We start from the raw sequence: 55345 nt of genomic DNA, 5'->3' as shown, positions 1-55345 counted from the left end.
GAGCCGACGCCGAGGACGGCCGAGCCGGAGCCGTACGCCGGGTCCCACATGTCGTACAGCGTCTTGCCGAAGACCGCGGTGAGCATGAGCCCGCCGAGCAGCGGCATGAGGCCCTTGTAGGCGAGGTTCCGGCCGGAGCGGAAGAGCTCGCCGCGGAAGTACCAGACGCAGGCGAAGGCCGTGAGCGCGTAGTAGAAGCAGATCATCAGGCCGAGCGCGTAGATGGTGTCGACCAGGACGTTCTCGCTGACCAGGGTCATCACGGTGTAGAAGAGGCCGGTGGCGACGCCCGCGACGATCGTGGCCTTGCCGGGGGTCTTGAAGACCGGGTGCACCTTGGTGAAGGACTTCGGCAGCGCCTCGTACGTGGACATCGCGAGCACCGTGCGGGCGACCGGGATGAACGTGGTCTGGAGGCTGGCGGCGGCCGAGGCGAGCACCGCGACGAAGAGCAGGATGCCGAGCGTGGGGCCCATGACGGGGCCGGCGAGCGCGGCGAAGACGTTGTCGGAGGTCTCCGGGTTGGCGAGGCCGAGGCCCTCCTCGCCGGAGCCGACGGCCATCTGGGCGGCGATGCCGGTGGCGAGGTACGAGGCGACGAGCACGACCATCGCGATGAGCGCGGCACGTCCGGGGGTCTTGGCGCTGCCGGTGGTCTCCTCGTTGGTCGCCATGCAGGCGTCCCAGCCCCAGTACATGAAGATCGAGAGCGAGAGACCGGCGGTGAAGGCGGCGAAGGACTGGACCGCGAAGGGGTTCATCCAGGACCAGGAGAAGTCGACCGAGGTCGCGAACGAGTCGGCCTTCGACAGCGCCATCGCCACGAAGACGACGAGGACGACGAGCTGGAGGCCGACGAGGGCGTACTGGATGCCCTTGGTGGCGGTCATGCCGCGGTAGCTGATCGCGGTGGCGACGGCGATCAGCGTGAGGCAGGTGAGGATGTGGACGGCCTTGTTGTCGTCCAGGGCGGCGATGGACTCACTGCCGCTGATCTCACCCGCGAGGAGCCAGAAGTAGGAGGTCGCGACGCCGGCCAGGTTGGACAGCACGATGATCGTCGCGATGACGAGGCCCCAGCCGCACATCCAGCCGATCTTGGGGCCGAAGGCCTTCACGGTCCAGGTGAAGGAGGTGCCGCAGTCGGGCATGACCTTGTTGAGTTCCCGGTACGCGAAGGCGACGAGGAGCATCGGAAGGAAACCCGCGAGGAAGATCGCCGGCATCTGCAGACCGACCTCGCCGGCCGTGGAGCCGAGCGTCGAGGTCAGACAGTAGACGGGGGCGACCGTCGAGATGCCGATGACGGCACTGCCCATCAGCCCTACGGAGTTTCCGCCGAGGCCCTTCTTGCGCACGCCTTGGGCGTCGCCCGGGGCGTCGGCGCCCCTTACCGTGTCTCCGGCCTGGGGCCGAGCTTCCACCTGAGTCATGAACAGGACGTTAAATGCTGCGGTTTCCACATCCGGAGCTCTTGACTCCGCAAGACTCGCCGATCTTCCGCCTTGCTTTGAGAGGTGGAATCGGGGCACTCGCCAATGATTGAAAGATCGACGACCGCGAGGGGCCGACCAACTGGTAGGTCGGTCGGCGGGTGTCCGGTATGCGGGAACCGCAGCCGAGCCCGAAATGTCCGTTTCTAAATTTTCCCGAGGAATTTTCCCGGGAGCCCCCCGGCGGCGGCGCGGCCGGGCTCGGCCCAGGCGCGGCAAGGGCTCAGCCCGGCCACACCACCGCCTGCAGCTCGCTGTACGCGTGCAGCGCGTACGAGCCCACGTCCCGTCCGACCCCGCTCTTCTTGAATCCGCCGAACGGCGCCTCCATGTTCCGTCCGATCGTGTTCACCCCCACCCCGCCGGCCCGCAGCCGGGCAGCGATCCGGAAGGCCCGGGCCACGTCGCCCGACCACACGTAGTCGATCAGCCCGTAGTCGCTGTCGTTGGCGAGCGCGATCCCCTCCTCCTCGTCGTCGAAGGGGACGACCACGACGACCGGACCGAAGATCTCCTCCCGCACCACCCGCATCTCGTTGGTGCAGTCGGCGAGCAGCGTCGGCGCCACGTAGAAGCCCCTGGCGAAGTCCGGGCGCTCGCCACCCGCCACGACCCGTGCCCCCTCCTTCCGGCCCAGCTCCACGTACGACTCCACCCGGTCGCGGTGGGCCGCCGAGATCACCGGGCCGACCACCGTGCCCTTCTCCGCCGGGTCCCCCACCTTCATGAAGGCCAGATAGCCGGTCAGCTTCCCGACCAGCCGCTCGTAGATCCCGCGCTGCGCGAGCACCCGGGTCGGTGCCGTGCAGATCTGCCCGCTGTAGAAGGCGAACGTCGTCCCGATCCCCATGACCGCCGAGTCCAGGTCCGCGTCGTCGAGGACGAGCGCGGCGCCCTTGCCGCCCAGCTCCATCAGCTGCCGCTTGAGCTGCCGGCCGCAGACCTCGCCGATCGCCTGCCCGACCGCCGTGGAGCCGGTGAAGGACACCATGTCGACGTCCGGGGAGTCCACGGCCGCCTCGCCGACCGCCCGCTCGGAGCCGGTGACCACGTTGACGACGCCCGCCGGAACCCCGGCCTCCTCGAGGGCCCGGGTCATCGCGTACACGGAGAGCGGGTCCTGCGGGGCCGGCTTCACCAGGACCGTGTTGCCCATCGCGAGGGCCGGGGCGACCTTGCCCGCCGGATTGGCCCAGGGGTTGTTGTACGAGGTGATGCAGGTGACCACCCCGACCGGGCGCCGCACCGCCACCGCGCCGAACACCCCGGCCTTCCCCATCGGACCCGCCTCGTTGATCTGCGGAGGCAGCGCCCGCTCGACCGGTTCCATCGCCCCGCGCGCGTACCGCCGGAAACGGGCGGCGCCCACCGCGACCTGCATCCCGCGCGCGGTGGCGGTCGTCGCGCCCGTCTCGGCGCGGGCGAGGAGCGTGTTCGCCCCGGCGTCCCTGGCCATGATGTCGGCGGCCCGGTCGAGGATCGCCGCCCGCTCCTCCGGTCTCGTACGGGACCAGGAGCCGAAGGCCTCCCGGGCCGCGGCGGCGGCCTCGTACACCTGGCGCCCGCTCGCCTCGGGCGCCAGGCCGACGACCTCCTCCGAGGCCGGGTCGATCACCTCGTAGTGGCCGCCGTCGGGCTCGACCCACTCGCCGCCGATGAACAGCTTCTCCGTCTTCACCTGGTGCTCACCCCTCGCCTCCCGCCCCTGACCCCGCGCTCGGTCCTGACCCCCGGCTCACCGCTCGCCCCCTGCTCACCCCTCACCTCGTGCTCATCCCTCACCTCGTGCTCACCGTCCTCGTGTCACGGCCTGAGCGCAGCACCTTCCCCGGGACCGCGCCGGTCACCTCGTCGTCCCGTACCGTCTCCACGCCGTTGACCCGCACCGACACGATCCCGACCGCCCGCGAGTCGAGCCGCGGACTGGCCCCCGGCAGGTCGTGCACGAGGGTCGCCGGGCCCGCCTCGATCCGCTCCGGATCGAAGAGGACCAGGTCGGCGTGGAAACCCTCGGCGATCCGGCCGCGCTCCCTGAGCCCGAAGAGCCGGGCCGGGTCGTCGGTCAGCATCTTCACGGCCCGCTCCAGCGGGACCAGCTTCCGGCCGCGCAGACAGTCGCCGAGGAAGCGGGTCGTGTACGGCGCTCCGCACATCCGGTCCAGATGGGCGCCCGCGTCCGAACCGCCGAGCAGGACGTCCTCGTGGTCCCAGGTCTCGCGGCGCAGCGCCCAGGAGGCCGGGTCGTTGTCGCTGGGCATCGGCCACAGGACCGTCCTGAGGTCGTCGTTGGCGCAGATCTCGACGAGGCACTGGAAGGGGTCCTGACCGCGCTCGGCGGCGATGTCGTTCACGACGCGCCCGGTGAGCCCCTCGTTCTCCTTGGAGTACGTGTCACCGATGACGTACCGCCCGAAGTGGGCGAGGCGCCGGAAGACACCGGCCTCCCGGGAGTCCGCGCGCCGCAGCATCTCCGCCCGTACGGCCGGGTCGCGGAGCCTCGCGATCCGCTCGGGGACGGGGAGAGCGAGGATCTCGCCCCAGCCCGGGATCAGGTTGAGCGCGCAGAACGTGCCGAGCGACATGTTCATCGGGGTGAGGATCGGCATGGTGAGGGCGACGATCCGGCCGCCGGACCCGCGGGCCCGCGCGGAGGCGGTGAGCTGGCGCGGGACGCGTTCGGGGACGGCGGCGTCGATGGTGAGGACGTTCCAGTTGAGCGGCCGCCCGGCGGCGGCGCTCATCGCCACGAACAGATCGATCTCGGCGTCCGAGAACTGGTCGAGGCAGCCGGCCAGGATCGCCTCGATCTGGGTGCCCTCGTGCTCGCCGACGGCCCGGGACAGGGCGATCAGCTCGTCGGGGCCGGCGTGCCGGGAGGCGACCGGGGCGCCGTCGCCGTCGGAGTGGGTGGACGACTGGGTGGTGGAGAGCCCCCAGGCCCCCGCCGCCATGGCCTCCTTGAGGAGCCCGACCATCTGCGCGAGCTGCTCGGCGGTGGGCCGGCCTCCTACCGCGTCCGCGCCCATCACGTACCGGCGCAGGGCACAGTGCCCGACCATGAAGCCGGCGTTGACGGCGATCCGCCCTTCGAGGGCGTCGAGGTACTCGGCGAACGACGACCAGCTCCAGTCGACGCCCTCCTCGAGGGCCTTCAGCGCCATGCCCTCGACCTTGGACATCATGCGGCGGGTGTAGTCGGCGTCCTCGGGCCGGTCCGGATGGAGCGGCGCGAGGGTGAAGCCGCAGTTGCCGCCGGCGACGGTGGTGACGCCGTGGTTCATGGAGGGGGTGGCGTACGGGTCCCAGAACAGCTGGGCGTCGTAGTGGGTGTGCGGGTCGACGAAGCCGGGGGCGAGGACGAGACCGGTGGCGTCCTCGGTCGTCCGGGCGACCGCACCGGCCTCGGCGAAGACGATCCGCCCCTCGCGAATCCCCACGTCGGCGACGAAGGCGGGGGCGCCTGTGCCGTCCACGACGGTGGCGCCCTTGATGAGGTGGTCGAGCATGACGGGTCCCTTTCTGCGCGGGTTCTCACGGGCGGAGGTGGGGGCCTTGCGCGGCGGCGCTCTTGGCGGGCGCGGGCCTTTGTGCGAGTACGGCGCCCATGTGCGGACGCAGGCCCCTGCGCACGGGGTGCACCCCGTGCGGGCGCGGGTGTGCCCCGGACCGGGGGCCGCCGCGGAACGGCCTCCGGCCGGGGCCGGTACGGGGCGGCGGTCCGGGAAGACGACGCCCCGCGCTTCTCGTGGCGGGCGGGGACGTGTCCCCCACCCCGCCCCTTCCCGAAACCCTGCCGGGGGCTGGTGGGACGTGCCCGGGGCCGGCGCCCCCGGGCAGGGAACCGACAGCTTCGCGCCGCCGGGCCACCCCCGTTGTGGGCGGCCCCGTCGCTCAGGGCGGAGCCTGCCGCCGGGCCACCCCGTTGTGGGCGATCGTCCCGCGGGGCGGGACGGGTGGGCACAAGGGACGGCGCCCCTTGCCGGGCCCAGGCTTCCGGGCCTGAACGTGCACCACGGGTGCGGCGCCGTCGTTGGGTTGTGCCCACCCTCCCCCAAGCTCTCGGCTTCGCTCGAGCAGGGGACCCCATCGCCCTTGCGGAACAGATGCCCACAACCGCGTAGCGGGTGCGGGGCGCAGGTCCGGGTGTCGAGCGGCCCGCCGTCCGGGTGGCGGGTGCGGGGCGCAGGTCCGTTCCCGTGCGGGCCGGTCCCGTACGGGGCCTGCCACGGCCCCGTCAGGAAGGTGCGCCCTGGCGGAAGCGCGTCGTCCGGTGGACCGGATCCGTGTCGATCTTCGGGATCACGTGCTCACCGATCAGCCTGATCGAGTTCATCGTGTCCTCGTACGAGATCCCGATCGGCAGCCCGAAGGACAGCTGGTCCGCCCCCGCCCTCTCCCACCGCTTGCACTGCGCGAGCACCTCCGACGGATCGCCGCAGATCATCAGCTCCTCCTGGATGAGGAGTTCGATGATCTCCGCCGAGTACTCGGGCAGCAGCTCCGGCCACTCGGGGACGCCCTCGGGCCGCGGGAACGTGTCGTGGTAGCGGAAGAGCAGCGACTGCAGGTAGTTGAGGCCGCCGCCGACGGCGATCTCGACCGCCTTCTCGTGGGTCTCGGCGCAGATCGCCGTCGACGTCACCATGACGTTGTCGTTGACGAAGTCACCGATCGCCTTGGCCTCCTTGATCGCGGTCTTGTAGGACTCGACGACCCACTCCATGTCGGAGACCTTCTGCACGCTGAAGCCGAGGACGCCGAGGCCCTTCCGGCCGGCCATGGCGTACGAGGAGGGGGACCCGGCCGCGTACCACATGGCGGGGTGGGACTTCCCGTACGGCTTGGGGAGGACCTTGCGGGGCGGCAGCGACCAGTGCTTGCCCTGGAAGCCGACGTACTCGTCCTGGAGCCACATCTTGGGGAACTCGGCGATCGTCTCCTCCCACAGCTCCTTGGTGTGGTTCATGTCGGTGATGCCCGGCATGAACCCGAGGATCTCGTGGGAGCCCGCGCCCCGGCCGGAGCCGAACTCGAAGCGTCCGCCGGAGAGGTGGTCGAGCATGGCGACCTTCTCGGCGACCTTCACGGGGTGGTTGACGGGGGCGAGGGGGTTGAAGATGCCGGAGCCGAGGTGGATCCGGTCGGTGGCGTGGGCGAGGTAGCCGAGGTAGACGTCGTTGGCGGAGAGGTGTGAGTACTCCTCCAGGAAGTGGTGCTCCGAGGCCCAGGCGTACTTGAAGCCGGACCGGTCCGCCTGGATGACGTACTCGGTCTCCTCCATGAGTGCCTTGTGCTCGGCTTCGGGATCGGTCTCGGCACGCTTGCCGACGTATCCCTGTACGAAGATCCCGAATTCCAAGGGAGTTCACCTTCCTTGACGCATCCAGCAGTTCTGACGATCCGTCAGATTGTCGATGTGCCCGACTGTCGCACCGCGGGGTGGGCGCGTCAATACCTGATGGTCCGTCAGAAAAGACTCACGCCCGCCAGCCAGCCGCCGTCGATCACGAACGGCTGGCCCGTGATGTACGCCGAGTCGCCCCCGGTCAGGAAGAGCGCGAGGGCCGCCACCTCGTCCGGGCGCCCGATCCGCCCGAGCGGCACGAGCTTCCGGTACAGCTCGGCCGTCGCCACCGGATCCGCCCCCTCCGGGTTGCTCATGGGGGTGTCGATCGCCCCCGGGCAGACCGCGTTCACCCGGACCCCCTTCGCGGCCAGCTCCAGGGCGGCGACCCGGGTGAGCCCGAGGACGGCGTGCTTGGAGGCCGCGTAGGCGCCGACACCGGCCATCCCGGTGAGCCCCGTGTACGAGGCGGTGTTGACGATCGTCCCGCCGCCGGCCGCCGCGATCTCGGGCGCGACCGTACGGATGCCCAGGAAGCAGCCGGTCTGGTTGACGGAGACGACCGCCTGGAACTCCTCCAGCGGGGTGCGGAGCAGCTCGTTGAAGCGGAGGATGCCGGCGTTGTTGACGAGCCCGTCGACCTTCCCGAACCGCTCCTTGGCGACGTCCACGGCCGCCGCCCAGTCGGCCTCGCGGGTCACGTCCAGGGGGACGTACGCGGCCCGCTCCTCCCCCAGCTCCTCGGCCAGCGCCCTCCCGGCGTCGTCGAGGACGTCCCCGAGGACCACCTTCGCCCCCTCGGCGGCGAACAACCGCGCCTCCTGCTCGCCCTGCCCGCGCGCCGCGCCGGTGACGAGGACGACCCTCCCGTCCAGTGTGCCCATGCCTGCCACGCTCCTCAGTTCAGGTGGGGGGCGACCTCCGTGCCGAAGGCCGCCATCTGGTCGACGAGTTCGGTACGGCTCCGGGAACGGAACCGGACCTGGATCTGGTGCACGCCCATCTCCCCGTACGCGCGCAGGGAGGCGGCGATCTCCTCCGGGCGGCCGCTCAGGGTGCGCCGGCCGACCCGCCAGACGGGCGTGCCGACGTACAGCGGCTCCGCGATCGCGCCCACGGTGACCGGCTCCGCGATCCCGGCCTCCGCCCGGAGCCGCAGCAGCCGCCGGATCTGCTCGGCGAGCTTGTCGCGCGGATCGCCCTGCGGCAGCCAGCCGTCCCCCTTGAGCGCGGCCCGGCGCACGGCGGCCGGGGAGGAGCCGCCCACCCAGAGCGGGACCCGCTCCTGCGCGGGCCGGGGCAGCTGGCCGAGGTCCTTGAACGCGAACCGCTCCCCCGCGTGCTCCGGATACTCCTCGGGCCCGAGCGCGGCCCGCAGCGCGTCGACGGTCTCGTCGAGCACGGCGCCCCGGCGTGCGAAGTCCACGCCGAGCGCCTCGAACTCCTCCTGGACGTGCCCGGCCCCCACCCCGAGGACCAGCCGGCCGCCGGAGAGGTGGTCGAGCGTCGCGTACGCCTTGGCGGTGGCCAGCGGATGACGCAGCCCGACGACGGCGACGTGCGAGAGGAGCCGGACCCGCTCGGTGGCGGCGGCGAGGAAGGAGAGCGTGGCGACCGGGTCGTACCAGACGGTGCTCATGGCCCCGGCGAGCCGGCGCGGGATGGCGACGTGGTCGCAGCTCGCGAGGTAGTCGAAGCCGTGCGCCTCGGCGGCCCGGGCGACGGCGAGCAGATCGGCCGGGCCCGCGTCCGCCTCCCAGGCCTCGGCGTAGAGGGCGGACTGCGACTGGACCGGCAGCTGCATCCCGTAGACCACCATGAGGAACCCCCCTTGCGCCCGGGCCGGTGGCCCGGATCTGACAGGACGTCATTTCCGCGAGCGGGCCCATGCTCGTACCTGACGATCCATCAGACAAGGGGTAGGGGGTGGCGGGGCCGAACCGGCCCGACACGCGACCGCTCGGGCAGCGTGGACGCTGCCCGAGCGGGGAACCGGCTTACGCACTCCGGTCGCTTCGGTTACTTCGGTTGCCTCGGCTGCTCAGGCACCTCAGGTACCTCAGGTGCTGTCCGCCGCACCGGTCGCCCTCGCGTGGCGCACCACGGCCGATCCGGCCAGGCAGACGATGACCACGGCGCTCAGCAGCGCCAGCGCCTTCGCCCAGGCGAAAGTGGTGCCGAGGCTGCTGCCCAACACGTCGACGGCACGGGCGCTCGCGACTCCGTGGAGCACGATGACGACGACGGCGAGCCCCGCGGCGGCGGCCCAGACGACCAGGGTGTCCCGGGCCGCGAGCCATACGGCGCACACCAGGCAGAGCACCGTGACGACCACGGACAGCGTCTGCGCGTCGCCACCCGAGCGCAGGCCCGCGAGGTCCGTCGGCAGATGGATGAGGCCGCAGGCGAACAGCGCGAGCGCCGCGGGCCAGCGCAGTGCCGACCGCAGCGCCGGAGAGGCGCTGTGACTGCCGGGGCCCGTGGCCAGCGCGCCGTCCAGGGCCGACTCCTGCCGCTTGACGGCGTCCCGGGAACGCTTCGGGGCGGTGATGACCGGGACGCCACCCCCGTCGACCCGCGCGTGATCCTCCGGGCCGGGTTCCGCCTTCCGTGCAGTGTCGCCCCCGCCCGCGGTGGGCTGCCAGTCGCTGCTGTCGGCGCCGAGGATGCCGACGAGCTGGACCACGTCCTCGATCGGCCGGCCCACCGCCGCGGCGCGCAGGGTGGTCTCGGCCTGGTGGAGGTCGTACCCCGACGCGTTCAGCAGCGCGAGCAGCTGACGCACTTCGCCCAGGGGGCGGGTGACGGCGGCCGCGCGGAGCGCCACGTCCGCGGGGCTGGACAGTTCGCCGGTCTCCTGGAGCCGGGCCACCAGCGCGGCGACCTCCTCCACCGGGCGCTCGGTCGCCGCCGTACGCAGGAGCGTGTGGACCGCCTCGTCACCGGAACCGTCCTGGTCCGGGGCCTCGTCACCGGAACCGTCCTGGTCCGGGGCCTCAGGATCGACCTTCGGCTCCGGGCCGACCGGTGGCTCCAGGGCGGCCGGCACCTCTGGAGCCGTCCGCGATTCCGGGGCGGCCGACGCCTCCGGGACGACCGACGCCTCCGGGACGACCGACGCCTCCGGGACGACCGGCGACTCGGGGACGGTGGCCTGCGACTCCGGAACGGTCGATGCCTCCGGGGTGGCTGGTGCCTCCGGGGCGAGCGGCCCCTCCCTCACCTCCCGCTCCTCCTGCCCCTCCCGCTCCTCCCACGAGGCGGTGTCGCGGGTGTGTGTCGCGGGGCCGACCGGGAGCACTGTCGCGATCGGGAAGGTGGGTACGGCGGGGGGCGAGGCCGGCCGGTCGGGAAAGGGTGGCGCGCCGGGCGTCGTGGACGGGGAGACAACCGACGGGCGGGCCGGACCCTGGGTGGGCTCTGTGGTCGGTTCTATGTCGTCGTCCGCCGGATGGACGTGGGGGGTGTCGGTGGTCATGTCACAGGCTCCATTCGTGAACACCCCGGGAGGAGACGTTCACCGTGGCTGTCTCGTGATGTGCAGGAAACGCACACTTGACTACTATTAGTGCGCATTTCATGGCGCCCTGCCATCAGGGGAAAGCCTCGTTGAGCCGACCGAGTGAGACAGGTCTGGACCAGTGGGTCCGGCCTGCCCGGTCCGGCCCGGTCCGGTCCGCACGGCGCGCGGCCGGGCCCCCGGGACCCGGCCGCTCCCATGTCGTCGGGATCGCCGTACTAGGGCCGCCAGAGCCCGCCCGGTGTCAGGCCGAGCAGCTCGATGGCGTTCCCCCGGACGATCCGTTCGACGACGTCCGGGGTGAGGTGGCCCATCTGCGCCTCGCCGACCTCCCGCGACTTGGGCCAGGTGGAGTCCGAGTGCGGGTAGTCGGTCTCGTACAGGACGTTCCCCACCCCGATGGCGTCGAGGTTGCGCAGCCCGAAGGCGTCGTCGAAGAAGCAGCCGAAGACGTGCCCGGCGAAGAGCTCCGACGGCGGGCGCAGGACCTTGTCGGCGACCCCGCCCCAGCCCCGGTTCTCCTCCCAGACGACGTCGGCGCGTTCCAGGATGTACGGGATCCAGCCGATCTGCCCCTCCGCGTACATGATCCTCAGGTTGGGGAAGCGCTCGAACTTGCCGCTCATCAGCCAGTCCACCATCGAGAAGCAGCAGTTCGCGAAGGTGATGGTCGAGCCCACGGCCGGCGGGGCGTCGGCGGAGGTGGACGGCATCCGGCTGGAGGAGCCGATGTGCATGGCGATGACCGTGCCGGTCTCGTCGCAGGCGCGGAAGAAGGGGTCCCAGTGGTCCGTGTGGACCGAGGGGAGCCCGAGGTGCGGCGGGATCTCGGAGAACGCGACGGCCCGGACCCCGCGCGCGGCGTTGCGGCGCACCTCGGCGGCGGCGAGCTCGGGGTCCCAGAGCGGGATGAGCGTGAGCGGGATCAGCCGGCCGCGGGCCTCGGGCCCGCACCACTCCTCCACCATCCAGTCGTTGTACGCGCGGACGCAGAGCAGCCCGAGCTCGCGGTCGCCCGCCTCGGTGAAGGTCTGCCCGCAGAAGCGGGGGAAGGTGGGGAAGCAGAGGGCGGACTGGACGTGGTTGACGTCCATGTCGGCGAGGCGGTCGGGGACCGAGTGGGAGCCGGGCCGCATCTGCTCGTAGGTGATGACTTCGAGCCGTATCTCGTCCCTGTCGTAGCCGACGGCGGTGTCGAGCCGGGTGAGGGGCCGGTGCAGGTCCTCGTAGACCCACCAGTCGCCGACGGGCCCGTCGTCGCCCTTGGCACCCATGACCGGGGCGAACCTGCCGCCGAGGAAGGTCATTTCCTTGAGGGGGGCGCGGACGATCCGGGGTCCGGTGTCGCGGAAGCGGGACGGGAGCCGGTCCCGCCAGACGTGCGGGGGCTCCACGGTGTGGTCGTCCACCGAGATGATCTTCGGGAAGGTCTCCATGGCTTTCACGGTAGCGTCGATCTGACGGTCCGTCAGCTACCGTGCCGTACTACGGTCGCGCAACGGCCCTACTACGGCCGTACAACGGCCGCCCCGATGCTGACGCGCTCCCTCCGGACAAGGCAGACTGTCCTGGGCGAAACCAGCGGTACGGGCAGGGGGAGCTATGAACCGTGAGGACGGAGCGCGAGTTCCGGTGCAGCGGGCTCCGAGGACGGGCGTGGGTGCCGGCGCGGGCGAGGGCGCGGGCAGAGGTACGGGGTCCGACGCGAACGCGGACACCGCCATGAACACCGGCACCACCATGAACACCGGCACCGGCGCGGACACCACCACGAACCCCGGCGCCGGCGCGGACCCCGACACCACCCCCGGGCTGCGTTTCGCCGTCCTCGGGCCCGTCCGCGCCTGGCGTGACGGGGAGCCGGTGCCCACCGGGTCGCCCCAGCAGCGGGCCCTGCTCGCCGCCCTGCTCCTGCGGGGCGGGCGTACCGCCACCGCGCACGAGCTGATCGACGCGCTCTGGGGCGAGGAATCGCCCTCGCAGGCCCTCGCGGCCGTACGGACCTACGCCTCCCGGCTCCGCAAGGCCCTGGACCCGAACGTCCTGGTCAGCGAGTCCGGCGGCTACGCCCTGCGCACCAGGGCCCTGGACCTCCTCACCGCGCAGGAACTCGCCACCGAGGCAGAGAAGCTGCGGGCCTCCGGAGACCGGGCGGGCGCCCGCGCACGGCTCGCCGAGGCCCTCGACCTGTGGGAGGGCGAGGTGCTGGCCTCCGTACCCGGGCCGTACGCCGAGACCCAGCGGGCCCGCCTGGAGGAATGGCGGCTCACCCTCCTCGAAGCCCGCCTGGACATCGACCTGGAGGTCGGCGCGCACGCCGAGGCCGTCTCCGAGCTGACCGCGCTGACCGCCGCGCACCCGCTGCGCGAGCGGCTCCGCGAGCTGCTGATGCTGGCGCTGTACCGCAGCGGACGGCAGGCGGAGGCGCTCGCCGTGTACGCCGACACCCGCAGGCTCCTCGCCGACGAACTCGGCGTCGATCCCACGCCCGAGCTCTCCCGGCTCCAGCAGCGCATCCTCCAGGCCGACGCCGAACTCGCCCGCCCGGTCGAGGAGCCGGCCCCGGTCGCCGCGCCCGCCGCACGGCCCGCCCAGCTCCCGGCGACGGTCCCGGACTTCACGGGCCGGGCCTCCTTCGTACGCGAGCTGGGCGACCGGCTCGCGACGGCCGAGGGCCACGTCATGGCCGTATCGGCGCTCGCGGGCATCGGCGGCGTGGGCAAGACGACGCTCGCGGTGCACGTGGCCCACGCGGCGCGGCCGCACTTCCCGGACGGCCAGCTGTACGTGGACCTCCAGGGCGCCGGGAACCGCGCCGCCGCACCGGAGACCGTCCTCGGCTCCTTCCTCCGGGCCCTCGGCACCCCGGACTCGGCGATCCCGGACTCGCTCGACGACCGGGCGGCGCTCTACCGCTCGACCCTCGACGGCCGCCGGGTCCTGGTCCTCCTGGACAACGCGCGGGACGCGGCCCAGATCCGCCCCCTCCTGCCCGGCACGGCGGGCTGCGCGGCCCTGGTGACGAGCCGCATCCGGATGGTGGACCTGGCGGGCGCGCATCTGGTGGACCTGGACGTGATGTCCCCGGAGGAAGCGCTGCAGCTCTTCACGAGGATCGTCGGAGAGGAACGGGTCCGGGCGGAACGCGAATCGGCCCTGGACGTGGTCGCGGCCTGCGGCTTCCTCCCCCTCGCCATCCGCATCGCCGCGTCCCGCCTGGCGGCGCGCCGGACGTGGACGGTGTCGGTCCTGGCGGCGAAGCTGGCGGACGAGCGGCGGCGCCTCGACGAACTCCAGGCGGGCGACCTCGCGGTCAAGGCCACCTTCGAACTCGGCTACGGCCAGCTGGAACCGGCCCAGGCCCGCGCGTTCCGCCTGCTCGGCCTCGCCGACGGCCCGGACATCTCGCTCGCGGCGGCGTCGGCCGTCCTGGACCTCCCCCTCTGGGACACGGAGGACCTCCTGGAGGCGCTGGTCGACACGTCCCTCCTGGAATCGGCGGCGCCGGGCCGCTACCGCTACCACGACCTGGTCCGGCTCTACGCGCGTGCGTGCGCGGACCGCGACGAACAGCCCCCGTCGGAGAAGGAGGCGGCCCTGTCGCGCCTCCTCGACTTCTACCTCTCCACTGCGGCGCGGGTGTACGCGATCGAGCGCCCCGGCGACCGCCTGGTGGACCACCTGGAGCCGACGGGCTACGAGGGCCTGACCTTCACGGACCGCCACGAGGCCCAGGACTGGCTGTACGCGGAGGCGAACTGCCTCCTGGCCACGGTCCGCCAGTCCGCCGCCTCCCCCACCACCCTCCGCCGAGCGGTGGACCTCCTGTGGGCGTCCCTGGACCTGGCGGAGTCGGGCGCGAACTCGAAGGAGTACGAGGCGGTGGCGACGGTGCTGCGGGGGGCGTCCGCGCGTGCCTCGGACATCCGCGCCGAGGGCCGGGCCGCGCTGACCCTGGCGTACGTGCACCACCACCAGGGCCGCTTCGACCAAGCGGACCGGGAGGCGGAGGAGGTCGTCGGCATGGCACGCTCCATCGACGACCGGCTGGCCGTCTGCTGGGCGCTGAACGCCAGGGGGGCGATCGCGCACTACCAGGCGCGGTACGAGGACGCGGACGAGCATCTGACCCTGACGATCACCGAGTTCCGTGGTGCCGGGGACCGTGCGGGCGAGGCGGCCGCCCTCTGCAACCTCTCCCGCATCCGCCTCGCGACGAACCGGGGGGAGGACGCCGTCCGCATGGCCCAGCAGGGCGTCGCCATGTACGGCGAGATGGGTCATGCCCTGAGGGGGGCGAACGGCCGCTACGCCCTCGGCATGGCGCTCACGGAGAGCGGACAGCTCGCGGCGGCCGGCCAGAGACTCCGCGAGGCGCTCGCCGTCTTCGAGGACAGCCGACAGCGGCTGTGGGAGGGCATGACGCTGTTCCGTATCGCGGAGGTGGACATCGCGGCGAGGCGGTACGGAGCCGCGGCGGCGAGCGCCGAGAAGGCACTCACCGTGCTTCGGGGCATCGGCGGCGCCTGGCGGCGGGGCAACGTCCTCACGATCCTCGGCCGGGCGCTCCAGGCCATCGGGCAGCCGGGCCGCGCCCAGGTCTGCTGGCGGGAGGCACTGGACATCTACGAGGAGTTGTCGGCGCCCGAGGCGGCCGAGGTCAGGTCCCTGCTGACCCCGCTGGCCGCCGCCTGAGGTGGCCGTTCATCGTTCGTTTATCGCAGTCGGGCAGAGTTGCTCTCGTCGATCCGTCGCGTCGGGGGGCACACGGGTCGCCGGTGAGGCTGTCACTCCGAAGCACTAGGGTGAACGGCCCTGAGGAGCCCGTCCGACCGTCCACGGGGGAACAGCCGGGCGGGCTCCGCCCACCAGCACGCGAAGCCATCCACCAGGAGGGGGCCACCATGGCCGACATCGACCCGATCGCCAAGCCGGAGGACCTGCACATCACGGGCGGGGAGACCGAGCAGATCGGCACCAAGGACCTGCACATCACCTCCGAGCCGGCGGACGCCATCGCGGACAAGGTCCTCGGCACCGGGACCGGAGCCTCGACGAACGATCTGCACATCACGTCGGAGCCGGCCAAGTAGACCATTCCCGACGGGGAAACGGCCGCGGCGGCGACTTCGGGGGAGCCGCCGGGGCCGGCCAGGGAGGTCCGGTCGACGGGGGAGCACACGGGCTCGGGGGACACCCGGCGGAACCAGGGGGGATCCGTCCGGGCAGGGCCCGTGCGCAACGCGATCGGACCACCGCACCAGGAGGAGGGGCCGGGCAACTGCCCGGCCCCTCCTTCGCGTTGGGGTGCCGGTAAGAACCGTGTCACCGGCCGCGAACGGCGGTGATCGGTCCTTGGACGGTGGTCCTGCCGGACCGGGCGGCTCGTACACTGACGAAAATGGAGGACCACACGGTGACCGGGATCGGCGCACGTCCGGCGCCCGCCTTACGGCAGTACGTCGACTCGTATGTCGGTTTCGACCTCCGCGGGCTCCCGGCGGGGGTGCACTGCGGCCCGCCGAGCCGCGCGCTCACCGCGGTGATCAGCCTGTCAGATCCCCTGGAGGTGGCGGCGGGCGTCGACGACGGGTCACCGGTCACCCGGTTCGGCAGCGTGGCCGGCGGTCTGATGTGCCGGTCCGTCGCGATCCACCACGACGGACGCCAGCAAGGCGTGCAGGTATCGCTGACACCGCTCGGGGCCCGGGCCGTCTACGGCATGCCCGCCGCCGAGCTCGCCCACCGACTGGTCCCACTCGACGAGCTTCTCGGAGCGCTTGCCGTCGAGCTGGTCGACCGGCTCCGAGCGGCGACGACATGGGCGGCGCGGTTCGCCGCGCTGGACGAATCGCTCCTCCGAGCTGTCGGCCGCGGCGCCTGCGACGACCGTGTGTGCCGGGTGCGCCCCGAGGTGGCCGAGGCGTGGCGCCGCCTCGTCGCCGCGCGGGGTTGCGTCCAGGTCGGTGCGGTCGCCGCGGAACTCGGCTGGAGCCGTCGGTACCTCACCGAGCGGTTTCGCGGTGAGGTGGGCCTGTCGCCGAAGACCTCCGCCCGAGTCCTGCGCTTCGAGCACGCGCACGAACTGGCGGCGACGCGGGACCCGCTCCCGTGGGCCGATGTGGCAACCGTCTCCGGCTACGCCGACCAGGCCCATCTCGTTCGGGACTGGCGCGAGTTCACGGGCCGGTCACCGACGGCCTGGCGTCGCGGCGAAGTCCTCCTCGGAGCCGGGTAGCCGCCGACCGTCCGCCCGTCGCGTCGGCTTCCCTTCCCTTTCCTTCAAGACCGCCCGATCGCTGTCGTGGACGATCGTCGGCATGAGACTCGTCAACCACGAACGCAACGCCATGGACCTGCGGACCACCCCCGTGCACCTCGGACTGGGATCGAGAGCGAAACCCGTCGAGGGCTTCGCCTGGGACCCGGAGGTGCTCCAGGCCTACAGCGCCGCGGTCGCTGCAGACGGCGCCGAGGGCCGGATGGTGATGATCTTCGACGGCGACGGCCCCGGCGACCATTGGGAGAGCCACCCCGCAGGCGACGAACTGGTCGTCTGCCTCAGCGGGTCGGTGACGGTCACCCGTGAGGTGGACGGGGTGCCCGACCGCGTCCTGCTCGGGCCGGGCGAGGCCACCATCAACCCGGCCGGGGTATGGCACGTGGTCGACATGGAGGGGCCGACGTCCATCCTGTCCATCACCGCGGGCCTCGGCACCGACCACCGTCCTCGGACCGACACCCGTCCTCGGACCGGCACCCGCCCGACCGAACGCGTCGGCACGACCGGCCCGGAGGAAGCGCCGTGACGACACGCGTCGCGTGCCTCGGCGACAGCCTCACCCGCGCGCAGTTCAGCGTCGACTACCTGGATCTTCTCGGACGACGCCACCCTCCCGGTGACGTGCGGCTCGCCCGCTTCGGCGCCAACGGCGACTTCGCCTACAACCTCTTGCAGCGCCTCGACGCCGTCGTCGCGGACCCGCCCGATGTGATCACCGTGTTGATCGGGACCAACGACGCCCGAGCGAGCCTCGCCGGCTACCCCGTCGAGCAGGCCATGAAGCGCAAACAGCTCCCCGATCGCCCGTCAGCCGGCTGGTTCCAGCAGTGCCTGGGAGCCGTCGTCGCACGGCTGCGAGCGGAGACCGACGCGACGATCGGTCTGCTCTCGCTCCCGGTACTCGGCCAACAACTCGACGGAGCAGCGGCACAGGCATCGCAGGCGTACAGCCGGATGATCGCCGAGGTCGCCGCCACCAACGAGGTGGCCTATCTTCCGCTCCACGAACGCCAGATCGAGGAACTGCGCCGAGCGGACCCGCCGCCGATCTCGTACCGGGAGGTGACGCCCGCAGCGGTCGTCGGCGTCCTCGTCCAGCACGCGGTGCTGCGCCGCAGCCTCGACACGATCTCGCGGCGCCGAGGTCTCGTGCTCACGACCGACCACATCCACCAGAACAGCCGCGGCGCCGCCCTTGTCGCCGAGGTCATCGACGCCGGGCTGCTGACCCGGAGCGCGTAGCCGGCTGCCGGCGCCCGGCCGGTCGGATGCCGTCCACCGCGCGGAGGCGGCATCCGACTCACGCGCCCTCGGCGCACCCCGCGTCCGCCGGGCCCACCAGGCCCCGGGCCACGTAGGCCGTCCAGCGGGAAAGGGCGGAGTCCGGTTCCTGCTTGGCGTAACGGGTGTAGCCGTCGCCGTAGGCGGGGTCCGGGGTGTAGCCGACGACGTACGTGTGACCGGGGCGGAGTACCGGGTACTGGGGGTCGTGGCTCGTGTAGTGGCCCCGGGAGTCCTTGCCTACGCCCTGGCCGAGGATCACGCTCGCCGGGACCTCGCCCTTCAGGGGGCGCAGGACGCGCAGGCGGACCCGCTGGATGCCGCCGGGGCCGCCGTCCGTGTCGGGGTCGTAGCCGACGGTCTCCTCGACGGTGGCGTAGGCGAGGCGGCTCATCGCGGCCGGCACGTACTCGTCGTGGGAGAGGTCGGGGAGGCAGAGGGCGTGCACGGGCGCCGGGCCGGTGGTGAAGGCGTCCGTCGCGGCCCAGCCGACGACTCCGAGGACGAGCGTGCCGGCGACGGCGAGACCGGCGGTCCGCATCGGCTTCATGGTCATTTCCACAGCTTCCGGTAGTTCGCCTCGTCACGGTGCGTGGGCTCGGTCGGCGGGTTGTCGGGGACCTTCGTCCACATCACGGAGGCCCAGGTGCCCGGCTTGTGGCACATCCCGAGGGCGTGCCCGAGCTCGTGGACGGCGACGTGCCGCCGGGAGGCACGGTCCTTGTAACGGCCGTCCAGGTAGTACGTGTTGAGGTAGATGTGGTCGACGCCCGGTTTGCCCTGCCAGTAGCCGGCGTGGCCGTCGGCCTTGGAGTAGTCCCGCCACTCCAGGTCGTTGACGCTGCCCGCACCGTCGGCGGCGATCTTCACCAGGCCCAGGGACCAGACACGGTGGGCCCACTTCAGGGGGTCGTTGTACTTGCTGTCGTCCTCCCAGCGGAGTTCCTTGCCGTCCACGCTGGAGTCGCCCCGGGTCTCGGACTCCCCGGAGACGCACGGCGCGGGCGCGACCGGGGCGGCCCCCGCCGCATGTGGGCTGAGCAGGAGGGCGGACGCCAGGGACGCGGCGGTCAGGACGGGACCGGCTGCTCCCATGTCGTACTCCTCCGGAGGGTCGGGAGGGGAGCGTATCCGCAGGCCCGGGGGCTGAGGCCGCGCCTCCGCCGGACGTCACCCTCCCGGGTGAGCACCCCTCGGGAAGCGCGCCACCAGGCGCGCCCCGCCCGTCGAGTCCTCGACCGTCAGGGTGCCCGCGTGGTGGGTGGCGATGTCGCGGGCGATGGGGAGACCCAGGCCCGCACCGCCCGAGGCGCGGGTGCGGGAGGCGTCGAGGCGGGTGAAGCGGTCGAAGACGCGGGCGCGGTCCTCCGGCGGGATACCCGGGCCGTCGTCCGCCACGGCCAGCACCACCGCGGAGCCGTCGGTCCCCACCGTGACCTCGACCTTCCGCTTCGCGTGGCGGCACGCGTTCGCCAGGAGGTTGCGGAGGAGGCGTTCCAGGTGGAGCGCGTTGCCCGGGACCACGGCCGCCGTCGGGGCCGTGCACGTGACGTGCAGGTGCGCCGCCTCCGGCAGGTGCTGGTGTTCGCGGGCCAGGTCCTCGGCGAGCGCCGCGAGGTCGACCGGTTCGCGTACCGGTGGTACCGAGCCGTGGCTGGCCAGGAGCAGCAGGTCGTCCGCGAGGTGCTGGAGGCGGATGACGTCGGTGGCGGCCTCGGCCACCACCTCCGGCCAGTCCTTCACCGCCTCCGGGTGCCGCAGGGCCGTCTCCAGCTGCGCGCGCAACCCCGCGAGGGGGCTGCGGAGTTCGTGCGCCGCGTCCGCCGTGAACTCGCGCTGTCGCGTGGACGCGTCCTCCAGGCGGTCGAGTGTCTCGTTGGTGGTCCGCGCCAGCTGCGCGATGACGTCGTCCGTCGGCGGCACTGGGACGCGCCGGTCGAGCGACTGGCCGGTGATGTCGGCGAGTTCGCGTCGGATCGCCTCGACGGGGCGCAGCGCCCGCGCCACGGTGACGTACACGAGTCCGCCGGTGAGGATCGTGATGAGCGGGACCCCGGTGCTGCGCGCGATGCCGAAGACGCTCTCGGCGTTCATGATGTTCTTCCGGGTGGTGTCGAGCATGGCGATCACCGCGAGGGAGAGCGCGCCGGCGGTGCCGGACGCGGCGAGGGCGAGGCGCCCCCGGAGGGAGAGTGCGCGACCTCTGAGGACCCCGGCCGTCCACACCGCCGCCCCCGTGAGCACCGCGGCGGCCGGGCCCGTGAAGGCGAGTCCCCAGCGGAGGGCCTCCGCCGCGACGAGGTCGGGCACGATCCGGTTCTCCCGGGCGAGCCATTCACAGGCGGCGTCGTAGAGGAGGTACGGGACGGCTCCGGCGGCCGCCGTCGAGCGGAGCCGTGTCCACCGGCCCGTCCCCCGCCCGGCCCACCAGCAGACGAGGGCGACGGTCACCGCCCCGGTCTCCGCGCCCCAGCGGGAGATCAGGTCGATCTGCGGGCCGATCCGGTCTCCGACCGCCAGCGGGGGGCGGGGGCCGGCCTGGCTGTCCGCGTACACCAGCCAGCCCACCGCGGCGACCACGATCAGCAGGGCCGCGAGGCCCGACGCCACCACCGGGCGCGGCACCGCCCGCCTACGCACGGCCCGCCACCCGATACCCCGCCCCCCGCACCGTCTCGATCGTCTCCCGGCCGAAGGGGGCGTCGATCTTCCTCCGTACGGCGCTGATGTACACGTGCACGATGTTCGGGTCGCCCGTGAAGTCGGCCGACCACACCTCGTCGAGGATGTCGAGCGTCGGGACGACCTCGTCGGGGCGCAGCAGCAGGCAGTGGAGCACCGCGAACTCCTTCGGCGTCAGGGCGATTTCGGCCGTGCCCCGGCCGCACGTCCGGCGGGCCGCGTCGAGCCAGAGGTCTCCGCACTCCAGGCGGGTGCGGACGCGGGCGCCGCCCCGGCGGAGCAGGGCGCGGAGCCGGGCCTCCAGGACGACGTACGAAAACGGCTTGGCCAGGTAGTCGTCGGCGCCGGTGTCGAGGCCCTCGGCCTCGTCGTACTCGCCGTTCTTCGCCGTCAGCATCAGCACGGGTACGTCGTTGTCCTCGGCGCGGAGCCGGGAGCAGACCTGGTAGCCGTTGAGGCCGGGCAGCATGAGGTCGAGGAGGACGGCCGCGTAGCGGTGTTCCCTGGCCAGGTGCAGTCCGGTGACGCCGTCGTGGGCGACGTCGACCGTGTACCCGACGGCCGACAGGCCGCGCCGCAGCGAGGCGGCGATCCTCACCTCGTCCTCGATCACCAGTACGCGCATGGGCCGAGTATCGCCGGACCGGCGGGAGCGGGGCTGAGGAAATCCTCAGGGTCCTTCAGGGGCGTCTCAGGGGCGGTCTCCGAGGGTCGCCCCCATGACCGCCCCCATGACCGCCGTGCTCACCGCTTCCCCGGCGCCCGTGCGTCGCCGCGCCGGCTCCCGTACCGGCCCCGCCCTCCTCTCCGCCGGGTTCCTCGTCCTGTACGCGGTGTTCGCGCTGCGCGAGCACGCCCGGTTCCGGACGACCGGCTACGACCTGGGGATCTTCGGGCAGGCGGTGCGCTCGTGGGCGGAGGGGCGGGCTCCCGCCTCGGAGATCCGGGCCGCGACCGCGCCCGCCGGCTTCGCGGGGGACGCGTATCCGCTGCTCGGTGACCACTTCCATCCCGTCCTCGCCCTGCTCGCCCCGCTGTACCGGCTCGTCCCTCGCGTGGAGACGCTCCTCGTCGCGCAGGCCGCGCTCGTGGCGCTCGGCGTGTACGTGACCGCCCGAGCCGCCCAACGGCACCTTCCGGAAAGGAAGTCGGCCGCCGTGGTCGTCGGGGCGGCGTGCGGGCTCGGCTGGGGTACGCAGCAGCTGATCGGCTTCGACTTCCACGAGGTGGCGTTCGCCGTGCCGCTGCTCGCCCTCGCCTGCCGCGCGTACCTCGACGGGCGCACCCGGGCCGCCGCCTGCTGGGCCGCCGCGCTGCTCCTGGTGAAGGAGGACCTGGGGGCGACGGCCGCCATGTTCGGGCTGTTGCTCATGCGGCAGGACCGCCGCACCGGGCTCCTGCTCACTGCTGGGTCCCTCCTCGGCGCCGTCCTGATCGTCCACGGGGTCGTTCCGGCCTTCGCCGCCGACGGGCGGTACGTGTACCTGAGCCAGGCCTCCGGCGCGTACGGGCTCCTCGACGGCTGGGACGTGAAGGCGCTCACCGTGGTCCTCCTGCTCGCCGTGACCGGTGGGCTCGTGCTGCGCAGTCCCCTCGCCTGGCTGCTGCTGCCCACCCTGGCCTGGCGGTTCACCTCCGCGAACCCGGCCCACTGGGAGCCGGGGCTCCACTACTCGGCGGTGCTCGTGCCGATCGCGTTCGCGGCGCTCGTCGACGCGATGAGGAAGGGCGTACGGCTGCCGCTGTCCGTACCCTTCGCCGTCGGTCTCCTGCTCCTGCCCACCCAGCCCCTCGGGGCCCTCGCCACCCCCGGCTTCTGGAGCGCGAGCCCCCGGGAGGCCGCCGTCCGCGATGCCCTGGCCCTCGTCCCCGACGGGGCCCGGGTCGCGGCGAGCAACAGCCTCGCCCCGCACCTGACCGACCGGGCGACCGTGCACCTGGTCGCGGACGGGGTGCTCGACCGGCGCCCGGAGGTCGGCTGGATCGTGGCCGACGTACGGGAACCCTGGCCCGCCGGGGCGGTCGGGCGCGTCCTGACGCGGGCCGGGGAACGGGGGTGGCGGGTCGCGCGGGAGGCCGGGGGGATCGTGGTCCTGGTCCGTCAGCGGGCGTAGGCGCCCAGGCCCACCAGGCAGTACACGTACTCGTTGATCGTGGTGCCGTTCATCGTGTAGCGGTGGGAGAAGGCGTACTCCGTCTTCGGGTTGGCGTTGCACTTGTCCATGTCGGAGGTGAACGGGAAGGTCTGGATCACCTTGTAATGGGCGTCGGACGCCGAGCAGGGGACCTCGTCGACGCCGCTGACGCTCTGCGCGGTCTCCGAGTTCGGGAGGTCGCCGTTGAGGCAGGTGCCCTTCTCGTACGGGTCGGGCTCCTCCTCGGTGGGAGTGGCGGTGGCGTCGGCGGTGCCGTCCACGTCGGGGGTGGGGAACGGCTCGTACGAGAAGGTCGGGATCGTGCCGGGGCCCGTGGAGCCGGCCCGGTCGCCCTCGTCGGAGTCCTGGAGGAACACGGCCGTGCCGATCACGGCGGCGATGACGAGCAGTACCAGGCAGCCGAGGGTGTTGGACTTCCCGTTCCGGGGTGCGGCGACGGTGATGCGCAGGTACACCGTCCCCTCGCCGAGCCGGGCCGCGACGAGTTCGCCGTGGCGGCAGGGGCGGACGGTGAGGTGGACGGGGCCGGTCGGCAGGGTGACGGGGATGATCACGCCCTGGGCCGCCTGCTGCGGGGTCAGGGTGAGGGGGATCTCGGGCGACGCTGGCGAGGACACGGGCTGCTCCATGGAGGTGGGTCTGCGGTTCGCCGGGACTGCAACTATGACGTGTACACGTAGGCGAGCGGTTGCACTCCGCACTCCTTCGCCCACCTGGTTCGCCCTGCCCCCTCGCTCCCTCGCCCTCAACTCCTTTCCCTCAGCTCCCCCTTCACCACCTTCCCGCTCGCGTTCCTCGGCAGCTCCGCCACGAACTCGACCTCCCTCGGCACCTTGTAGTTCGCCATCTCCCGCCGCGACCAGGCGATCAGGTCGTCCGCCGTGACCCGCGCCCCCGCCCTCCGTACCGCGTACGCCTTGCCGACCTCGCCGAGCCGCGCGTCGGGGACGCCGATCACGGCGACGTCCGCGATGTCCGGGTGGAGGCCGATGAGCTGCTCGATCTCCGCCGGGTAGGCGTTGAAGCCGCCCACGATGAACATGTCCTTCAGGCGGTCGGTGATCCGCAGGTTGCCGGTCGCGTCCAGGACGCCGATGTCGCCGGTGCGGAGCCAGCCGTCCGCGTCGATCGCCGCCGCCGTCGCCTCCTCGTCCTCGAAGTAGCCGCTCATCACGTGATGGCCCCTGACCAGGACCTCGCCGGTCGGGGAGAGGCGGACCTCGGTGCCGGGGATCGGGCGGCCCGAGGTGGTGGCGACGGTCGTGTCCGGGTCGTCGCGGCGGCACATGGTGACGATGCCGCTCGCCTCGGAGAGTCCGTACGCCGTGAGGACCGTGCCGACGCCCAGGTCGGCGCGGAGGCGCTCGACGAGCCGGAGGGGGACGACGGCCGCGCCCGTCACGACGAGGCGGAGGGAGGACAGGTCGTGGGCCGGGCGGGCGGGATGGTCGAGGAGCGACTGGTGGAGGGTGGGCGGGCCGGGCAGGACCGTGACGCGCTCGGCGGCGATGTTGGCGAGGACGGTGTCGACGGTGAAGACCGGCTGCGGGACGATCACCGCGCCCCGCATCAGGCAGGCGAGGATCCCGGCCTTGTAGCCGAAGGTGTGGAAGAAGGGGTTGACCACGAGGTAGCGGTCGCCCTCCCGCAGGCCGGCGAGTTCGGACCAGATCGCGTAGCAGCGCAGACTCTGGGCGTGGCTGATGACGGCGCCCTTGGGGCTGCCGGTGGTGCCGGAGGTGTAGATGATGTCGGAGGGGGCGGTGGGGTCGATCCCCCCGGCCCGGGCGCGGACGCGGGCGGGCGGGACGGTGTCGCCCTCCGCGAGGAAGGCCTTCCAGGTGGTCCACTCCTCGGGGGCGGTGTCGCCGAGGACCACGACCCTCTCCAGGTGCGGGAGTTCGACTCCGGAGCGGCGCAGGGAGGCCACGTACGAGGTGCCGAGGAAGGTTCCGGTGACGAAGAGCAGCCGGGCCCGGGAGCGCTGGAGGACGTGGGCGGCCTCGGTGCCCTTGAAGCGGGTGTTCAGGGGGACGAGGACGGCGCCGGCGGTGACGGCGCCGAGGGCGGAGACGATCCAGTCGAGGGTGTTGGGCGCCCAGATCGCCACCCGGTCACCGGCCTCGACGCCGGTGGCGAGGCAGGCGGCGGCGGCCCGTTCGACGCGTTCGCCGAGTTCGGCGTAGCTGACGCGGGTCCGGCCGTCGACGACGGCCTCCCGTGCGCCGTACCGCTCGGCCGCCGCCCGTACGAGACCGGGGATCGTGCCCCACTCCAGGTCGCCGCGCACATCCATACCCAACCTCCCTGTAGCTGACTATCCGTCAGATTAGTTGTAGCCTGACGCGCTGTCAGCACCGCTGTCGCACCGGGAGGTTCCGTGCTCAAGGACGCCACCGCCATCGTCGGGATCGGACAGACCGCCTTCGCGAAACAGCTCCCCGAGACGGAGAAGGCCCTCGCCTGCCGGGCGATCCTCGCCGCCCTCGACGACGCCGGGATCGACCCCTCCGAAGTCGACGGCTTCGCCTCCTACACGATGGAGGAGACCGACGAGGTCGAGGTCGCCAAGGCCATCGGCGCCGGCGACGTCACCTTCTTCTCCAAGGTCGGCTACGGCGGCGGCGGCTCCTGCGCCACCGTCGGCCACCTCGCCGCCGCCGTCGCCACCGGGCAGGCGGGCGTCGGCGTCGCCTGGCGGTCCAGGAAACGCGGCAGCGGACCCCGCCCCTGGAAGAACACCGCCGTCCAGCTGCCCACCCCCGGCCAGTGGACCCGCCCCTTCGGGCTGCTCCGCCCCGCCGACGAGATCGGCATGCTCGCCCGCCGTTACATGCACGAGTACGGCGCCACCCGCGACCACCTCTTCAACGTCGCCCTCGCCTGCCGCAACCGCGCCAACCAGAACCCCGACGCGATCATGTACGAACGCCCGCTGACCCGCGAGATGTACATGACCTCCCGCTGGATCAGCGAACCCCTCTGCCTCTTCGACAACTGCCTGGAGACGGACGGGGCGCTGGCGTGCGTGATCGTCTCCGCCGAACGGGCCCGCGACTGCCGCCGCAAGCCCGTGTACGTGCACTCCGCCGCCCAGGGCCTGCCCGCCCAGCACCACGGCATGGTCAACTACTGGAACGACGACCCGCTCTCGGGGCCCGCCTGGACCGCCGCCCGGCACCTCTGGAAGCACGCCGACTTCGGCCCCCAGGACGTCGACGTCGCCCAGATCTACGACGCCTTCACCCCGCTCGTCCCGCTCTCCCTGGAGGGCTACGGCTTCTGCGGGCGTGGCGAGGGCGCCGCCTTCACCGAGGGCGGTGCCCTGGAGATCGGCGGCCGGCTGCCCCTCAACACGGGTGGAGGAGGGCTGAGCGAGGCGTACGTCCACGGCTTCAACCTCATCACCGAGGGCGTGAAACAGCTCCGCGGCACCTCCACCGCCCAGGTCCCCGACGCCGCCACCTGCCTCGTCACGGCGGGCGAGGGCGTCCCCACGTCCGCGATCCTGCTGCGCTCCTGAGGAGTTGGTCCCGCATGCTGACACCGGTCCCCGACGAGGACGGCGCCCCCTTCTGGGAGTACGCCGCCCGGGGCGAACTGCGCGTCCAGAGCTGCGCCGACTGCGGCGAGCTCCGCTTCCCGCCCCGCCCCTGCTGCCCGCACTGCCGGTCCTTCGCGAGCGAGTGGCGGCTCATGACCGGACGCGGCCGGATCTGGTCGTACGTCCTGCCCCACCCGCCGCTCCTGCCCGAGTACGCCGCCCAGGCCCCGTATAACGCGGTGCTCGTCGAACTCTCCGACGCCCCCCGCATCCGCCTCGCCGGCAACGTCGTCGCCGCCCCGGACGCCGCCCTGAACTCGGTCGACCCGGCCCGGCTGCGCATCGGCGCCCCGGTGAAGGTCGCCTTCACCGAGATCGACGGCGTCACCGTCCCCCGCTGGCTCCTGGAGCGCGGATGAGTGTCCGCGTGGACCGCGACAAGGAGACCGGGGTCGCCGTCGTCACCCTCGACCGGCCGGAGAAGCACAACGCGATCACCCTCGACATGGCGCGCGGACTCGGCGCCGTCTGGCGGGGGTTCCGGTACGAGGACGAGATCCGCGCGATCGTCGTCACCGGGGCCGGGACGCGGGCCTTCTGCACCGGGATCGACCGGGAGGCCGCCGGGAACGTCCCCCAGCCCTCCTCCCCGTACACGATCGACGACCCCCTCCTCACGATCGGCCCCAAGGCCAACGACCTGTGGAAGCCGGTGATCGCCGCCGTCGAGGGCATGGCCTGCGGCGGGGCCTTCTACCTGCTCGGCGAGGCCGAGTTCCTGATCGCGGGCGAGGACGCCGCCTTCTTCGACCCGCACACCACCTACGGGATGGTCAGCGCCTTCGAGACCGTCCGGATGGCGCAGCGGATGCCCCACGGGGAGATCGCCCGGATGGCGCTGATGGGCGGCGCGGAACGGATCTCGGCCCGGCGGGCGTACGAGACGGGGCTGGTCAGCGAGGTGACGGCGCCCGGCGGAGCGCTGGCCGCCGCCCGCGGGGCCGCCGCCGTCATCGCCTCGTACCCGACGGAGGCGGTGCAGGGCACGGTCCGGGCGCTCTGGTCGGTGAAGGAGACGGCGATGGCCCAGGCGTTCGCGCTCGCCCCGCACCTGGTGACGCTCGGGAACCTGCCGCCCGGGCGTCAGGCCGACCTGTTCGGGCGGCGGGGGGCGGGGGCGGGGTTCAGGACGAGGTAGCCGAGGGGGTGGCGGTGGAGGCGGCGGCCCCCGGCTCCTCACCCATGTCGTAGGACCAGCATTCCTTCACCTGGTCGACGTTCTCCGGGTGGACCATCTCGACCTCGACGGTCTCCGTTCCGCCGGGCTCGACCGTGACCTCGGTCGTGACGTGGTCCACGGCCCCGCCGGACGCCCCCTTGAAGACCACGACGATCCGGAACGTCTTCTCCGTCGCCGCGGTCGATCTGACCTTCACCGTCGCCGTGACGTCCGCCTTGCGGGCCGGCTTGCCCTTCCGCTTCTTCTGCGCCGGATCCACGCAGTCGACGACGGCGGTGACGACCTCCGCCGTCGAAGCGGCGGTGGGCGTGGGGGCGTATGCCGTCTCGCCGCCGGCGTCGCCCGAGCCGCTGTAGTCGTCGTTGCTCTTCTCGTCGCTGGAGCAGCCGCCGCCGGAGTCGTCGTCCGAGCGGCTCTTGCCGCTCTTGCTCTTGCCGCCACCACCGCTGCTGCCGTGGCCGGTGTGGAACCCGGTCAGCGCGAGCACCACCACCGTGAGCGTCGCCGCGAGCTTCAGGCGTGTGCGTACCATCACCGCTCCCCGTCGTCCCTGTCGTGTGCGCGCCACTTTCTCACGACGCTTCCGCGCCGCATGGCGGGCCCCCCGCACCCGGCGTAGCGTCGGAAGCGAGAGCCGACCGTCAAGGAGGCCGCACCGATGATCCGCAACGTCGCCGGTTCGGTCCTCGCTCTCGTCGGAGCGGCGGCCGCCGTCTGGAGCCCCTTCCGTGCCTGGTACGACGGCCGTCACGGGCGCGACTACGCCATCGGCGACCTGTTCACCGGCATCACCGGCGACAAGGCCTCGCTGCTCGGCTCGATCCTGCTGCCCTTCCTCTTCGCCGCCCTCGTCACGCTCGTCGGCGTGGTGCTGCGCTCCCGGCTGCTCGTCGCCCTCGCCGGGATCGTCGTCCTCGGCTTCACGATCCTGTGGATGGTGCGCGTCGGGCTCGCCGAGGGCAGTCTCACCGTCGGCGGCGGAGGCGGTACGGGGCTCGGCGACGGCGTCGCGAACGCCCTCGGCGGCGGGATCCTGCTGCTGATCGGCGCGCTCGTCATGTCGGGCAGGGCCCGTGCGCGCCGGGTGGACCGGCCGCCCCGGCACACCCACCCCCCGCTCGACGGCCCGCCGCGGGACGGGACTCCCGAAGACCCGCGTCACCATCCGCAGGCCTCGGCCCCGTACGCGGAGACCCAGACCTTCGACAGGTACGACGTGCCGACCCGGGGCCCGGAACGGGACGACCCGCCGCCCAGGAACACGCCCTGAGGCAGCGGGCCCCTGCGGGCTACCGTGCGGCGGATCCCCGGCCGGTGGCCGTGCCCTTGACCGCGTCGAGCGCGTACACGCAGCGGTCCTTGCTGCACGCGTACACGACCCCGCCCTTCGCCACCGGCGAGCCGGTGATCTCGCCGCCGGTGGCGAGCTTCCAGCGCAGCTGACCGCCGGTCGCGTCCAGGGTGTAGAGGACGTGGTCGGCCGAGCCGAAGTGCACCCGGCCGTCGGCGACGACCGGGGAGCCGACCAGCTCGCCGCCCGCCGCGAACCGCCACCGGGGCGTACCGGTGACGGCGTCGAGCGTGTAGAGCGCGCTGCCGCTGCCGACGTGCACGTTGCCGTCGGCGACGAGCACCGGCTCGGCCGACTGCCGCGGCTCGGTCGCGATCCGCCAGCGGTCCTGACCGGTGGTCGCGTCGATCGCGTACACCGTGCCGAGGTGGTCGGAGAGGTACACCCCGCCGCCCGTCACCGCCGGACCCGGCGCGAACGCGGGCGGGGAGAGGAAGACGGCCGGCGCCTCGAAGTGCCAGCGGACGTGCCCGGCGGCGATGTCGATCGACAGGACCCGGGTCCCGGCCGACACGTACACGCAGCCGTCCTCGGCCGGGGCGACCCGGACCGGCACGTTGGCGCAGGAGGCGGCGTCGCCGATCGGGTACGACCAGCGCTCCACACCCGTACGGGCGTCGAGGGCCTGGAGCCGGGCGTCCCGCCACACGTACACGGTGTCGCCGTGCACGGCGGGCCCCGCCTCCGGGGTCTCGAAGTCGGTCTGGGCGCCGGTGACCTCCCACAGCTTGGCGCCGTTGGAGGCCTCCCAGGCCTGCACCCCGCCGCCGCGCGTGCCGGTGACGACCGTGCCCCGGTCGACCTGGAGCGAGTACACCCACGCGTCCGTCCGCAGCCGCCAGCGCTCGCTGCCGTCGGTCGCGTCGAGGGCGTACAGGGTGGGCCCGTCGGAGGCGTGGATACGGCCCGAGGCGACGGCCATGGACCAGGCCACGTCCCGGGTCTTGAACTGGCGCCGGCCGCTGCCGGTGTCCAGGGCGTGTACCTCGAACGAGGTCACGTACAGCAGGTCGCCGTCCACGACCGGGGTGCCCCAGACGTCGTTCGACATCCGGAACCGCCACGGCCGCCAGGGGCCGGGCTCCGGAGGCGGGGCCTGGTCGGAGCCCTGCGCGGGGACGTTCACCGGGCGGGAGCCGGGCGGCGGGCCGGGCTCCCCGGCGTGCGGACCGGGCTCGGCGCCGTGCGGGCCGCCGCCGGGCGGACGGATCCAGCCGGTCGCGGGACCGGCGTCGGCGCCCCGGCCGACGGCGAGCGCGGCCCGGGTGTCGGCGACCCGGGGGCCGGGGCCGATCGGCACGGTCGCGCCCGCGAGACGTACGGGTCCGCCCGCGCTCTCGGCGGGCCCCGCGTGCCGGCCGCCGCCGACGGGCGCGGGCTCGGGACGACGGCCGCCGGGGGGCGCGGGCTCCGGGAAGCGCGGGTCACCGCCGTGGTCGGCGGGCTGCCGCGGCGGGCGCGGCGGCATCGGCGGCGCGGCCGGCGCCGGAGCGGGACGGCCGCCGCGACGGGTCTCGATCATGGCGGTGGCGCTCGCCGGCAGCCAGGCCGAGGCCGTGCCGCTGTCGTCGCTGCCGGGGCCGAAGAGGTGCGGGGCCAGCTGGGCCTGGAGGTCGGCCGGGGACGGGCGCCGGGTGACGTCCGTCTGCATGCAGGAATCGATGAGGGGCCGCAGCTCGTCGGGCAGGCCCTCCAGGTCGGGGCCCTCGCGGAGCAGCATGAAGACGGTCTCGACCGGGTTGGCGCCGTGGAACGGCGCGTGGCCGGTGGCGGCGAAGACCAGCATCGAGCCCAGCGAGAAGACGTCGCTGGCGCCGGTGACGCTGCGCGAGTCGCGGGCCTGCTCGGGCGACATGTAGGCCGGGGTGCCGACGGCGACATTGGTCATGGTCAGGCGCGTGTTGGAGACGCCCGACGCGATGCCGAAGTCGATCACCCGGGGGCCGTCCTCGACGACGAGGACGTTGGAGGGCTTGAGGTCGCGGTGGACCAGGCCCGCGCCGTGGATGGACTGCAGGGCCTCGGCGACACCGGCGGCCAGCCAGCGCACGGCCTGGGCCGGGAGCGGCCCGCACTCGTTCACTATCTCTTCGAGCGAGGGCGCGGGGACGTAGGCGGTCGCCAGCCAGGGCACGGCGGCCCGGGGGTCGGCGTCCACGACGGCGGCCGTGTAGAAGCCGGAGACCGCCCGCGCGGCCTCCACCTCGCGGGTGAAGCGCACCCGGAACAGCTGGTCCTCCGCGAGCTCCGTGCGCACGGTCTTGATCGCCACGCGCCGGCCCGAGGCCGAGCGCGCGAGATAGACCAGGCCCATCCCGCCCGCGCCGAGCCGGCCCAGCACCTCGAAGGGCCCGATACGTCTCGGGTCGTGCTGCGTCAGCTGTTCCACTTGCCTGCCACCTCCCCGTACGGGCCATGAGGGTACGGCCCCGTGGCCCTGATTCTTCCTGTCCGAGGGCCCGGTTGCGAACCCGGGGGCGGATCGGGGTGTCGCAGGTCATAGGGGGCGGTCCCGTACGGGCCGGTACCGGCCCCGTACGGCCCCGTACGACTCAGCTCCTACCGGCCGGTTCCGGTTCCGCCAGGACCGCGAAGCGGGCGCCCTGGTTGTCGTGGAGGACGGCGATGCGGCCGTGGGGGGTGTCGAAGGCCGGGGTGGCGACGCGGCCGCCGAGGCGGACGGTGGTCGCGCAGGCCTGGTCGCAGTCGCGGACGGCGAAGTGGACGAGGACGTGGCCGGGCATCTCGGCGGGGAACGCGTCGGTGATGACGGCGCGTCCGCCGAAGGCGCTGTCGTCACCGGGCCGGGAGCCGGGCGGTGACCAGACGCGGTAGTCGAGGCCGGCGTCCCCGCCCTCCTCCTCGGCGTCGGCCTGGCGGCCGAGGTAGCCGAAGACGGTGGCGTAGAAGGTGTCGACGGCCTCGGGCCGGCGCGTGTACACCTCCATCCAGCAGAAGGAGCCGGGTTCGTTCGTGACCTCGAAGCCGTCGTCGTCGCCCGACTGGCGGAGGCCGAAGACGGCGCCGCCGGGGTCGGCGGCGAGGGCGAGGACGCCGAAGGGGCCGACGGGGTACGGCTCCATGACCATCTGTCCGCCTGCGGCCTTGATCCGGGTGGAGAGGCTGCCGGCGTCCCGGGTGGCGAGGTAGAGGGTCCAGGTGGTGGGCATGCGGCCGTCGCGCTTGGGGAGGAGCCCGGCGACGCGTCGCCCGTCGAGGAGGGCCTCGTCGCGGTCGGGGTCGAAGGTCCAGCCGAAGAGCTCGCCGTAGAAGCGCTTGCCCGCTTCGAGGTCGGGAAGCTGTGCGTCCACCCAGCAGGGGGTGCCCTCAGTGCGTGCCGCCATGGGTCCACGCTAGGACGGCGGAGACGGACCCGCACGCCCCGAAATGCGAACAAAGAGGCGATTCAGTGGGCCGGAGCCCTTGGGGCGCCTGGGTTGTCCACCGAAGTTGTCCACAGGCTGTTCATAAGGCTATTCGAGTACGGGACTCCCCCGGCCGGCCCGGCAGGACCGCCGCACCGGCCCGCAGGGCCACCACACTGGCTCGAACCCGCCCCTCCGCGCCGATCCGCGGATCCGCGCCGACCTGGCGGAACACCCGCGGAACAGGGTCGCACCCCATTTGCAGTCGGCCGAATCGCGCGCCGACACCCCCTCGGTAAGCTGACGGCATGACAGGACAAGTACGCACCGTCGACGGCCGCGTGGCCGGACGACGCGGTCAGGCGACGCGGCAGAAGCTGCTCGACTGCCTCGGTGAGATGCTCAGCTCCTCGCCCTACCGGGACGTCAAGGTCATCGATGTGGCCCGGAAGGCGGGTACTTCACCCGCGACGTTCTATCAGTACTTCCCGGACGTCGAGGGAGCGGTTCTCGAGATCGCGGAGGAGATGGCCAAGGAGGGCGCCGGGCTGACCGAGTTGGTCTCCGGCCGCTCCTGGGTCGGCAAGGCGGGCTGGCAGACCTCCGAGGAACTCGTCGAAGGCTTCCTGGACTTCTGGCGGAAGCACGACGCGATCCTCAGGGTCGTGGACCTCGGCGCCGCGGAGGGCGACAAGCGGTTCTACAAGATCCGCATGAAGATCCTGAACTCGGTCACCAACTCCCTCACGGACGCGGTGAAGGAGCTCCAGGCCAAGGGAAAGGTCGACAAGGAGGTCAGCCCCGCCGCCATGGCCGGCGCGCTGGTGGCGATGCTGGCCGCGGTCGCCGGCCATCAGAAGGGCTTCACGACCTGGGGTGTGAAGCAGGCCGAACTCAAGCCGAACCTGGCTCTGTTGGTGCATCTGGGCATCACCGGCAAGAAGCCGGCCAGATAGCCAGCCCCGGTATTCGAGACTCCTCCACCCGTCCTGTCGTCGACGCCGACGGCGGCCCGCCCCCACGGACCGCCGTCGGCGTCGCCGTGTCTCCGGCCGGGACGCCGCACCGCCCCGGGGCCGGAGGGCTCGTCGCCGGGCCGTTCCCTCACCGCCGGGTCAGCCGGAAGAGTCTGATCTCGCGCTCCACCCTCGCCTGGTACGTGGCGTACGGCGGCCAGAACTCAAGCGCCGCCCGCCAGGCCGCCGCCCGTTCCTCCCCCGTGAGCAGCTCCGCCCGTACGGGGATGTCGGCGCCCCGCCAGTTCACCTCGACGTCCGGATGGGCGAGCAGGTTCGCCGTCCACGCCGGGTGTCCCGGGCGGCCGAAGTTGGAGCCGACGAGCAACCAGCCGCCGTCCGGTTCCGGCATGCAGGCCAGCGGCGTGACCCGGGGCAGTCCGCTCCTCGCGCCCCGGGCGGTGAGCACGACACCGGGCAGCATCTGGGCGCTGAGCAGCACTTTTCCCCGAGTGAGCCGGTGCACGGCCTTGTCCATGGCGGGGACGACGCGCGGGCCGATCCGGGCGAAGGTCCGGGTCGAGGACATCTTCTGTACGAGTCTGCGTCCGACGGGCATCTACGCCGCCACCTCTCCGAGGAGTCCGGTCCGTTCGACCGCCCGTGCGCGCAGCCGCCGTACGGGTCCGAAGAGCAGTTCGTCGGAGGCGGCCCGGTGGAAGAAGGGCACGGCGGCGTCGGACAGCCGGACGGCCTCGTCTGCGGTGGCGCGCAGGACCTCCAGGGCGTGGGCGAGGGCGAGCGGCCCGCCCTCCGGTCCCGGGCCGGGTTCCCGTGCCGCGCAGTACGTGAGGGAGCGGGCGGCCTCGACCTGGACGTGGAGGTCGGCGAGCCGGTGTCCGGCCGCGGCGGTGCGGTCGGGGGCGTGGGCGACGGCGCGGTCGAGGGCCTCCCGGGCCGCGCCGACGGCCTCGGCGGCCAGCATGACGGCGGCGGTGCGGCCGGTGGCGGCGAGGGCGCCGAGGACGTCGGCCGGTTCCTCGCCGAGGAGTTCGGCCCCGGTGTCGCGGAACTGGAGGGTGGCCCGGGGACGGGTGCGGTCGAGGGCGGGCTGCCGGGTGCGGACGAGCCCGGGTGCGCCGGCCGCCTCGGCCCGTACGAGGAAGAGGAGCGTACGGCTGCGGGCGAAGCCTCCCGTGTGGGCGGCGACGAGCAGGAGTCCGGCGCTGTGTCCGTCGACGACCTGGGCGGCCTCGCCGTACAGCCGCCAGCCCCCGTCGGCGGTCGCGCGGGCCTGGACGCCGCCCGCGCGGCCGCCGCCGGCCCAGTCGTCGGCGGTGTTGTCGCCGGTGAGGCCGAGGGCGAGGGCGAGGGGGCCGGGTACGGCGAGGGCGCAGGTGAGGGTGGCGTCGGCGAGGCGCGGGAGGAGGGCGGCGCGCTGGGCGGGGGTGCCGAGGGCGGCGAGGAGCGGGGCGCAGAGGACGGTGGTGGCGAGGAGGGGAGAGGGGGTGAGGGCGCGGCCGGTCTCCTCGCAGGCGAGGGCGAGGGTGGCGGAGCCGTGGTCGTCGGCGAGGCCGAGGACGCCGGACATCCGGGTCCACAGCTCGGGGTCGTGCCCCTGGGGGGTGGCGGTGGCCGCGCGGTCGCGGTGCGGCCCGGCCCGTTCGGCGAGCAGGTCCCGCAGGGCGCGGCGGATCTCCCGCTGCGCCTCGGTGAGCGTGGCGTCCATGGGGCTCCCTCCGCATCTGACGATCCGTCATGCTAGAGGCGGGCGGTGCCGCTTGCCCAGAGAAACGTCGGTTCCGATCCATCAAATCTGATGTACCGTCAGATCCATGCCGACCGCCACGACCGCCATGCCAACCCCGCCCACCATCAAGCGGAGTTCCCGCCGCGTCGCCGTCGCCGGCGTCTCCCTCGCCGACTGCGGCCGGGTCGACGAGGCCACCCCGTACGCACTGCACGCCCAGGCCGCCCGCCGCGCGCTCGCGGACAGCGGCCTGGACCGCTCGGTGATCGACGGCCTGGCCTCGGCGGGCCTCGGCACCCTCGCCCCGGTCGAGGTCGCCGAGTACCTGGGGCTTCGCCCCCGCTGGGTGGACTCGACCGCCGTCGGCGGTGCCACCTGGGAGGTCATGGCCGCGCACGCCGCCGACGCGATCGCCGCGGGCCACGCGAACGCGGTCCTCCTCGTGTACGGCTCCACCGCGCGCGCCGACATCCGTGCCCGGCGGCGCACCGCGAACCTCTCCTTCGGGGCGCGCGGCCCGCTCCAGTTCGAGGTCCCGTACGGGCACACCCTGATCGCCAAGTACGCGATGGCCGCGCGCCGCCATATGCACCGGTACGGGACGACCCTGGAGCAGCTCGCCGAGGTGGCCGTCCGGGCACGGGCGAACGCGGCGCTCAACCCGGAGGCGATGTTCCGCGACCCGATCACCGTCGACGAGGTGCTGTCCGGGCCGATGATCGCGGACCCCTTCACCAAGCTGCACTGCTGCCTGCGCAGCGACGGCGGCTGCGCGGTCCTGCTGGTCGCGGAGGAGTACGTCCAGGACTGCCGCACCGCCCCGGTCTGGGTGCTCGGCACCGGCGAGCACGTCTCGCACACCACGATGTCGGAGTGGGAGGACTTCACGGTCTCCCCGGCGGCGGTCAGCGGCCGGCTCGCCTTCGAACGGGCGGGGGTCACCCCGGCGGACGTCGACCTCGCCGAGGTCTACGACGCCTTCACCTACATGACCCTGGTGACCCTGGAGGACCTGGGGTTCTGCCCGAAGGGCGAGGGCGGCCCGTTCGTCCAGGAGAAGGACGGGCTGCCGGTGAACACGGACGGCGGCGGCCTGTCGGCCTGCCACCCGGGCATGCGAGGGCTCTTCCTGCTCGTGGAGGCGGTGCGGCAGCTGCGCGGGGAGGCCCCGGGGCTCCAGGTGCGCCGGGCGGACGGAAGCCTGCCGGAGCTGGCGGTGGCCTCGGGGACGGGGGGCTGGTTCTGCTCTTCGGGGACGGTGGTACTCGGCCGGGGCTGACCAGCCCCGGCCAGGAATATATACAAGCGTCATAGACACTCGTATAGGACATCCGTATAGTCATGTCCGCGGGCAGGGGGAACGGCCCGCAGACACCCGACAAGGAGTCCGTCATGAGCAGCACCGTGAAGCCTGCCAAGACCGTCCTGATCTCCGGCGCCTCGATCGCCGGCCCCGCCCTCGCCCTCTGGCTGCACCGCTACGGCTTCACCCCCACCGTCGTCGAGCGCGCCCCCGAACTGCGCACCGGCGGCTACAAGGTGGACATCCGGGGCACCGCGATCGAGGTCTGCCGCCGGATGGGGATCCTCGACGAGGTCCGCGCCGACTCCACCGACATGCGCGGCGGTTCGTACGTCGACGAGAACGGCCGCACCATCGGCGAACTGCCCGCCGACATCTTCGGCGGACGCGTCGAGGAGGACGACGAGATCATGCGCGGCGAGCTCGCCCGCATCCTCTACGACCGCACCCGCGACGACGTCGAGTACCTCTTCGGCGACTCGATCGCCGAACTCGCCGAAGACACCGAAGACACCGGCGGGGTCACGGTGACCTTCGAGAGCGGCACCGTCCGCCGCTTCGACCTGGTCGTCGGCGCCGACGGACTCCACTCGAACACCCGGCGCCTCGCCTTCGGCCCCGAGGAGCGGTTCAAGCGTCACCTCGGCGCGTACGTCTCCATCTTCACCGCCCCCAACCACCTGGGCCTCGACCGCTGGGAGACGTACCACGCGCTCCCCGGGAAGCTGGTCTGCGTCTACAGCTCGGCCGGCGAGACCGACGCCAAGAACCTCTTCGTCTTCTCCTCGCCCGAGGAACTCCCCCACGACCACCGGGACGTCGCCGCCCAGAAGCGGCTGCTCACCGGCGCCTTCGGCGGCGACGGCTGGGAGATCCCCCGGCTCCTGGGCCACGCGGCCGACGCCGACGACTTCTACCTCGACTCGATCTCCCTCGTCGAGATGGACCGCTGGTCGAAGGGGCGCGTCGTCCTCCTCGGCGACGCCGCCCACTGCTCCTCCCCCGCCTCCGGCCAGGGCACCGGACTCGCCCTCACCGGCGCGTACGTCCTGGCGGGCGAGCTGGCCCGGGCGGGCGGCGACCACACCGTCGCCTTCGCCCGCTACGAGGCGCGCATGCGGCCCGGCGTGGAGCAGAACCAGCGGATGGCTGAGGGCTTCGTCAAAGAGATGACCGTGGACTCGAAGTGGAAGATCGCCCTGCGCATGTTCATGGTGAGGACCCTGCCGAAGACCCCGTGGAAGAACCTCATCGCGAAGAAGATCCGCGCCGACATCCAGGCGGCGGCGAACGCGGTCCCGCTGGAGGACTACGCCATGCCGACCATGGGCGACGGCGCCCCGCGCCCTACCCTCGCCGCATGACCGACTTCCACCACGCCCTGCGCTCCCTCAAGGTCTGGGACACCGAGCTCCCCTCCTTCGACCCGGCGGGCGCCCCGCCCGAGCCGCTCCCGCTCTTCCACGACTGGTTCACGGCGGCGGTCGCGGCCGGCCAGACCGAGCCGCACACCCTCTCCCTGGCCACCGTGGACGAGGACGGCAGGCCGGACGTCCGTACGGTGATGCTGCACGACGCCGACGCGCGCGGCTGGCACTTCGCCTCGCACGCCACCAGCGCCAAGGGCCGCCAGCTCGCCGCCCGCCCCGAGGCCGCCCTCGGCTTCTACTGGCCGGTCCAGGGCCGCCAGATCCGACTACGGGGCCACGTCACCACCGGCACCGCGGAGGAGGCGTACGAGGACCTCCACGCCCGCACCACCGGCGCCCTCGCCTCGGCGCTCGTCGGCCGGCAGAGCGAGGTCCTGGACTCCCCCGGGACCCTCGCGGAGGCGAGCGCCGCGGCCTGGCGCCGGGCCGAGGCGGAACCGGACGCCCCGGCCCCCACCTGGACCCTGTACGTCGTCGAACCGGCCGAGGTCGAGTTCTTCCAGGGCGACGCGCGGCGCCGCCACCTGCGCCTGCGCTACCGCCGGGACCCGGCGTCCGGCACCGGCTGGCTGCGCGAGCTGCTCTGGCCCTGAGGGCGCACCATGGAAGTGGAGGTGTGAGCAGCATGGGTACGTACATGGACGTGCACCACGGCATGGTGGGCATCACCGCGGACCAGCTCCGCGAGGCGCACCAGGCCGACCTCGCCATCGAGAAGGACGAGGGGGTCCACTTCGAGCGGGCGTGGGCCGACCCCTCCTCGGGAACGGTCTACTGCCTCTCCACGGGCCCGTCGGCCGACGCCGTGAAGCGGATCCACGAACGGACCGGCCACGCGGCCGACGAGATCCACGAGGTGCCCCTCATGGTGTGAGGGCTCCCCGAAGGTTTCCCTGAAGGATCCCCGAAGGATTCCCTGAAGGGCACCCCTTAGGGGGTGCCCCCGTCCCCGGGGCCCGCCCCGTACATCTCCTCGATCTCCCGCGCGAAGTCCCGCAGCACCGCGCGCCGTCTGAGCTTGAGGGACGGCGTCAGGTGCCCCGAGGACTCGGAGAGTTCGGCGGTCAGGACCCGGAAGGCGCGGATCGACTCCGCGCGCGAGACCAGCCGGTTGGCGTCGTCCACGGCCCGCTGGAGCGTGCCGATGAGTTCCTCGTCCCGGGTCAGTTCCCAGAGCGCCAGATGGTCCTTGTGCCGCATGCGCCGCCAGTGGGTCAGGCCCTCGTGGTCGAGGGTGACCAGGGCCGTGACGTACGGGCGGTCGTCGCCGACGACGACGCACTGGGCGACCAGCGGGTGGGCGCGGAGCCAGTCCTCCAGGGGTGCCGGAGCGACGTTCTTGCCCGCCGAGGTGATGAGGACGTCCTTCTTGCGGCCGGTGATCCGCAGATAGCCGTCGGCGTCCAGGGAACCGAGGTCCCCGGTGGGGAACCAGCCGTCGTCGGTGTACGGCAGGGCCGCCCCGCGCTGGGCGTCCCAGTACCCGGCGAAGACGTGGCCGCCCTTGAGCCAGACCTCGCCGTCGTCGGCGATCCGGACGGACGTGCCGGGCAGCGGCCAGCCGACGGTGCCGGTGCGGGGCCGCTGCGGCGGGGTCACCGTCGAGGCGGCCGTGGTCTCGGTCAGGCCGTACCCCTCGAAGACCTCGACGCCCGCGCCCGCGAAGAACTCGGCGAGGCGGGCGCCGAGCGGGGAGCCGCCGCAGATCACGTACTTCACCCGGCCGCCGAGCACGGCCCGGATGCGCCGGTAGACGAGCGTGTCGTAAAGGGCCCGGGTGGCCCGCAGGGAGAGCGAGGGGGCGTCCTCCTTCCCGTACCGGCGGGCGACCCGGGCGGCCCGGTCGAAGGAGGCGGCCCTCCCGCCGCGTTCGGCGGTGGCGCGGGCGGAGTTGTAGACCTTCTCCAGGACGTACGGGACGGCGAGGAGGAAGGTGGGCCGGAAGGCGGCCAGATCGGTGAGGAGTCCGTCGCCCTCGACGGAGGGGGCGTGCCCGACCCGGACGCGGGCCCGGACGCAGCCTACGGCGACCATCCGCCCGAAGACGTGGGAGAGCGGCAGGAACAGCAGGGTGGCGGGAGGTTCCTTGCTCTCGGCGAGGAAGACGGGGTGGAGGAGCCGGACGGCGTTGTCGACCTCGGCGAAGAAGTTGGCGTGGGTGAGGGCGCAGCCCTTGGGCCGGCCGGTGGTGCCGGAGGTGTAGACGAGGGTGGCGAGGGTCTCGGGGGTGAGCAGGCCCCGGCGGGCGGTGACGGCCTCGTCGGCGACGCGGGCGCCCGCCCGGCGGAGCTGGTCGACGGCGCCGGTGTCGAGGACCCAGAGGTGGGTGAGGCCGGGGAGCTGCCGCCGTTCGGCGGAGACGAGCCGGGCCTGCCCGGGGTCCTCGACGACGCAGGCGGCGGCGCCGGAGTCCTGGAGGATCCAGCGGGTCTGGAAGGCGGAGGAGGTGGGGTAGACGGGGACGGTGACGAGTCCGGCGGCCCAGGCGGCGAAGTCGAGCAGGGTCCACTCGTAGGTGGTGCGGGCCATCAGGGCGAGCCGGTCGCCGGGCCGGAGGCCGTGGGCGATGAGGCCTTTGGCGACGGAGTGGACCTCGGCGGCGAAGCGGGCGGCCGTGACGTCGTACCACTCGCCCCGGGGGCCCTTGCGGGAGAAGAGGACGGTCTCGGGGTCCTGGCGGGCGTTGTCGTAGGGGAGATCGGCGAGGGACCCCCGCCGTACGGGTGGGACGAGGGCGGGTACGGAGACCTCCCGGACCACCCCGTCGACCAGGGTCTTGCGCGGCTCGACCGGTTCGCTCTCGGACGGGGCGGTGACGACGGACACGTGCGGCTCCTCGGTCTGCGCGATGAACTGAGGTCGTACGTCGGTGCGTTGTCTGCTTCACGTCTGCTTCACGTGCCAACTAGCCGGTAACCTTACTGCGCGGTAAGGCTCAACGGGGAGACGAGCGCGCGCACTTCACGACTCGGCGCGGAGACCGGCGCGCGTGCCGTACGGCTCAGCGCGGAGACCAGCGCTCGCTCCTCATGAGGTTCCCGAGCCCCGACCAGGCGAAGTCCATCAGCGTCGCGGCCGTCTCCCGCGCCGTCACCCCCGGCGTCTCGTCGGCCCAGCCGGCCAGCGACTCGGCGGAACCGACCAGGGCCCGCGCGAGCGCGGCCACGTCCCGCTCCGTGACGGCGGCGGCGCCCCGCGCCTCCCGCGCCGCCTCGCCGATGAGCCCCGCGACGAACGCCGTGATCTCGTCCCGCATCCGGGCCGCCTCCCCGGCGAACGGCTCCCCGTGCGTCCGCGCCTGCCGGCTCAGCACCGTCCAGGAGTCCGGGTGCTCGGCGGCGTACGTGAAGAACGCGAGCAGCCCCGCCCACAGCCGCTCGTCGGGCGGCGCGCTCCGGTCGGCGACCGCCTCGGCCACCACCGCGAGCAGGGCCTGCGCCTCCCGCCGGATCACGGCGGTGAAGAGCTCCTCCTTGGAGTGGAGGTACAGGTACACCAGCGGCTTGGAGGCCCCGGCCAGCTCGGCTATCTCGTCCATGGAGGCCGCCCGGTAACCGTGCCGCGCGAAGCTCCGCACGGCCGCGTCCAGCATCTGCCGCTCCCGCACGGCCCGCGGCAACCGCCGCGCCTTCGCCCCGCCGGCCATGGCGCCCCACCCCTGCTTCCAAGATCCACCGGATGCCCCGCGGAAAGCCTACGTGCCCCCTGCCCGGACGGGGCAGGAGGCACGTGGGGGGGACCGGACGCGCTGACGTGTCAGGCGGCGACGGCGACCTTCGGCTCGGCCTCGCGGCTGTCGGCCAGGTCGTCGATCGGGGACGCCGAGGCGTTCTCGTACGCGGTGAGGTCGAGGATCTTCTCGCGGGCGGAGACGATCACCGGGACCAGGGCCTGGCCCGCGACGTTCGTGGCCGTGCGGATCATGTCGAGGATCGGGTCGATCGCCATGAGGAGGCCGACGCCCTCCAGCGGGAGGCCGAGGGTGGAGAGGGTCAGGGTCAGCATGACCGTCGCGCCGGTCAGGCCGGCGGTGGCCGCCGAGCCGATGACGGAGACGAAGGCGATCAGGAGGTAGTCACCGATGCCGAGCTGCACGTCGAAGATCTGCGCGATGAAGATCGCGGCGAGCGCCGGGTAGATCGCGGCGCAGCCGTCCATCTTGGTGGTGGCGCCGAACGGGACGGCGAAGGAGGCGTACTCCTTCGGGACGCCGAGGCGCTCGGTGACCTTCTGGGTGACCGGCATGGTGCCGACCGAGGAGCGGGAGACGAAGGCCAGCTGGATGGCCGGCCAGGCGCCCTTGTAGAACTGGACCGGGTTGACCTTGGCGACCGTGGCGAGCAGCAGCGGGTAGACGCCGAACATGACCAGGGCGCAGCCGATGTAGACGTCGGCGGTGAAGGTCGCGTACTTGCCGATCAGGTCCCAGCCGTAGTCGGCGATGGCGAAGCCGATGAGGCCGACGGTGCCGAGCGGAGCGAGGCGGATGACCCACCACAGGGCCTTCTGGAGGAGCTCCAGGATCGACTCGGAGAGGGTGAGGATCGGCTTGGCGCGGTCGCCGAGCTTGAGGGCGGCGACGCCGGCGACGGCGGCCATGAAGACGATCTGGAGGACGTTCAGCTCGGTGAAGGGCGTGATGACGTCCGTCGGGATGATGCCGGTCAGGAAGTCGATCCAGGAGCCCTCGCGCTTCGGCAGCTTGCCGTCCTGCGGGGTGAGGCCGGTGCCGGCGCCCGGGTTGGTGACCAGGCCGATCGCGAGGCCGATGGCGACCGCGATCAGGGAGGTGATCATGAACCAGAGCAGGGTGCGGGTGGCGAGCCTGGCGGCGTTGTTCACCTTCCGCAGGTTGGTGATCGAGACCAGGATCGCGAAGAAGACGAGCGGGGCGACGGCCAGCTTGAGCAGCTGGACGAAGATGTCGCCGACCTGGCCGAGGGTCTCCTTCAGCCAGGAGACGTCCTGGCTGCGGGCTATCCAGCCGAGCAGGGCGCCGAGGACGAGACCGGCGATGATCTGGGCCCAGAACGGGACCTTGGGTATCCGGGACGAGGGCTTGGTCTCGTTCTCGGGCGCGGAAGCGGGCGCGGACGCGGACACAGACACACTCCACAGGTGCGTATCGGGCAATACGGGGACGGGGGTGCGGCACACACGCGCTCGAGCGCGGGCCGCTGCATGATGCCGGATCAGAGCACGCGGCAACAGACCGCGGACATACAGCGGCAGAGATCGACGTGCAGGCGCGCCACGAGCGGGATGCTCACGGCGTCGAAGGGGCGCACTGCTGTCGTCATGGCGAACACGTTAACACTTGAACTTTGAGAACCTCAAAGCCCTTCTTTGGGGTGCGGGGGTGCGCTCCCGCCTCCGAAACGCAGAACACCCCAGGCGGGAGCCTTGGAAGCTCCCACCCGGGGTGGGTGGTCTGTGACGAACCTTACGCAGCCTTTACGTGGCTACAGCGCGTCCTCCTGGGACCGGTTCGCGGCCAGTCGGCCCTTGGCGCGGTCGACCTTCGCCGCGACCTCGGCGCTCGCGTCGTCCCGCACCTTGCGCAGCAGGACGAAGCTCAGCGGGGCGGAGATGACGAGGGCGAGCATGAGGACCCAGAGCAGGTTCGAGTCGCCGAGGCCGCGCGGCAGCGCGCCGACGTAGACGAGACCCCACAGGGCGAGGAAGCATCCGGCGAAGACACCGAGACGCATCAGCGTGTAGCGGAGCATGTCAGTCCACTCTTCCGTTCCGACGTTCCGAGAAGTGCCCGAGGTCCCGAGGCCCCGAGGTCTCAAGATCCCGAGGCCCCCTACGGGGCAAGCGCCTCTCCAGTGAAGCACGGAGGGCGGGGCCGCCCGGGACCGGCCCTCTTGAGCACCCCGGACGTAATAGCTAAGATAGCCTCATGACCCTTACGTTCGAGGTGGATCCGGCGGCCGACCGCGCCCTGCGCGACGGCGTGCTCTCCCTCTGGGCCGACGTCTCCAACGCCGGCGGCTCGGTCGGCTTCGTCCCTCCCGTCACTCCCGACGAGATCCGCCCCGCGCTGCTCAAGCACCTCGTCGGGATGACCGAGGGCGGCACCCGTCTGCTCGTCGGCCGCGACGAGGACGGCGAGGTCGCCGCCACCGCCTTCTTCACCTTCAACACCCACCCGCTGATGACCCACTGGGTGTGGCTCTACACGGTGATGGTCCACCCCCGGCACCAGGGCAAGGGGTACGGCAGCGACCTGATGGCGGCCGTCGAGCGCACCGCCCGTACCGCCGAGGGCTTCGAGGGGATCGAGGCGATCCGGCTGACCTGCCGGGGCGGCACCGGCGTCGACCGCTTCTACGCCCGGTCCGGGTACAAGGAGGTCGGCCGCGTCCCCGACGCGATCCGGGTGGCCCCCGGCGACGACCGCGACGACATCATCATGCTGCTGCCCCTGAACTGATCCGACCCGACCGGACCGGACCGGATCTGACCGAACCTGACCGGACCGGGCACAGGATGTCGGGTCCCGCAGGCCACGCCCTTCCTACGGTGAAGCACGGAAGAGGAAGGACGCACCCATGCTGGAGCGGCTCAACCAGGCCCTGGACCACATCGAGGAACGCCTCCGCGGCGACCTCGAAGCGGCCGAACTCGCCCGGATCACCATGACCTCGGAGTACCACTTCCGGCGCCTGTTCTCGGCGCTGGCGGGGATGCCCCTGTCGGAGTACGTACGGCGCAGGCGGCTCACCGTCGCCGGCGCCGAGGTCCTCGCCGGCGACCGGACGCTCCTGGAGATCGCGGTCCGGTACGGCTACGGCTCCGGCGAGGCCTTCGCCCGCGCGTTCCGCACGGTGCACGGGGTCGGCCCCGGCGAGGCCCGCCGCACCGGGGCCGCGCTGCGCTCCCAGCCGCGCATGTCCTTCCGCCTCGTCGTCGAAGGGAACAGCACCATGCGGTACAGGGTCGTGGAGAAGGAAGCCTTCCGGATCATCGGACGCGGGTCCCGGGTCCCCCTCGTCCACGAGGGGGAGAACCCGGCGATCACCGCGCACATCAGGTCCATCGGTCAGGAGGCCCTCGACCGGCTCGCCCTCCTCTCGGACGGGGAGCCGCAGGGCGTCGTCTCGGCGGTCACGCACCTCTCGGAGAGCCGGGAGGAGGGCACCGAGCTCGACTACTGGCACGGGGCCGTCAGCGGCGCCGAGGTGCCGGAAGGGTTCGACGCGCTCGACGTGCCCGCCGGCACCTGGGCCGTCTTCGAGAACGAGGGACCGCTCCCGACGGCGATCCAGTACCTGTGGCGGGACGTCTTCACCCAGTGGTTCCCTTCCAACCCGTACGCGAGCCGGCCCGGCCCGGAGATCCTGGGCGTCCGCCCGTCGGAGGACTGGAAGACGGCACGGGCGGAACTGTGGATCCCGGTGGAGCGCACGGAGGCGTGACGCGCGCAGGAGAGGGGCCGGCGGAAACTCCCGCCGGCCCCTCTCCTCGTACCGCTACGTATCTCTACGTAGCTCTGCGTCCCCGCGTCCTCAGACCCGCATCGCCTGCGGCGTCTCCCGCCGCTCCGTGTCCGGGCCCGGGTACTCGCGGATGATCTCGTACCGGGTGTTCCGCTCGACCGGCCGGAAGCCCGCGTCCCGGATCAGTTCGAGCAGGTCCTCGCGGCCCAGCTTGTTCGGCGTGCCGTAGTTGTCGGCGTCGTGAGTGATCTTGTACTCGACGACCGAGCCGTCCATGTCGTCGGCGCCGTGCTGGAGGGCGAGCTGCGCGGTCTGGACGCCGTGCATGACCCAGAAGACCTTGACGTGCGGCACGTTGTCGAAGAGCAGCCGGGAGACCGCGAAGGTCTTCAGGGCCTCGGCGCCGGTCGCCATCGTGGTGCGCGCCTGGAGCTTGTTGCGGACCTTGCCGTCCTGCATGTCGACGAAGTCGTGCTGGTAGCGCAGCGGGATGAAGACCTGGAAGCCGCCGGTCTCGTCCTGGAGCTCACGCAGCCGCAGCACGTGGTCGACGCGGTGACGGGGCTCCTCGATGTGCCCGTACAGCATCGTGCTCGGGGTCTTCAGACCCTTCGCGTGCGCGAGGCGGTGGATCCGGGACCAGTCCTCCCAGTGGGTGCGGTGGTCCACGATGTGCTGCCGGACCTCCCAGTCGAAGATCTCGGCGCCGCCGCCGGTCAGCGACTCGAGACCGGCTTCGATGAGCTCGTCGAGGATGTCGGAGGCGGACATCCCGGAGATCGTCTCGAAGTGGTGGATCTCGGTGGCGGTGAAGGCCTTCAGCGAGACGTTCGGGAGGGCCTTCTTGAGCTCGGAGAGGGAGCGCGGGTAGTACCGCCAGGGCAGGTTGGGGTGCAGCCCGTTGACGATGTGCAGCTCGGTGAGGTTCTCGTTCTCCATGGCCTTCGCGAGGCGCACGGCCTCCTCGATGCGCATGGTGTACGCGTCCTTCTCGCCCGGCTTGCGCTGGAAGGAGCAGTAGGCGCAGGAGGCGGTGCAGACGTTGGTCATGTTCAGATGCCGGTTGACATTGAAGTGGACCACGTCGCCGTTCTTGCGGGTCCTGACCTCGTGGGCCAGACCGCCGAGCCAGGCGAGGTCGTCGGACTCGTACAGGGCGATGCCGTCCTCACGGCTCAGCCGCTCACCGTCCCGGACCTTCTGCTCAAGTTCGCGCTTGAGTCCAGCGTCCATGTACGGCCGCCTCCCTTTATCTCCGAAATAAGCCTTGCCAACCGTACTCTCAGCCGATCCGTCAGCCTTCCTCGGGCAGCTCCCCGACCCGGTTCTCCCACTTCGTGGAGAGCACGATCGTCGTGCGGGTGCGGGAGACGCCCTTGGTGCCGCTGAGCCGGCGGATCGTCTTCTCCAGGCCGTCGACGTCGTTCACGCGGACCTTGAGCATGAAGGAGTCGTCGCCGGCGATGAACCAGCAGTCCTCGATCTCGGCCAGGTCCTTGAGGCGGCGGGCCACGTCCTCGTGGTCGGCGGCGTCGGAGAGCGAGATGCCGATGAGGGCGGTGACGCCGAGGCCGAGCGAGGCGGCGTCGACGGTGGCGCGGTAGCCGGTGATGACTCCGGCGGCCTCGAGCCGGTTGATGCGATCGGTGACGGAGGGGCCGGAGAGCCCGACGAGCCGGCCGAGCTCGGCGTACGAGGCACGGCCGTTCTCGCGCAGAGCCTGGATGAGCTGCCTGTCCACGGCGTCCATAGGTATGAAGCCTTCCATTGTCCAGCGATACCGCGAGTTTAGGTATAGAATCTAAGGTACACAGGGGTCGACACCCTGTGAATCTTTCAGCAGATCAAAGACGATCTTTCAGGAGTGGTGTTCACCGTGTACACGATCGAGATGGCCTACGCCCGTATGCGCGAGCTGCAGGACCTGGCCAACCGCTCGCGTGCCCACCAGCCGACCGCCGCCTCCAAGCGTGCCGACAAGAAGCACGCGAAGAAGCGCTGATCAGACCGGGGGGGTCGCTCCACCGAGCTCTCCCTCCCACCGGCGGTACAGCCGGTGCGGCACCCCTGCCGCGTCGAGCACCCGCCCGGCGACGAAGTCCACCAGGTCCTGGATGTGCGTCGCCCCCGCGTAGAACGCCGGAGAGGCGGGCAGCACCACGGCGCCCGCCTCGTCCAGCGTCACCATGTGCTTGAGCGTCTGACCGTTCAGCGGGGTCTCCCGCACGGCGACCACCAGCGGCCGCCGCTCCTTCAGCGTCACGCTCGCGACCCGCTGCAGCAGGTCCTTCGAGAGTCCCAGTGCCATTCCCGCCACCGCGGCGGTCGAGGCGGGCACCACCAGCATCCCCTTCGCCGGGTACGAGCCGGACGACGGCCCCGCGGCCAGATCGCCGGCCGCCCAGTACCGCACACCGCTGACGTCGACGCCGAAGGTGTCGGGCTTCCCGTCGGCGCCCCGCGCCAGCCACGTCCCCAGGTCCTCGCGCCAGTGCGCGTCCCGGAAGGAGATCCCCGTCTCGTCGAGCAGCGTGAGCCGCGAGGCCCGCGACACGACGAGGTCGACGCTCTCCCCCGCGGTGAGCAGCCCCCTCAGGACGGCGGCGGCGTACGGCGTACCCGACGCCCCGGAAACCCCCACGATCCAGGGGGTGCGCTTGCCGTCGCTCATGCCGTCGAGCCTATCCGTCATCAGGCCGGGGTCACGGGGTGAGCCCGCGGACCAGCAGGTCGAGCAGCGCGCACACGAACAGGCTGATCCCGATGAACCCGTTCGTCGTGAAGAACGCCCGGTTCAGCCGGGACAGGTCGTGCGGCTTCACGATCGAGTGCTCGTAGCAGAAGGCGGCCACCACGATGACGAGGCCGGCCCAGAAGAACAGCCCCGCGCCCGTGGCGAGGGCGTACCAGACGAGGAGCCCGGTCGTGACGACCGCGGAGCCGCGGGCGCCCCACAGCGCCGCCGGGACCCCGAACCGCGCCGGGACGGACATGACGCCCTCGGCCCGGTCCGCCTGCACGTCCTGGCAGGCGAAGATCAGGTCGAAGCCGCCGATCCAGATGCCGACGGCGAGGCCCAGGATCACCGCGTCCCAGGACCACGCGCCGGTCACCGCGAGCCAGGCGCCGATGGGCCCCATGGCCTGGGCGAGCCCGAGGATCGCGTGCGGGAAGTTCGTGAACCGCTTGCCGTACGGATAGACGACCATCGGGATGACGGCGAGCGGCGCGAGCGCCAGACAGAGCGGGTTGAGCAGGGCCGCGGCGCCGAGGAAGACGACGACGGCGATCCCGGCCCCGGTCCACGCGGACCGCACGGACACGGCCCCCGTCACCAGCTCGCGCCCCGCCGTCCGCGGGTTGCGCGCGTCGATCTCGCGGTCGATGATCCGGTTGCAGGCCATGGCGAAGGTCCGCAGCCCCACCATGCAGACGGTGACGAGGAAGAGCGTCCACCAGTGGATCTCCCGGTCGACCTGGTACATGGCCGTCAGGGCGGCGATGTACGCGAAGGGCAGCGCGAAGACCGAGTGCTCGATCATCACGAGCCGCAGGAAGGCCTTCGTGCGCCCCGGCTGGGCGCCGGGCACGGCCGCGGTGGTCACAGTCCGTACTCCTTCCAGCGGCGGTCCACCAGGGCGGCCGTCGCCGGGTCCGACTCGACCATGTCCGGCCAGCCGCCGTCCCGGGTGTAGCCCTCCTCGGGGAGCTTCTTCGTGGCGTCGATGCCCGCCTTGCCGCCCCAGAACTGCTGGTAGGAGGCGTGGTCGAGATGGTCGACCGGACCCTCGACGACGGTCAGGTCACGGGAGTAGTCGGTGTTCCCGAGGGCCCGCCAGGACACCTCGTGCAGGTCGTGGACGTCACAGTCCTTGTCGACCACGATGATCAGCTTGGTCAGCGACATCATGTGCGCGCCCCAGATGGCGTGCATGACCTTCTGCGCGTGCTTCGGGTACTTCTTGTCGATCGAGACGATCGCGCAGTTGTGGAAGCCGCCCGACTCCGGCAGGTGGTAGTCGACGATGTCCGGCACGATGATCTTGAGCAGCGGCAGGAAGAACCGCTCCGTGGCCCGCCCGAGCGGCCCGTCCTCGGTCGGCGGCCGGCCGACGACGATCGACTGGAGCAGCGGACGCTTCCGCATGGTCACGCAGTCGATCGTCAGCGCGGGGAACGGCTCCTGCGGCGTGTAGAAGCCGGTGTGGTCGCCGAACGGACCCTCCGGCAGCATCTCGCCGGGCTCCAGCCAGCCCTCGATGACGACCTCGGCGTTCGCCGGGACCTGGAGCGGGACGGTCTTGCAGTCGACCATCTCGATCCGCTTGCCCTGCACGAAGCCGGCGAAGAGGTACTCGTCGATGTCGCCCGGCAGCGGGGCCGTCGAGGCGTACGTGACGGCCGGCGGGCAGCCGAAGGCGATGGCGACCGGCAGCCGCTCGCCCCGCTCCGCCGCGACCGCGTAGTGGTTCCGGCTGTCCTTGTGGATCTGCCAGTGCATGCCGATGGTGCGCTTGTCGTGGCGCTGGAGCCGGTAGAGGCCGAGGTTCCGCACCCCGGTCTCGGGGTGCTTGGTGTGCGTGAGCCCGAGGTTGAAGAAGGAGCCGCCGTCCTTGGGCCAGGTGAAGAGCGCGGGGAGCTTGTCGAGGTCGACGTCGTCCCCGGTGAGGACGACCTCCTGCACAGGAGCGTCCTTCACCTTCTTCGGCGGCACGTGGACCATCGAGCCCAGCTTGCCGAAGGCCTCCCGGACACCGACGAAGCCCTGCGGCAGCTCGGGCTTGAGGAGCCCGCCGATCTTCTCGCTGATGTCCGCGTACGACGTGAGGCCCAGCGCCTTGAGCAGCCGCCGGTCCGTCCCGAAGACGTTCATGGCCAGCGGCATCGAGGAACCCTTGACGTTCTCGAAGAGGAGCGCCGGGCCTCCCGCCTTGTTCACCCGGTCGACGATCTCCCCGACCTCCAGGTACGGGTCGACTTCGGCCTTGATGCGCTTGAGGTCGCCATCGCGCTCAAGCGCCCTGAGCAGCGAGCGGAGATCGTCGTAAGCCATAGGGGCAAGTATCGGTCACCGGCTAGGCTTGACCTGTCACCGGGGCCTTCGAAACGAGCCCCGCCACCGCTTCCAGGGGGCTGTCCCACATGCTCAGGGCGCTGCTGTTCATCCTGCCGCTGGCGCTGATGATCTACGCCTTCATCGACTGCCTGAACACCCCGGAGGAAGAGGTCAAGCACCTTCCGAAGCCGGTGTGGGCCATCGTGATCCTGCTGTTCTCGGTGGTCGGCGCGGTCGGCTGGATCGCCGCGGGCAAGGACCGCCGGCCGAGGACCCGGGGCGGTGCGGGCGCGGGCGGCTGGGTCGCCCCCGACGACAACCCCGAGTTCCTGAAGTCGCTCAAGGACGAGAAGAAGAGCGAGAAGCACGACGAGTCCGACGAGTCCGTCCTCGACGACCTGGAGGCGGACCTCCGTCGCGAGGAGGAACTGAAGAAGCGCGAGCGCGGCGAGGACACCGAGGGCTGATGGAGCTGCGGCTCCTGGCCACCTTCGAGAAGGTCGCCGACGTCCTCTCCTTCACCCGGGCCGCCGCCGACCTCGGCTACGCGCAGTCCAGCGTCACCGGCCAGATCCGCTCCCTGGAGTCCTCGCTCGGCGTGGAGCTCTTCGAGCGGCTCGGCAGCCGCATCCGGCTCACGGAGGCGGGTGAACGCCTCCTCCCGTACGCCCGCCGCATGGCGGAGCTGGCGGAGGAGGCCCGTACGGCGGTGGAGGTCACCGAGGAACCCTCGGGAACGATCGCGGTGGGCACGATGGAGTCCCTCACCTCCTACCGGCTGCCGCCGCTCCTGGAGTACTTCCACCACCGCTACCCGGCCGTGCGGCTCACCCTGCGGCCCACGCTCGGGGACGAGACCCGGCAGGCGCTGCGGCAGGGCACGTACGACGTCGGTTTCCTGATGGAGCCCGACACGGAGCACGAGGGCCTGGAGTCGGAGGTCCTCGCGCCGGAACCGCTGGTCCTGGTGGCGGGTCCTGGCCATCCCCTGGTGGGGCGTACGGCCCTGACGGCCGCGGACCTGGCCGGGGCGCAGCTGGTGGGCACGGAACCCGGCTGCCCGTACCGCGACCTGTTCGAGGCGGAGCTGCGGGAGTGGGCGCCGCCGTTCATGGAGTTCGGCACGATCGAGGCGACGAAGCGCGGGGTGGCGGCGGGCCTGGGGGTGGCGCTGCTGCCGAGGGTCGCCGTCTCCGGGGAGCTGGCGACCGGGGCACTCGTGGAACTGGACTGGGAGGCCCCGTTCACGCTCTTCACACAGCTCGCGTGGCGGCGGGGGAAGCGGCTTCCGGCGCATGTCCGGCTGTTCGTGGAGCAGGCGCGGCGGCTGGTGTCCGAGCAGCGAGGGTGACCTTGAGGCTGGCGAGGACGATCAGCGGGACGCCGAGCGCCTGGACGAGCCCGATGTGGTGCCCGTACACCGCCCAGTCGACGCCCATGGCGACGGCGGGGTAGGTGAAGGCGAGGACGGCGATCTTGGCGGTGGGCAGCTTGGCGTAGGCCGCGTACATGAGCACGTACATGAGCCCGGTGTGAATGAGCCCGAGCCCGACGAGCCACAGCCACCCGCTCCCGAGCCCGCCGACGGCGCCGAAGTCGGCGAAGGGCAGCAGCAGCGGAAGCCCGACGAGCACCTGCACGAGGGCGACGAGATGGGGTCGTACGCCGGTGATCCGCTTGGTGACGAAGGTCGCGAGGGCGTAGAGCACGGCGGCGGCGAGCGCGAACCCGAGCCCCTTGAGGGAGGCGGTGTCCCCGGGCCGTACGCCGGAGACGAGCACGAGCCCGACGAAGGCGAGGCCGAGCCACCCGAGCTTCCCCGCGGATATCCGCTCCCTCATGAACACCGCCCCGAGGAGCACGAGGAAGAAGGGCTGGGTGTGGTAGACGACGGTGGCGAGGGAGATCGAGGTGGCTTCATAGGCCTCGAAGAGGAAGACCCAGTTGAAGACGATGAAGACCCCACCGAGCGCGGCGAGCCCCAGCTTCCCGCCGGTGAACCCGTGCCCGGTGAAGAACCCCCGGGCGAGGCTGTACGCGCCGAGGGCGGCGGCCCCGAAGAGGCACCGGAAGAACACCACCTCGAACGGCGACGCCCCGGACTCGACGACGAAGACGCCGAGGGTGCCGGAGAGCACCATGGCGAGGGTGAGTTCGACGGTTCCCCTGGTCTCGTTTCTCATGGGAACGACGCTACGGACGGGCCCGGAGCGGGTCCACGAGCCAGTGGGGCGTCCTCCCGATGGGGCCGATCGGCGGAGCCGATGGGGGACGGAATACCCCCGGTGAAGGCGGAGTTGGCACCGGAACACCCCTGAGACCGGAGCGGACATGACCCACGACACGACAGGCGCCACGAACGGCCCGGACCGTTCGTTCCTCTTCGTCCTCGGCAGCTCGCGCCCGGACGGCAACACGGAGATCCTCGCCCGCGCCGCCGCCGCGCAACTCCCGTCCCACGTCCCCCAGCGCTGGCTGGACCTGAACAGGCTCCCCCTGCCGGACTTCCAGGACGACCGGCACGGGACGACCGGCTGGCAGGCGGGCGAGAACGAGGAACTGCTGCGCCGGGCCACGCTGGAGGCGACGGACATCGTCATCGCGTCGCCCCTGTACTGGTACAGCCTCTCCGCGCAGGCCAAGCGCTACCTCGACTACTGGTCGGGCTGGCTGGACGTACCGGAGCTGGACTTCAAGCGGCGGATGGAGGGCCGGACGCTGTGGGGCGTGACGGCCATGTCGGACTCCGAGCACGTCGTCGGGGACGCCCTGACGACCACCCTGAACCACACGGCGGCCTACCTCCGCATGCGCTTCGGCGGCGTCCTGACGGGCACGGGCTCCCGCCCGGGCCGCGTCCGCGCCGACGAACGCGCGATGCGCCGCGCGAAGACCTTCTTCGAGAGCGAGACACCGCTGGCGCGGTTCCCGTACGAGGAGGGGGCCGGGACCGGCGTGTAAGGACCCCGGTAGGCCAGGGGCGTCGATGGACGGGCCCGCCGCATGTGAAAGGACGAGGGTGCGCGAACAGGACGCCGACGCGTGGGACGTGTGGAGCGCGGCCAGGCCGGGACGCAAGGAGACGAACGCGGCCGGGGCGGCGACGTGGTTCAACTGGACTCAGTGGCCCGACCACGGGCCCGACGAGAGGGTCCTCGGTGACGTCTCCGGTGCGCGGGTCCTCGACCTGGGCTGCGGAAACGGCGGAAACCTCGCCCACCTGACCGCACTGGGGGCCGAAGCGGTCGGCGTGGACATCTCGCCCGTCCAGGTGGCCAAAGCGCGTGAACGCCGGCCGCACCTCGACGTGAGGCGACAGACGGCCGAGGAGTTCCTCGCGGCAGCCACGCACGAGTTCACGGCCGTCTGCTCGGTCTTCGGAGCCGCCTGGTTCACCGATCCCACCGAGCTGCTGCCCCTGGTCCGTGCGCGCCTCGCATCTGGCGGCGTCTACGCGTTCTCCCACAACCCACCGGCCTTGGCGGGTTGCTACGGGCCGCAGGCGTCCCAGGTGCGGCCGCCGGAGAAGGAGGCGGAACCCCTGTACGTGAAGCGCTGGGACTACGAGCCCGGCCGCTGGACGGAGATCCTCCAGCGGGCCGGGTTCACGGACGTGACGGCCGAGGTGCTCGCTCCTCCGGAAGGGAAGCGAACAGGGACTCTGCTCGTCCGGGGCGTCAGAGGAGGGTAGGAGCCGCCGGATGGCAGGCGCACCCGCACACGAGATAACGGACTCCTTGTACGCCGCTGTCGCGGGGTACGTGATCCCGGCACTGGTCGTGGAGGCCCATGACGCAGCGCGGTGACCTGTACTCCGGCTCGACGGGCCCGGCCGCCAGGGCGTCGGCCAGCAGGGACACGGTCACCGCGTCGGCGATCTCCGGCGTCACCCGCCAGCCGTCGCCCGCGCGGTCGCGGTGCGAGCCGTCGTGCCCGACGGCGAGCACGCAGACCGAGCCGCCCCACACCGGCCGCACCACCTCCGCGACGGCGAGCACGGACCGCCGTGCGCCGCAGCGGCTCATCGGGCAGCCCCGGCGTGGATGTTCCGCTGGTCGACGTCCACCCCGACGGTGGCCAGCCACAGCGTCCGCCGCCGCCTGCGCTGCACTGTCCGGGACGTGTCCGGCGCCAGGTAGGGACGTTCCAGAGGCGACCGGGAGCCGTCGAGCGGTGCCGTCTGCTCCCGGGCGTAGGGAGACCGCCGGACGGGGGCGCGATGGCGCGGCGCCCGGGGCCGGGACGCCGGGCGGGGGTGGGTGACCGGGCGGGGCCGGTGCCGGCCGGTGGGCGGCAGGGTCAGCATGAGCAGCCCGAGCAGTACCGGAATCAGGGCCCTGCCCAGTACGCGCGCGATAGGGTTTTGCACGTCATCAACTCCGTTGGTAGTTGGTGGCCATGCCCCGGGGCCGTTCCAGCGGTCGCCGGGGTCTTACGTTTCGTGCCCCACACTGTTGTATGACTACCTAGCGTGGTCATATGAGCCTTGACCCGCAGTCGGCCCGCCCGCTGTACATGCAGCTGGCCGAAGTGATCGCAGCGAAGATCGAAACCGGGGAGTACGCCCCGACCGGATGATCCCCACACCGGCCCCTCTCGCCGGGAGTACGGCATCGCCGTACTGACTGCCCGCCGGGCCATGCGTGAGCTCCGCGAGCGCGGACTGATCATTACCGTGCCCGGCAAGGGCTCCTATGTCACCCCCGTCGGAGGGTGAGGCCCGCCCCCTAGATAGGTCATCTGAAGGCCGTATCCGCATTCGTGGCGCGGGATGAGAAGCCCACCGCCCTGTGCGCGGCACGGATGATGTCCCCCGCCGCCCGTACGCATCGCCGGCTCTCCTCCGGGGTCACGGCGATGGCCAAGCTGGCGACGAGCGCAATGACGGTGATCACGTCGGCCACGACAGCGAGGCGCCGACTCATCGGGCGGGCCCGATGTTATCGGCCGCAGTCGACCAGCTGATGCCGCTCGCGGACTGGATGTAGGCGATGCGGACGAGCCGGCCGCCATGCCTCTCGTGGACGGCGGCTGTCAGCTTCCCTTCACCCCGGCCCGCGATGTCGCGGACCTGGCGGTGAAGGAGAGGGTGCTCCTCCCGGCCCTCGATGTCCACCGGGTTCACCGCTCGGACTCCTCGCGGACG

Annotated in this window: 54 protein-coding genes (1 of these 54 running past the window's edge); 22 read left to right on the top strand and 32 right to left on the bottom strand. The window is 72.2% G+C overall.

Going from position 1 to position 55345, the window contains the following annotated elements:
- From ACFWUY_RS20980 to ACFWUY_RS20945, 8 genes are all read right to left on the bottom strand, one after another.
- On the bottom strand, positions 1-1433 hold the 5' portion of the coding sequence (locus ACFWUY_RS20980; RefSeq protein WP_384110637.1) for an APC family permease. It extends 133 nt beyond the left edge of the window; the window shows 1433 of its 1566 coding nt (coding positions 1-1433); the start codon lies at positions 1431-1433; its stop codon lies off the left edge, out of view.
- A 283-nt stretch (positions 1434-1716) separates the two neighbouring features.
- Positions 1717-3171: an aldehyde dehydrogenase family protein gene (locus ACFWUY_RS20975; RefSeq protein ID WP_384110634.1), complete on the bottom strand. Its 1455-nt coding sequence runs from the start codon at positions 3169-3171 to the stop codon at positions 1717-1719.
- Positions 3172-3271: 100 nt separating this feature from the next.
- On the bottom strand, positions 3272-4999 hold the full coding sequence (locus ACFWUY_RS20970) for an amidohydrolase family protein (protein WP_384110631.1): 1728 nt from the start codon (positions 4997-4999) through the stop codon (positions 3272-3274).
- Between the two features lie 728 nt (positions 5000-5727).
- Positions 5728-6852, bottom strand: coding sequence for an LLM class flavin-dependent oxidoreductase (locus ACFWUY_RS20965; protein ID WP_384110628.1), 1125 nt, complete (start codon positions 6850-6852; stop codon positions 5728-5730).
- A gap of 107 nt (positions 6853-6959) precedes the next feature.
- Positions 6960-7721 (bottom strand): SDR family NAD(P)-dependent oxidoreductase, encoded by a 762-nt coding sequence (locus ACFWUY_RS20960; RefSeq protein ID WP_384110626.1) that lies wholly within the window; start codon positions 7719-7721, stop codon positions 6960-6962.
- 14 nt (positions 7722-7735) lie between these two features.
- Positions 7736-8656 (bottom strand): LLM class F420-dependent oxidoreductase, encoded by a 921-nt coding sequence (locus ACFWUY_RS20955; RefSeq protein WP_384110624.1) that lies wholly within the window; start codon positions 8654-8656, stop codon positions 7736-7738.
- Between the two features lie 240 nt (positions 8657-8896).
- Positions 8897-10315: a hypothetical protein gene (locus ACFWUY_RS20950; protein WP_384110621.1), complete on the bottom strand. Its 1419-nt coding sequence runs from the start codon at positions 10313-10315 to the stop codon at positions 8897-8899.
- Between the two features lie 260 nt (positions 10316-10575).
- The gene (locus tag ACFWUY_RS20945) at positions 10576-11793 is read right to left on the bottom strand and encodes an amidohydrolase family protein (RefSeq protein WP_384110618.1); all 1218 of its coding nucleotides are present in this window, start codon (positions 11791-11793) and stop codon (positions 10576-10578) included.
- Between the two features lie 286 nt (positions 11794-12079).
- Here ACFWUY_RS20945 and ACFWUY_RS20940 point away from each other — a divergent pair, with 286 nt between their 5' ends.
- The 5 genes from ACFWUY_RS20940 to ACFWUY_RS20920 all read left to right on the top strand — a co-directional run bounded on the left by ACFWUY_RS20940 (position 12080) and on the right by ACFWUY_RS20920 (position 17882).
- The gene (locus ACFWUY_RS20940; protein ID WP_384110614.1) at positions 12080-15052 is read left to right on the top strand and encodes a BTAD domain-containing putative transcriptional regulator; all 2973 of its coding nucleotides are present in this window, start codon (positions 12080-12082) and stop codon (positions 15050-15052) included.
- 209 nt (positions 15053-15261) lie between these two features.
- Positions 15262-15450, top strand: a complete 189-nt coding sequence (locus ACFWUY_RS20935) for a hypothetical protein (RefSeq protein WP_384110611.1) — start codon at positions 15262-15264, stop codon at positions 15448-15450.
- 308 nt (positions 15451-15758) lie between these two features.
- Entirely contained in the window at positions 15759-16595 is an 837-nt protein-coding gene (locus tag ACFWUY_RS20930) for a helix-turn-helix domain-containing protein (RefSeq protein ID WP_384110608.1), read from the top strand.
- Positions 16596-16677: 82 nt separating this feature from the next.
- Positions 16678-17166, top strand: a complete 489-nt coding sequence (locus ACFWUY_RS20925; protein WP_384110606.1) for a cupin domain-containing protein — start codon at positions 16678-16680, stop codon at positions 17164-17166.
- Positions 17163-17882 (top strand): SGNH/GDSL hydrolase family protein, encoded by a 720-nt coding sequence (locus ACFWUY_RS20920; protein WP_384110603.1) that lies wholly within the window; start codon positions 17163-17165, stop codon positions 17880-17882. Before ACFWUY_RS20925 ends, ACFWUY_RS20920 begins: the two co-directional genes overlap by 4 nt.
- 58 nt (positions 17883-17940) lie before the next feature.
- On the opposite strand, the gene ACFWUY_RS20915 is transcribed toward ACFWUY_RS20920, so the two are convergent.
- From ACFWUY_RS20915 to ACFWUY_RS20900, 4 genes are all read right to left on the bottom strand, one after another.
- Complete coding sequence (locus ACFWUY_RS20915; protein WP_384110600.1) at positions 17941-18477, bottom strand: hypothetical protein; 537 nt, start codon at positions 18475-18477, stop codon at positions 17941-17943.
- Positions 18474-19016 (bottom strand): matrixin family metalloprotease, encoded by a 543-nt coding sequence (locus ACFWUY_RS20910; protein WP_384110597.1) that lies wholly within the window; start codon positions 19014-19016, stop codon positions 18474-18476. Before ACFWUY_RS20910 ends, ACFWUY_RS20915 begins: the two co-directional genes overlap by 4 nt.
- A gap of 75 nt (positions 19017-19091) precedes the next feature.
- The gene (locus tag ACFWUY_RS20905) at positions 19092-20561 is read right to left on the bottom strand and encodes a sensor histidine kinase (RefSeq protein ID WP_384110593.1); all 1470 of its coding nucleotides are present in this window, start codon (positions 20559-20561) and stop codon (positions 19092-19094) included.
- On the bottom strand, positions 20554-21228 hold the full coding sequence (locus tag ACFWUY_RS20900) for a response regulator transcription factor (RefSeq protein ID WP_384110589.1): 675 nt from the start codon (positions 21226-21228) through the stop codon (positions 20554-20556). The genes ACFWUY_RS20905 and ACFWUY_RS20900 overlap by 8 nt, the downstream gene beginning before the upstream one ends.
- A gap of 94 nt (positions 21229-21322) precedes the next feature.
- Between ACFWUY_RS20900 and ACFWUY_RS20895 the strand changes: the two genes are divergently transcribed.
- Complete coding sequence (locus tag ACFWUY_RS20895; RefSeq protein WP_384110585.1) at positions 21323-22717, top strand: DUF2079 domain-containing protein; 1395 nt, start codon at positions 21323-21325, stop codon at positions 22715-22717.
- Here ACFWUY_RS20895 and ACFWUY_RS20890 read toward each other — a convergent pair.
- The gene (locus ACFWUY_RS20890; RefSeq protein WP_384110581.1) at positions 22705-23376 is read right to left on the bottom strand and encodes a hypothetical protein; all 672 of its coding nucleotides are present in this window, start codon (positions 23374-23376) and stop codon (positions 22705-22707) included. The two genes, ACFWUY_RS20895 and ACFWUY_RS20890, sit on opposite strands and share 13 nt — an antisense overlap.
- Before the next feature lie 128 nt (positions 23377-23504).
- A complete protein-coding gene (locus ACFWUY_RS20885; RefSeq protein WP_384110697.1) occupies positions 23505-25049 on the bottom strand; it encodes a FadD3 family acyl-CoA ligase in 1545 nt (514 codons plus the stop codon).
- 90 nt (positions 25050-25139) lie between these two features.
- Here ACFWUY_RS20885 and ACFWUY_RS20880 point away from each other — a divergent pair, with 90 nt between their 5' ends.
- Genes ACFWUY_RS20880 through ACFWUY_RS20870 form a run of 3 tightly spaced genes read left to right on the top strand, consistent with a single transcriptional unit; the run spans position 25140 to position 27501 of the window.
- Positions 25140-26282: a lipid-transfer protein gene (locus ACFWUY_RS20880; protein ID WP_384110578.1), complete on the top strand. Its 1143-nt coding sequence runs from the start codon at positions 25140-25142 to the stop codon at positions 26280-26282.
- 14 nt (positions 26283-26296) lie between these two features.
- On the top strand, positions 26297-26722 hold the full coding sequence (locus ACFWUY_RS20875; protein WP_384110575.1) for a Zn-ribbon domain-containing OB-fold protein: 426 nt from the start codon (positions 26297-26299) through the stop codon (positions 26720-26722).
- Positions 26719-27501 carry an enoyl-CoA hydratase/isomerase family protein gene (locus ACFWUY_RS20870; RefSeq protein WP_384110572.1) on the top strand — a complete coding sequence of 261 codons (783 nt, stop codon included), beginning with the start codon at positions 26719-26721 and terminating at the stop codon, positions 27499-27501. The genes ACFWUY_RS20875 and ACFWUY_RS20870 overlap by 4 nt, the downstream gene beginning before the upstream one ends.
- Here ACFWUY_RS20870 and ACFWUY_RS20865 read toward each other — a convergent pair.
- A complete protein-coding gene (locus ACFWUY_RS20865) occupies positions 27488-28075 on the bottom strand; it encodes a hypothetical protein (RefSeq protein ID WP_384110569.1) in 588 nt (195 codons plus the stop codon). The two genes, ACFWUY_RS20870 and ACFWUY_RS20865, sit on opposite strands and share 14 nt — an antisense overlap.
- 126 nt (positions 28076-28201) lie before the next feature.
- Here ACFWUY_RS20865 and ACFWUY_RS20860 point away from each other — a divergent pair, with 126 nt between their 5' ends.
- Positions 28202-28813: a hypothetical protein gene (locus ACFWUY_RS20860; RefSeq protein WP_384110566.1), complete on the top strand. Its 612-nt coding sequence runs from the start codon at positions 28202-28204 to the stop codon at positions 28811-28813.
- A 19-nt stretch (positions 28814-28832) separates the two neighbouring features.
- Here ACFWUY_RS20860 and ACFWUY_RS20855 read toward each other — a convergent pair whose 3' ends face one another.
- Positions 28833-31283, bottom strand: a complete 2451-nt coding sequence (locus ACFWUY_RS20855) for a PQQ-binding-like beta-propeller repeat protein (RefSeq protein WP_384110563.1) — start codon at positions 31281-31283, stop codon at positions 28833-28835.
- A 163-nt stretch (positions 31284-31446) separates the two neighbouring features.
- Complete coding sequence (locus tag ACFWUY_RS20850) at positions 31447-32238, bottom strand: VOC family protein (RefSeq protein ID WP_384110560.1); 792 nt, start codon at positions 32236-32238, stop codon at positions 31447-31449.
- A 329-nt stretch (positions 32239-32567) separates the two neighbouring features.
- On the opposite strand from ACFWUY_RS20850, the gene ACFWUY_RS20845 reads away from it, so the two are divergent.
- Positions 32568-33215, top strand: a complete 648-nt coding sequence (locus tag ACFWUY_RS20845) for a TetR family transcriptional regulator (RefSeq protein ID WP_384110557.1) — start codon at positions 32568-32570, stop codon at positions 33213-33215.
- A gap of 148 nt (positions 33216-33363) precedes the next feature.
- Here ACFWUY_RS20845 and ACFWUY_RS20840 read toward each other — a convergent pair whose 3' ends face one another.
- Positions 33364-33834, bottom strand: coding sequence for a nitroreductase family deazaflavin-dependent oxidoreductase (locus ACFWUY_RS20840; RefSeq protein ID WP_384110554.1), 471 nt, complete (start codon positions 33832-33834; stop codon positions 33364-33366).
- Positions 33835-34944 carry an acyl-CoA dehydrogenase family protein gene (locus ACFWUY_RS20835; RefSeq protein ID WP_384110551.1) on the bottom strand — a complete coding sequence of 370 codons (1110 nt, stop codon included), beginning with the start codon at positions 34942-34944 and terminating at the stop codon, positions 33835-33837.
- A 106-nt stretch (positions 34945-35050) separates the two neighbouring features.
- On the opposite strand from ACFWUY_RS20835, the gene ACFWUY_RS20830 reads away from it, so the two are divergent.
- From ACFWUY_RS20830 to ACFWUY_RS20815, 4 genes are all read left to right on the top strand, one after another.
- Positions 35051-36244: an acetyl-CoA acetyltransferase gene (locus tag ACFWUY_RS20830; RefSeq protein WP_384110549.1), complete on the top strand. Its 1194-nt coding sequence runs from the start codon at positions 35051-35053 to the stop codon at positions 36242-36244.
- A gap of 113 nt (positions 36245-36357) precedes the next feature.
- On the top strand, positions 36358-37632 hold the full coding sequence (locus tag ACFWUY_RS20825; protein ID WP_384110544.1) for an FAD-dependent monooxygenase: 1275 nt from the start codon (positions 36358-36360) through the stop codon (positions 37630-37632).
- Positions 37629-38291, top strand: a complete 663-nt coding sequence (locus ACFWUY_RS20820; protein ID WP_384110541.1) for a pyridoxal 5'-phosphate synthase — start codon at positions 37629-37631, stop codon at positions 38289-38291. The genes ACFWUY_RS20825 and ACFWUY_RS20820 overlap by 4 nt, the downstream gene beginning before the upstream one ends.
- A 32-nt stretch (positions 38292-38323) precedes the next feature.
- A complete protein-coding gene (locus tag ACFWUY_RS20815; RefSeq protein WP_384110538.1) occupies positions 38324-38572 on the top strand; it encodes an SCO4226 family nickel-binding protein in 249 nt (82 codons plus the stop codon).
- Between the two features lie 56 nt (positions 38573-38628).
- On the opposite strand, the gene ACFWUY_RS20810 is transcribed toward ACFWUY_RS20815, so the two are convergent.
- The 4 genes from ACFWUY_RS20810 to ACFWUY_RS20795 form a co-directional block, all read right to left on the bottom strand.
- Entirely contained in the window at positions 38629-40524 is a 1896-nt protein-coding gene (locus ACFWUY_RS20810; RefSeq protein ID WP_384110535.1) for an AMP-dependent synthetase/ligase, read from the bottom strand.
- Between the two features lie 175 nt (positions 40525-40699).
- Positions 40700-41344: a TetR/AcrR family transcriptional regulator gene (locus ACFWUY_RS20805; protein ID WP_384110532.1), complete on the bottom strand. Its 645-nt coding sequence runs from the start codon at positions 41342-41344 to the stop codon at positions 40700-40702.
- A gap of 110 nt (positions 41345-41454) precedes the next feature.
- Positions 41455-42801, bottom strand: coding sequence for a dicarboxylate/amino acid:cation symporter (locus tag ACFWUY_RS20800; RefSeq protein WP_384110529.1), 1347 nt, complete (start codon positions 42799-42801; stop codon positions 41455-41457).
- A gap of 359 nt (positions 42802-43160) precedes the next feature.
- Entirely contained in the window at positions 43161-43427 is a 267-nt protein-coding gene (locus ACFWUY_RS20795; protein WP_384110526.1) for a DUF4229 domain-containing protein, read from the bottom strand.
- 176 nt (positions 43428-43603) lie between these two features.
- Here ACFWUY_RS20795 and ACFWUY_RS20790 point away from each other — a divergent pair, with 176 nt between their 5' ends.
- Positions 43604-44137: a GNAT family N-acetyltransferase gene (locus ACFWUY_RS20790; protein WP_384110521.1), complete on the top strand. Its 534-nt coding sequence runs from the start codon at positions 43604-43606 to the stop codon at positions 44135-44137.
- A gap of 118 nt (positions 44138-44255) precedes the next feature.
- Positions 44256-45122 carry a helix-turn-helix domain-containing protein gene (locus ACFWUY_RS20785; protein WP_384110518.1) on the top strand — a complete coding sequence of 289 codons (867 nt, stop codon included), beginning with the start codon at positions 44256-44258 and terminating at the stop codon, positions 45120-45122.
- 90 nt (positions 45123-45212) lie between these two features.
- Here the strand turns inward: ACFWUY_RS20785 and mqnE are convergent, their stop codons facing one another.
- Positions 45213-46376, bottom strand: a complete 1164-nt coding sequence (gene mqnE / locus ACFWUY_RS20780) for an aminofutalosine synthase MqnE (RefSeq protein ID WP_384110515.1) — start codon at positions 46374-46376, stop codon at positions 45213-45215.
- A 61-nt stretch (positions 46377-46437) separates the two neighbouring features.
- Complete coding sequence (locus ACFWUY_RS20775; RefSeq protein ID WP_361394483.1) at positions 46438-46893, bottom strand: Lrp/AsnC family transcriptional regulator; 456 nt, start codon at positions 46891-46893, stop codon at positions 46438-46440.
- Between the two features lie 114 nt (positions 46894-47007).
- On the opposite strand from ACFWUY_RS20775, the gene ACFWUY_RS20770 reads away from it, so the two are divergent.
- Positions 47008-47145 (top strand): hypothetical protein, encoded by a 138-nt coding sequence (locus tag ACFWUY_RS20770; RefSeq protein WP_167346897.1) that lies wholly within the window; start codon positions 47008-47010, stop codon positions 47143-47145.
- Here ACFWUY_RS20770 and ACFWUY_RS20765 read toward each other — a convergent pair whose 3' ends face one another.
- Genes ACFWUY_RS20765 through ACFWUY_RS20755 form a run of 3 tightly spaced genes read right to left on the bottom strand, consistent with a single transcriptional unit; the run spans position 47146 to position 50196 of the window.
- Positions 47146-47814 carry a UbiX family flavin prenyltransferase gene (locus ACFWUY_RS20765; RefSeq protein WP_384110512.1) on the bottom strand — a complete coding sequence of 223 codons (669 nt, stop codon included), beginning with the start codon at positions 47812-47814 and terminating at the stop codon, positions 47146-47148.
- 31 nt (positions 47815-47845) lie between these two features.
- Positions 47846-48748 carry a menaquinone biosynthesis prenyltransferase MqnP gene (gene mqnP, locus ACFWUY_RS20760; protein ID WP_384110509.1) on the bottom strand — a complete coding sequence of 301 codons (903 nt, stop codon included), beginning with the start codon at positions 48746-48748 and terminating at the stop codon, positions 47846-47848.
- A complete protein-coding gene (locus ACFWUY_RS20755; protein ID WP_384110506.1) occupies positions 48745-50196 on the bottom strand; it encodes a menaquinone biosynthesis decarboxylase in 1452 nt (483 codons plus the stop codon). Before ACFWUY_RS20755 ends, mqnP begins: the two co-directional genes overlap by 4 nt.
- 89 nt (positions 50197-50285) lie before the next feature.
- Here ACFWUY_RS20755 and ACFWUY_RS20750 point away from each other — a divergent pair, with 89 nt between their 5' ends.
- Positions 50286-50666: a PLD nuclease N-terminal domain-containing protein gene (locus ACFWUY_RS20750; RefSeq protein WP_384110502.1), complete on the top strand. Its 381-nt coding sequence runs from the start codon at positions 50286-50288 to the stop codon at positions 50664-50666.
- Entirely contained in the window at positions 50666-51550 is an 885-nt protein-coding gene (locus ACFWUY_RS20745) for a LysR family transcriptional regulator (RefSeq protein WP_384110499.1), read from the top strand. The genes ACFWUY_RS20750 and ACFWUY_RS20745 overlap by 1 nt, the downstream gene beginning before the upstream one ends.
- On the opposite strand, the gene ACFWUY_RS20740 is transcribed toward ACFWUY_RS20745, so the two are convergent.
- Entirely contained in the window at positions 51453-52382 is a 930-nt protein-coding gene (locus tag ACFWUY_RS20740) for a DMT family transporter (RefSeq protein WP_384110494.1), read from the bottom strand. The genes ACFWUY_RS20745 and ACFWUY_RS20740 overlap by 98 nt on opposite strands.
- 148 nt (positions 52383-52530) lie before the next feature.
- Here ACFWUY_RS20740 and ACFWUY_RS20735 point away from each other — a divergent pair, with 148 nt between their 5' ends.
- Positions 52531-53160, top strand: coding sequence for a flavodoxin family protein (locus ACFWUY_RS20735; protein ID WP_384110488.1), 630 nt, complete (start codon positions 52531-52533; stop codon positions 53158-53160).
- Positions 53161-53218: 58 nt separating this feature from the next.
- Complete coding sequence (locus ACFWUY_RS20730; protein WP_384110483.1) at positions 53219-53890, top strand: class I SAM-dependent methyltransferase; 672 nt, start codon at positions 53219-53221, stop codon at positions 53888-53890.
- Here ACFWUY_RS20730 and ACFWUY_RS20725 read toward each other — a convergent pair.
- From ACFWUY_RS20725 to ACFWUY_RS20715, 3 genes are all read right to left on the bottom strand, one after another.
- Positions 53877-54224 (bottom strand): hypothetical protein, encoded by a 348-nt coding sequence (locus tag ACFWUY_RS20725; RefSeq protein WP_384110480.1) that lies wholly within the window; start codon positions 54222-54224, stop codon positions 53877-53879. The two genes, ACFWUY_RS20730 and ACFWUY_RS20725, sit on opposite strands and share 14 nt — an antisense overlap.
- On the bottom strand, positions 54221-54568 hold the full coding sequence (locus ACFWUY_RS20720) for a hypothetical protein (protein ID WP_384110477.1): 348 nt from the start codon (positions 54566-54568) through the stop codon (positions 54221-54223). Before ACFWUY_RS20720 ends, ACFWUY_RS20725 begins: the two co-directional genes overlap by 4 nt.
- Positions 54569-55120: 552 nt before the next feature.
- Complete coding sequence (locus ACFWUY_RS20715) at positions 55121-55324, bottom strand: hypothetical protein (RefSeq protein ID WP_384110474.1); 204 nt, start codon at positions 55322-55324, stop codon at positions 55121-55123.
- Positions 55325-55345: the final 21 nt, after the last annotated feature.

The organism is Streptomyces sp. NPDC058664, from assembly GCF_042716635.1.
Taxonomy (GTDB): Bacteria; Actinomycetota; Actinomycetes; order Streptomycetales; family Streptomycetaceae; genus Streptomyces.
Note: the sequence above shows the minus strand (reverse complement) of the source record. Positions and strands in the feature narration are given on the sequence as shown.

Coding starts and splice junctions, on each gene's coding strand:
- ACFWUY_RS20790 (WP_384110521.1), top strand. CDS start 43,604: ATGACCCTTACGTTCGAGGTGGATCCGGCGGCCGACCGCGCCCTGCGC.
- ACFWUY_RS20835 (WP_384110551.1), bottom strand. CDS start 34,944: ATGGACGCCACGCTCACCGAGGCGCAGCGGGAGATCCGCCGCGCCCTG.
- ACFWUY_RS20935 (WP_384110611.1), top strand. CDS start 15,262: ATGGCCGACATCGACCCGATCGCCAAGCCGGAGGACCTGCACATCACG.
- ACFWUY_RS20875 (WP_384110575.1), top strand. CDS start 26,297: ATGCTGACACCGGTCCCCGACGAGGACGGCGCCCCCTTCTGGGAGTAC.
- ACFWUY_RS20850 (WP_384110560.1), bottom strand. CDS start 32,238: ATGGCGGCACGCACTGAGGGCACCCCCTGCTGGGTGGACGCACAGCTT.
- ACFWUY_RS20750 (WP_384110502.1), top strand. CDS start 50,286: ATGCTCAGGGCGCTGCTGTTCATCCTGCCGCTGGCGCTGATGATCTAC.
- ACFWUY_RS20910 (WP_384110597.1), bottom strand. CDS start 19,016: ATGGGAGCAGCCGGTCCCGTCCTGACCGCCGCGTCCCTGGCGTCCGCC.
- ACFWUY_RS20805 (WP_384110532.1), bottom strand. CDS start 41,344: ATGGCCGGCGGGGCGAAGGCGCGGCGGTTGCCGCGGGCCGTGCGGGAG.
- mqnE (WP_384110515.1), bottom strand. CDS start 46,376: ATGGACGCTGGACTCAAGCGCGAACTTGAGCAGAAGGTCCGGGACGGT.
- ACFWUY_RS20940 (WP_384110614.1), top strand. CDS start 12,080: ATGAACACCGGCACCACCATGAACACCGGCACCGGCGCGGACACCACC.
- ACFWUY_RS20820 (WP_384110541.1), top strand. CDS start 37,629: ATGACCGACTTCCACCACGCCCTGCGCTCCCTCAAGGTCTGGGACACC.
- ACFWUY_RS20950 (WP_384110621.1), bottom strand. CDS start 10,315: ATGACCACCGACACCCCCCACGTCCATCCGGCGGACGACGACATAGAA.
- ACFWUY_RS20900 (WP_384110589.1), bottom strand. CDS start 21,228: ATGCGCGTACTGGTGATCGAGGACGAGGTGAGGATCGCCGCCTCGCTG.
- ACFWUY_RS20915 (WP_384110600.1), bottom strand. CDS start 18,477: ATGACCATGAAGCCGATGCGGACCGCCGGTCTCGCCGTCGCCGGCACG.
- ACFWUY_RS20740 (WP_384110494.1), bottom strand. CDS start 52,382: ATGAGAAACGAGACCAGGGGAACCGTCGAACTCACCCTCGCCATGGTG.
- ACFWUY_RS20955 (WP_384110624.1), bottom strand. CDS start 8,656: ATGGTGGTCTACGGGATGCAGCTGCCGGTCCAGTCGCAGTCCGCCCTC.
- ACFWUY_RS20845 (WP_384110557.1), top strand. CDS start 32,568: ATGACAGGACAAGTACGCACCGTCGACGGCCGCGTGGCCGGACGACGC.
- ACFWUY_RS20775 (WP_361394483.1), bottom strand. CDS start 46,893: ATGGACGCCGTGGACAGGCAGCTCATCCAGGCTCTGCGCGAGAACGGC.
- ACFWUY_RS20795 (WP_384110526.1), bottom strand. CDS start 43,427: ATGCTCCGCTACACGCTGATGCGTCTCGGTGTCTTCGCCGGATGCTTC.
- ACFWUY_RS20785 (WP_384110518.1), top strand. CDS start 44,256: ATGCTGGAGCGGCTCAACCAGGCCCTGGACCACATCGAGGAACGCCTC.
- ACFWUY_RS20945 (WP_384110618.1), bottom strand. CDS start 11,793: ATGGAGACCTTCCCGAAGATCATCTCGGTGGACGACCACACCGTGGAG.
- ACFWUY_RS20960 (WP_384110626.1), bottom strand. CDS start 7,721: ATGGGCACACTGGACGGGAGGGTCGTCCTCGTCACCGGCGCGGCGCGC.
- ACFWUY_RS20895 (WP_384110585.1), top strand. CDS start 21,323: ATGACCGCCCCCATGACCGCCGTGCTCACCGCTTCCCCGGCGCCCGTG.
- ACFWUY_RS20825 (WP_384110544.1), top strand. CDS start 36,358: ATGAGCAGCACCGTGAAGCCTGCCAAGACCGTCCTGATCTCCGGCGCC.
- ACFWUY_RS20815 (WP_384110538.1), top strand. CDS start 38,324: ATGGGTACGTACATGGACGTGCACCACGGCATGGTGGGCATCACCGCG.
- ACFWUY_RS20970 (WP_384110631.1), bottom strand. CDS start 4,999: ATGCTCGACCACCTCATCAAGGGCGCCACCGTCGTGGACGGCACAGGC.
- ACFWUY_RS20865 (WP_384110569.1), bottom strand. CDS start 28,075: ATGGTACGCACACGCCTGAAGCTCGCGGCGACGCTCACGGTGGTGGTG.
- ACFWUY_RS20765 (WP_384110512.1), bottom strand. CDS start 47,814: ATGAGCGACGGCAAGCGCACCCCCTGGATCGTGGGGGTTTCCGGGGCG.
- ACFWUY_RS20930 (WP_384110608.1), top strand. CDS start 15,759: ATGGAGGACCACACGGTGACCGGGATCGGCGCACGTCCGGCGCCCGCC.
- ACFWUY_RS20725 (WP_384110480.1), bottom strand. CDS start 54,224: ATGAGCCGCTGCGGCGCACGGCGGTCCGTGCTCGCCGTCGCGGAGGTG.
- ACFWUY_RS20735 (WP_384110488.1), top strand. CDS start 52,531: ATGACCCACGACACGACAGGCGCCACGAACGGCCCGGACCGTTCGTTC.
- ACFWUY_RS20830 (WP_384110549.1), top strand. CDS start 35,051: ATGCCGACCGCCACGACCGCCATGCCAACCCCGCCCACCATCAAGCGG.
- ACFWUY_RS20925 (WP_384110606.1), top strand. CDS start 16,678: ATGAGACTCGTCAACCACGAACGCAACGCCATGGACCTGCGGACCACC.
- ACFWUY_RS20755 (WP_384110506.1), bottom strand. CDS start 50,196: ATGGCTTACGACGATCTCCGCTCGCTGCTCAGGGCGCTTGAGCGCGAT.
- ACFWUY_RS20840 (WP_384110554.1), bottom strand. CDS start 33,834: ATGCCCGTCGGACGCAGACTCGTACAGAAGATGTCCTCGACCCGGACC.
- ACFWUY_RS20870 (WP_384110572.1), top strand. CDS start 26,719: ATGAGTGTCCGCGTGGACCGCGACAAGGAGACCGGGGTCGCCGTCGTC.
- ACFWUY_RS20860 (WP_384110566.1), top strand. CDS start 28,202: ATGATCCGCAACGTCGCCGGTTCGGTCCTCGCTCTCGTCGGAGCGGCG.
- ACFWUY_RS20745 (WP_384110499.1), top strand. CDS start 50,666: ATGGAGCTGCGGCTCCTGGCCACCTTCGAGAAGGTCGCCGACGTCCTC.